General features: G+C 70.2%; 53 protein-coding genes and 1 rRNA gene. 24 read left to right on the forward strand and 30 right to left on the reverse strand.

The features are described from left to right. From AC1DYN_RS13840 to AC1DYN_RS13870, 7 genes are all read right to left on the reverse strand, one after another. The coding region (locus tag AC1DYN_RS13840) for a hypothetical protein (RefSeq protein ID WP_477960389.1) at nt 1-592 on the reverse strand (592 nt) is incomplete at its 3' end. Nucleotides 593-783: 191 nt separating this feature from the next. After that, a complete protein-coding gene (locus tag AC1DYN_RS13845; RefSeq protein ID WP_477960391.1) occupies nt 784-1,524 on the reverse strand; it encodes a lysophospholipid acyltransferase family protein in 741 nt (246 codons plus the stop codon). Nucleotides 1,525-1,528: 4 nt separating this feature from the next. Beyond that, nucleotides 1,529-2,836 carry a dihydroorotase gene (locus tag AC1DYN_RS13850; protein ID WP_477960393.1) on the reverse strand — a complete coding sequence of 436 codons (1,308 nt, stop codon included), beginning with the start codon at nt 2,834-2,836 and terminating at the stop codon, nt 1,529-1,531. After that, nucleotides 2,833-3,795, reverse strand: a complete 963-nt coding sequence (locus tag AC1DYN_RS13855) for an aspartate carbamoyltransferase catalytic subunit (protein WP_477960395.1) — start codon at nt 3,793-3,795, stop codon at nt 2,833-2,835. Before AC1DYN_RS13855 ends, AC1DYN_RS13850 begins: the two co-directional genes overlap by 4 nt. Next, entirely contained in the window at nt 3,795-4,295 is a 501-nt protein-coding gene (gene pyrR, locus AC1DYN_RS13860; RefSeq protein WP_477960397.1) for a bifunctional pyr operon transcriptional regulator/uracil phosphoribosyltransferase PyrR, read from the reverse strand. Before pyrR ends, AC1DYN_RS13855 begins: the two co-directional genes overlap by 1 nt. A 10-nt stretch (nt 4,296-4,305) precedes the next feature. After that, complete coding sequence (gene ruvX, locus AC1DYN_RS13865) at nt 4,306-4,713, reverse strand: Holliday junction resolvase RuvX (RefSeq protein ID WP_477960399.1); 408 nt, start codon at nt 4,711-4,713, stop codon at nt 4,306-4,308. An 11-nt stretch (nt 4,714-4,724) separates the two neighbouring features. Continuing rightward, entirely contained in the window at nt 4,725-5,312 is a 588-nt protein-coding gene (locus AC1DYN_RS13870) for a YqgE/AlgH family protein (RefSeq protein ID WP_477960401.1), read from the reverse strand. Between the two features lie 35 nt (nt 5,313-5,347). Here AC1DYN_RS13870 and AC1DYN_RS13875 point away from each other — a divergent pair, with 35 nt between their 5' ends. Beyond that, on the forward strand, nt 5,348-6,820 hold the full coding sequence (locus AC1DYN_RS13875; RefSeq protein ID WP_477960403.1) for a cryptochrome/photolyase family protein: 1,473 nt from the start codon (nt 5,348-5,350) through the stop codon (nt 6,818-6,820). A gap of 9 nt (nt 6,821-6,829) precedes the next feature. Here AC1DYN_RS13875 and AC1DYN_RS13880 read toward each other — a convergent pair whose 3' ends face one another. Continuing rightward, the gene (locus AC1DYN_RS13880; RefSeq protein ID WP_477960405.1) at nt 6,830-7,180 is read right to left on the reverse strand and encodes a cupin domain-containing protein; all 351 of its coding nucleotides are present in this window, start codon (nt 7,178-7,180) and stop codon (nt 6,830-6,832) included. Nucleotides 7,181-7,228: 48 nt separating this feature from the next. Between AC1DYN_RS13880 and AC1DYN_RS13885 the strand changes: the two genes are divergently transcribed. After that, on the forward strand, nt 7,229-8,179 hold the full coding sequence (locus AC1DYN_RS13885; protein ID WP_477960406.1) for an AraC family transcriptional regulator: 951 nt from the start codon (nt 7,229-7,231) through the stop codon (nt 8,177-8,179). Here the strand turns inward: AC1DYN_RS13885 and AC1DYN_RS13890 are convergent. From AC1DYN_RS13890 to AC1DYN_RS13905, 4 genes are all read right to left on the reverse strand, one after another. Further along, the gene (locus tag AC1DYN_RS13890) at nt 8,077-8,484 is read right to left on the reverse strand and encodes a nuclear transport factor 2 family protein (protein ID WP_477960407.1); all 408 of its coding nucleotides are present in this window, start codon (nt 8,482-8,484) and stop codon (nt 8,077-8,079) included. The two genes, AC1DYN_RS13885 and AC1DYN_RS13890, sit on opposite strands and share 103 nt — an antisense overlap. 72 nt (nt 8,485-8,556) lie before the next feature. Then, complete coding sequence (locus tag AC1DYN_RS13895; RefSeq protein ID WP_477960409.1) at nt 8,557-9,003, reverse strand: MerR family transcriptional regulator; 447 nt, start codon at nt 9,001-9,003, stop codon at nt 8,557-8,559. A gap of 3 nt (nt 9,004-9,006) precedes the next feature. Then, complete coding sequence (locus AC1DYN_RS13900; RefSeq protein WP_477960411.1) at nt 9,007-10,173, reverse strand: GGDEF domain-containing protein; 1,167 nt, start codon at nt 10,171-10,173, stop codon at nt 9,007-9,009. Between the two features lie 66 nt (nt 10,174-10,239). Next, nucleotides 10,240-11,235, reverse strand: coding sequence for a phosphotransferase enzyme family protein (locus AC1DYN_RS13905; protein ID WP_477960413.1), 996 nt, complete (start codon nt 11,233-11,235; stop codon nt 10,240-10,242). A gap of 76 nt (nt 11,236-11,311) precedes the next feature. On the opposite strand from AC1DYN_RS13905, the gene AC1DYN_RS13910 reads away from it, so the two are divergent. Then, nucleotides 11,312-13,234, forward strand: coding sequence for a M61 family metallopeptidase (locus AC1DYN_RS13910; RefSeq protein WP_477960415.1), 1,923 nt, complete (start codon nt 11,312-11,314; stop codon nt 13,232-13,234). A gap of 4 nt (nt 13,235-13,238) precedes the next feature. Here the strand turns inward: AC1DYN_RS13910 and AC1DYN_RS13915 are convergent, their stop codons facing one another. Then, complete coding sequence (locus AC1DYN_RS13915; protein ID WP_477960417.1) at nt 13,239-13,823, reverse strand: TetR/AcrR family transcriptional regulator; 585 nt, start codon at nt 13,821-13,823, stop codon at nt 13,239-13,241. A 103-nt stretch (nt 13,824-13,926) separates the two neighbouring features. Between AC1DYN_RS13915 and AC1DYN_RS13920 the strand changes: the two genes are divergently transcribed. Then, a complete protein-coding gene (locus AC1DYN_RS13920; protein WP_477960420.1) occupies nt 13,927-15,060 on the forward strand; it encodes a thiolase family protein in 1,134 nt (377 codons plus the stop codon). Between the two features lie 34 nt (nt 15,061-15,094). Here the strand turns inward: AC1DYN_RS13920 and AC1DYN_RS13925 are convergent, their stop codons facing one another. Genes AC1DYN_RS13925 through AC1DYN_RS13935 form a run of 3 tightly spaced genes read right to left on the reverse strand, consistent with a single transcriptional unit; the run spans nt 15,095 to nt 17,725 of the window. Then, the gene (locus AC1DYN_RS13925; RefSeq protein WP_477960422.1) at nt 15,095-16,312 is read right to left on the reverse strand and encodes an MFS transporter; all 1,218 of its coding nucleotides are present in this window, start codon (nt 16,310-16,312) and stop codon (nt 15,095-15,097) included. A 4-nt stretch (nt 16,313-16,316) separates the two neighbouring features. Beyond that, nucleotides 16,317-16,931, reverse strand: a complete 615-nt coding sequence (locus AC1DYN_RS13930; RefSeq protein ID WP_477960424.1) for a TetR/AcrR family transcriptional regulator — start codon at nt 16,929-16,931, stop codon at nt 16,317-16,319. Between the two features lie 32 nt (nt 16,932-16,963). Continuing rightward, complete coding sequence (locus tag AC1DYN_RS13935) at nt 16,964-17,725, reverse strand: hypothetical protein (RefSeq protein WP_477960426.1); 762 nt, start codon at nt 17,723-17,725, stop codon at nt 16,964-16,966. A gap of 107 nt (nt 17,726-17,832) precedes the next feature. Between AC1DYN_RS13935 and AC1DYN_RS13940 the strand changes: the two genes are divergently transcribed. Then, on the forward strand, nt 17,833-19,326 hold the full coding sequence (locus AC1DYN_RS13940; protein WP_477960428.1) for an AMP nucleosidase: 1,494 nt from the start codon (nt 17,833-17,835) through the stop codon (nt 19,324-19,326). A gap of 51 nt (nt 19,327-19,377) precedes the next feature. On the opposite strand, the gene AC1DYN_RS13945 is transcribed toward AC1DYN_RS13940, so the two are convergent. Continuing rightward, on the reverse strand, nt 19,378-20,328 hold the full coding sequence (locus AC1DYN_RS13945; RefSeq protein WP_477960430.1) for a LysR family transcriptional regulator: 951 nt from the start codon (nt 20,326-20,328) through the stop codon (nt 19,378-19,380). Between the two features lie 100 nt (nt 20,329-20,428). Here AC1DYN_RS13945 and AC1DYN_RS13950 point away from each other — a divergent pair, with 100 nt between their 5' ends. Further along, entirely contained in the window at nt 20,429-21,085 is a 657-nt protein-coding gene (locus AC1DYN_RS13950) for an NADPH-dependent F420 reductase (protein WP_477960432.1), read from the forward strand. On the opposite strand, the gene AC1DYN_RS13955 is transcribed toward AC1DYN_RS13950, so the two are convergent. Further along, on the reverse strand, nt 21,086-22,507 hold the full coding sequence (locus AC1DYN_RS13955) for an aldehyde dehydrogenase family protein (protein ID WP_477960434.1): 1,422 nt from the start codon (nt 22,505-22,507) through the stop codon (nt 21,086-21,088). It lies immediately after the preceding gene. 100 nt (nt 22,508-22,607) lie between these two features. Between AC1DYN_RS13955 and AC1DYN_RS13960 the strand changes: the two genes are divergently transcribed. After that, entirely contained in the window at nt 22,608-23,603 is a 996-nt protein-coding gene (locus AC1DYN_RS13960; protein WP_477960436.1) for a LysR family transcriptional regulator, read from the forward strand. On the opposite strand, the gene AC1DYN_RS13965 is transcribed toward AC1DYN_RS13960, so the two are convergent. Both AC1DYN_RS13965 and AC1DYN_RS13970 read right to left on the reverse strand, forming a co-directional pair. Further along, nucleotides 23,501-27,295 carry a M48 family metalloprotease gene (locus AC1DYN_RS13965; protein WP_477960438.1) on the reverse strand — a complete coding sequence of 1,265 codons (3,795 nt, stop codon included), beginning with the start codon at nt 27,293-27,295 and terminating at the stop codon, nt 23,501-23,503. The genes AC1DYN_RS13960 and AC1DYN_RS13965 overlap by 103 nt on opposite strands. Nucleotides 27,296-27,397: 102 nt before the next feature. Next, entirely contained in the window at nt 27,398-27,730 is a 333-nt protein-coding gene (locus AC1DYN_RS13970) for a cysteine rich repeat-containing protein (RefSeq protein WP_477960440.1), read from the reverse strand. A 131-nt stretch (nt 27,731-27,861) separates the two neighbouring features. On the opposite strand from AC1DYN_RS13970, the gene AC1DYN_RS13975 reads away from it, so the two are divergent. From AC1DYN_RS13975 to AC1DYN_RS13985, 3 genes are all read left to right on the forward strand, one after another. Then, nucleotides 27,862-28,551, forward strand: coding sequence for a response regulator transcription factor (locus tag AC1DYN_RS13975; RefSeq protein WP_477960442.1), 690 nt, complete (start codon nt 27,862-27,864; stop codon nt 28,549-28,551). Then, nucleotides 28,551-29,816, forward strand: a complete 1,266-nt coding sequence (locus AC1DYN_RS13980) for a sensor histidine kinase (protein WP_477960444.1) — start codon at nt 28,551-28,553, stop codon at nt 29,814-29,816. The genes AC1DYN_RS13975 and AC1DYN_RS13980 overlap by 1 nt, the downstream gene beginning before the upstream one ends. Before the next feature lie 96 nt (nt 29,817-29,912). Beyond that, entirely contained in the window at nt 29,913-30,893 is a 981-nt protein-coding gene (locus tag AC1DYN_RS13985) for a hypothetical protein (RefSeq protein WP_477960446.1), read from the forward strand. On the opposite strand, the gene nudK is transcribed toward AC1DYN_RS13985, so the two are convergent. Beyond that, a complete protein-coding gene (gene nudK / locus AC1DYN_RS13990; protein WP_477960448.1) occupies nt 30,894-31,520 on the reverse strand; it encodes a GDP-mannose pyrophosphatase NudK in 627 nt (208 codons plus the stop codon). A 48-nt stretch (nt 31,521-31,568) separates the two neighbouring features. Between nudK and AC1DYN_RS13995 the strand changes: the two genes are divergently transcribed. Next, nucleotides 31,569-32,324 carry a DeoR/GlpR family DNA-binding transcription regulator gene (locus AC1DYN_RS13995; protein WP_477960450.1) on the forward strand — a complete coding sequence of 252 codons (756 nt, stop codon included), beginning with the start codon at nt 31,569-31,571 and terminating at the stop codon, nt 32,322-32,324. Between the two features lie 10 nt (nt 32,325-32,334). Here the strand turns inward: AC1DYN_RS13995 and AC1DYN_RS14000 are convergent, their stop codons facing one another. Then, entirely contained in the window at nt 32,335-32,565 is a 231-nt protein-coding gene (locus AC1DYN_RS14000; protein WP_477960452.1) for a hypothetical protein, read from the reverse strand. 206 nt (nt 32,566-32,771) lie between these two features. Between AC1DYN_RS14000 and fusA the strand changes: the two genes are divergently transcribed. Further along, on the forward strand, nt 32,772-34,823 hold the full coding sequence (fusA, locus tag AC1DYN_RS14005; protein ID WP_477960454.1) for an elongation factor G: 2,052 nt from the start codon (nt 32,772-32,774) through the stop codon (nt 34,821-34,823). Between the two features lie 57 nt (nt 34,824-34,880). Here fusA and purT read toward each other — a convergent pair whose 3' ends face one another. After that, nucleotides 34,881-36,083 carry a formate-dependent phosphoribosylglycinamide formyltransferase gene (gene purT, locus AC1DYN_RS14010; protein ID WP_477960456.1) on the reverse strand — a complete coding sequence of 401 codons (1,203 nt, stop codon included), beginning with the start codon at nt 36,081-36,083 and terminating at the stop codon, nt 34,881-34,883. A gap of 91 nt (nt 36,084-36,174) precedes the next feature. Here purT and AC1DYN_RS14015 point away from each other — a divergent pair, with 91 nt between their 5' ends. From AC1DYN_RS14015 to AC1DYN_RS14025, 3 genes are all read left to right on the forward strand, one after another. Further along, the gene (locus tag AC1DYN_RS14015) at nt 36,175-36,765 is read left to right on the forward strand and encodes a hypothetical protein (protein ID WP_477960458.1); all 591 of its coding nucleotides are present in this window, start codon (nt 36,175-36,177) and stop codon (nt 36,763-36,765) included. A gap of 376 nt (nt 36,766-37,141) precedes the next feature. Continuing rightward, nucleotides 37,142-37,300 carry a hypothetical protein gene (locus AC1DYN_RS14020; RefSeq protein ID WP_477960460.1) on the forward strand — a complete coding sequence of 53 codons (159 nt, stop codon included), beginning with the start codon at nt 37,142-37,144 and terminating at the stop codon, nt 37,298-37,300. Continuing rightward, nucleotides 37,301-37,609, forward strand: a complete 309-nt coding sequence (locus AC1DYN_RS14025) for a hypothetical protein (RefSeq protein WP_477960462.1) — start codon at nt 37,301-37,303, stop codon at nt 37,607-37,609. It abuts the gene before it with no gap. A 45-nt stretch (nt 37,610-37,654) separates the two neighbouring features. Here AC1DYN_RS14025 and AC1DYN_RS14030 read toward each other — a convergent pair whose 3' ends face one another. Continuing rightward, nucleotides 37,655-38,557: a TerC family protein gene (locus tag AC1DYN_RS14030; RefSeq protein ID WP_477960464.1), complete on the reverse strand. Its 903-nt coding sequence runs from the start codon at nt 38,555-38,557 to the stop codon at nt 37,655-37,657. Between the two features lie 202 nt (nt 38,558-38,759). Further along, nucleotides 38,760-39,614 (reverse strand): aldo/keto reductase, encoded by an 855-nt coding sequence (locus AC1DYN_RS14035; protein ID WP_477960466.1) that lies wholly within the window; start codon nt 39,612-39,614, stop codon nt 38,760-38,762. Between the two features lie 65 nt (nt 39,615-39,679). On the opposite strand from AC1DYN_RS14035, the gene AC1DYN_RS14040 reads away from it, so the two are divergent. The 4 genes from AC1DYN_RS14040 to AC1DYN_RS14055 all read left to right on the forward strand — a co-directional run bounded on the left by AC1DYN_RS14040 (nt 39,680) and on the right by AC1DYN_RS14055 (nt 43,564). After that, nucleotides 39,680-40,447, forward strand: coding sequence for an ABC transporter ATP-binding protein (locus AC1DYN_RS14040; RefSeq protein WP_477960468.1), 768 nt, complete (start codon nt 39,680-39,682; stop codon nt 40,445-40,447). An 8-nt stretch (nt 40,448-40,455) separates the two neighbouring features. After that, nucleotides 40,456-41,229 carry an ABC transporter permease gene (locus AC1DYN_RS14045; RefSeq protein ID WP_477960491.1) on the forward strand — a complete coding sequence of 258 codons (774 nt, stop codon included), beginning with the start codon at nt 40,456-40,458 and terminating at the stop codon, nt 41,227-41,229. 31 nt (nt 41,230-41,260) lie between these two features. Then, nucleotides 41,261-42,274 (forward strand): ABC transporter substrate-binding protein, encoded by a 1,014-nt coding sequence (locus AC1DYN_RS14050; protein WP_477960470.1) that lies wholly within the window; start codon nt 41,261-41,263, stop codon nt 42,272-42,274. Nucleotides 42,275-42,703: 429 nt separating this feature from the next. Then, entirely contained in the window at nt 42,704-43,564 is an 861-nt protein-coding gene (locus AC1DYN_RS14055; RefSeq protein ID WP_477960472.1) for an HDOD domain-containing protein, read from the forward strand. Nucleotides 43,565-43,570: 6 nt separating this feature from the next. Here the strand turns inward: AC1DYN_RS14055 and AC1DYN_RS14060 are convergent, their stop codons facing one another. Further along, on the reverse strand, nt 43,571-44,053 hold the full coding sequence (locus tag AC1DYN_RS14060) for an Lrp/AsnC family transcriptional regulator (RefSeq protein WP_477960474.1): 483 nt from the start codon (nt 44,051-44,053) through the stop codon (nt 43,571-43,573). Between the two features lie 123 nt (nt 44,054-44,176). Here AC1DYN_RS14060 and hppD point away from each other — a divergent pair, with 123 nt between their 5' ends. From hppD to phhA, 3 genes are read left to right on the forward strand one after another with little or no spacing between them, the layout of a single operon-like run. Further along, nucleotides 44,177-45,298 carry a 4-hydroxyphenylpyruvate dioxygenase gene (hppD, locus tag AC1DYN_RS14065; RefSeq protein ID WP_477960476.1) on the forward strand — a complete coding sequence of 374 codons (1,122 nt, stop codon included), beginning with the start codon at nt 44,177-44,179 and terminating at the stop codon, nt 45,296-45,298. Nucleotides 45,299-45,307: 9 nt separating this feature from the next. Then, nucleotides 45,308-46,078 carry a transporter substrate-binding domain-containing protein gene (locus AC1DYN_RS14070; protein ID WP_477960479.1) on the forward strand — a complete coding sequence of 257 codons (771 nt, stop codon included), beginning with the start codon at nt 45,308-45,310 and terminating at the stop codon, nt 46,076-46,078. Continuing rightward, on the forward strand, nt 46,075-46,956 hold the full coding sequence (gene phhA, locus AC1DYN_RS14075; protein WP_477960480.1) for a phenylalanine 4-monooxygenase: 882 nt from the start codon (nt 46,075-46,077) through the stop codon (nt 46,954-46,956). Before AC1DYN_RS14070 ends, phhA begins: the two co-directional genes overlap by 4 nt. On the opposite strand, the gene AC1DYN_RS14080 is transcribed toward phhA, so the two are convergent. The 3 genes from AC1DYN_RS14080 to AC1DYN_RS14090 are packed head-to-tail and all read right to left on the reverse strand — an operon-like array spanning nt 46,957 to nt 49,987. Next, entirely contained in the window at nt 46,957-47,844 is an 888-nt protein-coding gene (locus AC1DYN_RS14080) for an esterase/lipase family protein (RefSeq protein WP_477960481.1), read from the reverse strand. Between the two features lie 26 nt (nt 47,845-47,870). Next, nucleotides 47,871-49,484, reverse strand: coding sequence for a GMC family oxidoreductase N-terminal domain-containing protein (locus AC1DYN_RS14085; RefSeq protein ID WP_477960483.1), 1,614 nt, complete (start codon nt 49,482-49,484; stop codon nt 47,871-47,873). Then, entirely contained in the window at nt 49,481-49,987 is a 507-nt protein-coding gene (locus tag AC1DYN_RS14090; RefSeq protein ID WP_477960485.1) for a hypothetical protein, read from the reverse strand. Before AC1DYN_RS14090 ends, AC1DYN_RS14085 begins: the two co-directional genes overlap by 4 nt. 108 nt (nt 49,988-50,095) lie before the next feature. Between AC1DYN_RS14090 and AC1DYN_RS14095 the strand changes: the two genes are divergently transcribed. Both AC1DYN_RS14095 and AC1DYN_RS14100 read left to right on the forward strand, forming a co-directional pair. Then, nucleotides 50,096-50,821, forward strand: a complete 726-nt coding sequence (locus AC1DYN_RS14095) for a DUF8198 family protein (protein WP_477960487.1) — start codon at nt 50,096-50,098, stop codon at nt 50,819-50,821. A gap of 60 nt (nt 50,822-50,881) precedes the next feature. Beyond that, nucleotides 50,882-52,564 (forward strand): long-chain-fatty-acid--CoA ligase, encoded by a 1,683-nt coding sequence (locus tag AC1DYN_RS14100; RefSeq protein ID WP_477960489.1) that lies wholly within the window; start codon nt 50,882-50,884, stop codon nt 52,562-52,564. 67 nt (nt 52,565-52,631) lie between these two features. Here the strand turns inward: AC1DYN_RS14100 and rrf are convergent. Beyond that, a 5S ribosomal RNA gene (rrf, locus tag AC1DYN_RS14105) occupies nt 52,632-52,744 on the reverse strand. Nucleotides 52,745-52,777 lie beyond the last annotated feature (33 nt).

Raw genomic sequence — 52,777 nt, forward strand, 5'->3', positions numbered from 1 at the left:
CCAGGCCCGGGCGCAGCGTCGCCGCCGCGGCCTCGCGATGCACGCCCGGCACCCGCCCGGTGCTGTCGTAGGTCAGCGTCAGCGGCAGGYGCCCCACGCGCAGCCCGGTGTCCACGAACTCCTTCTTGACCCCGCGCAGCGGCACGATCGGGTTGCCCCGCAGCAGCTCGCACAGCGGRCAGTCGTGCGGCAGCCTCACGTCGCGTATCGGCCAGCAYGCCGTGTTCGTCGGGTCGGCCCCGGTGCCGGGGCGGCAGGTGCAGGTGCTGCCGGTGAGCAGCGCRTCGCCCGGRCAGGTGGGGCGGGTGAACCCCGTCGACGATCTGATGCGGCCGCCGCCGCCGCCACTGCCGAAGCARATCGAACCATAGCCGCTTCCCTCGCCGAACAGCGTGGGGTCGTGCATCACCSATTGCCAGTACGCGCCACACTGCGCGTTRAACGAGCCCTGCTCGCCGCAGAACGCCGTCGGGAAGCCCATCTCGTCGTTGATGCAACCGCCGCCTGTGGGCTCCGTGCCGGCTGGGGCCACCTGGCCGCTCGCGTGCACCGCGCCGGCCACCAGCATCAGCATCGACAACACGATGCCCATCACACCCCGATGCAGGGGTGTCCTCTCCAATGACATGAAGTTCTCCTCGTCGACCGCAATGCGCCTGTGCGCTCGCGCCCTGAGTACTTCTTCAGGAGACTGCTTGAAACGCGAGCCGGCGGATTAGACGTGAAGGAAATGACAGCGACAAGGGCTTTTGTCGCGCCCGAAGAATTGTTGACAAAGTGGGGCTACGTCCCCGGCGCGCCCAGGCTCCGGACGATCCCCTCCCGCACCACCTCCGACAGCACCCGCCGCTCCGCATGCTCGGAGTAATGCGCCGGCAGCACCGTCACGTGCGCCGTCAGCCCCTCGGCCATCACCACCCACCACAGCGACTGCATCAGGCTCGTGTCGCCGATGTACGCCGCCGCCGGGCTCACCGCGTGCGTCGCATCGGCATAGCGCAAGGCCACCGGCTGCACCGGCGTGCCGGTGGTGATCGCCGCCTGCAGCAGGTTGGCGTGGAAGGGCAGCACGCCGTGGCCATCGCTCGTCGTCCCTTCGGGAAACACCGCGATCACGTCGCCACCTTGCAGCGCCGCGGCGATCTGGTGCACCACGCGCATCGCATCGCGCTTGCGCTCGCGTTCGATGAACAGCGTGCCGCCGCAGGCCGTCAACCAGCCCAGCACCGGCCACTTGCGGATGTCGGCCTTCGACACGAAGCGCGACGTGTGCGCCGCGTTGATCGCCATGATGTCGATCCACGACACGTGGTTGGCGACGATCATCACCGGCGCGCGGTGCAACTCGCCCCGCACGGTGACGCGGATGCCCAGCAGGCGCAGCATCGCTGCGCACCAGGGCCCGACACGCGCCATGCGCTGCGCAGGGCCCAGGAACGGGAAGATGAACGTGCAGATCAGCGCCCCGCGCACCACGTGCGCGAGGCAGGCCACGATGCGCCAGGCGGCGCGCAGCTTGCGCACGGCCTCAGCGGCCTGCGCCAGCGGCTTCGTAGGCGACCTGCCCGGCCACCACGGTGAACCCGACCCGCCCCGGCAGCTCATAGCCCGAGAACGGCGAATGCCGCCCCTGGCTGCGGAACTTCGACGGCTCCACCGTCCAGCGTGCCGCCGGGTCGAACACGCACAGGTCGGCCACGCCGCCCTGCACCAGCTTGCCCGCGCTCGAGCCCAGCGAGCCCAGGCTCTCGCCCAGCACGCGCACCGGGTCGCAGGTCAGCCGCGCCAGCGTCTTCGCCAGCGGCACGCCCTGCTCGTCGCCCCACTTCAGCGCCAGGCTCAGCAGCAGCTCCAGCCCGGTCGAGCCCGGCTCTGCCTCGGCGAACGGCAGGTTCTTGTTGTCCTCGTCGACCGGCGTGTGGTCGCTCACCAGCGCATCGATCGCGCCATCGGCCAGCGCCGCGCGGATCGCATCGCGGTCGCGCTGCTGGCGCAGCGGCGGCGTCAGCCGCATCGCCGCGTTGAAGTAGCCGATGTCGACGTCGGTCAGGTGCAGGTGGTTCGCACTAACGTCGCAGGTGACCGGCAGGCCCTCGCCTTTCGCACGCCGCACCAGCTCGATGCCGGCGGCGCTGCTCAGCCGGCACAGGTGCACGCGCGCACCCGTCACGCGCATGAGCTCGAAGATCACGTGCAGCGCGATCGTCTCGGCGATCACCGGCACGCCCGACAGCCCGAGCCGCGTCGCGAGCGCACCGCTGGCCGCCACGCCCTTGCCCAGGTAGGCATCCTGCGGCCGCAGCCACACGGTGTAGCCGAAGGTCGCGGCGTACTGCATCGAGCGCTGCAGCACCAGCGTGTCGGTCAGCGGCGCATCGGCCTGCGAGAAACCCACGCAGCCGGCCTCGGTCAGCTCGGCCATCTCGGTGATCGCCTCGCCGGCCAGCCCGCGCGTCAGCGCGCCCAGCGGGTACAGGTGCGCGTGGTTGAGGTTGCGCGCGCGGAACTTCAGCATCTCCACCAAGCCCGGCTCGTCGAGCGGCGGATCGGTGTCGGGCGGGCACACCAGGCTCGTCACGCCGCCGGCCACCGCCGCGGCCATCTCGGATTCGAGCATGCCTTCGTGCTCGTGCCCCGGCTCGCGCAGCCGCGCCGCCAGGTCCACCAGCCCGGGGGCCACCACCAGCCCGCTCGCGTCGATGGTGCGGCTGGCATGGAAATCGGCGCTCACGCTGCCCAGCGAGACGATGCGCCCGGCCGCGATGGCGACGTCGCCGGTCTGGTCCAGGCCCGAGGCCGGGTCGAGCAGGCGGCCGTTCTTGATCAGGAGTTTCATGCGTTGTTTCCGGCGATGGTGGACATCACGGCCATGCGCACCGCGATGCCGAAGGTGACCTGCGGCAGGATCACGCTCTGCTTGCCGTCGGCCACCGACGAATCGATCTCGACGCCGCGGTTGATCGGCCCCGGGTGCATCACGATCGCATCCGGCTTGGCGAGCGCGAGCTTCTCGTCGGTGAGCCCGTAGTTCTTGAAGAACTCGCCGGCGCTCGGCAGCATCGCGCCGCTCATGCGCTCGTTCTGCAGCCGCAGCATGATGATCACGTCGGCACCGCGGATGCCCTCGGCCATGTCGTGGCACACGCGCACGCCCATCTCCTGCAGGTCGCCCGGCACCAGCGTCTTCGGGCCCACGGCGCGGATCTCGGGCACGCCCAGCGTGGTCAGCGCATGGATGTCGGAGCGCGCGACACGCGAATGCAGGATGTCGCCGACGATCGCCACCGTCAGGTTGCTGAAGTCCTTCTTGTAGTGGCGGATCGTGTACATGTCGAGCAGCCCCTGCGTCGGGTGCGCATGGCGGCCGTCGCCGGCGTTCACCACGTGCACGTGCGGCGCGCAGTGCTGCGCGATCAGGTAGGGCGCGCCGCTCTCGCTGTGCCGCACCACGAACATGTCGGCATGCATCGCCGACAGGTTGGCGATGGTGTCGAGAAGGCTCTCGCCCTTGGCCGCGCTCGACTTGGCGATGTCCAGGTTGATCACGTCGGCCGACAGCCGCTTGGCGGCGATCTCGAAGGTGGTGCGCGTGCGCGTGCTGTTCTCGAAGAACAGGTTGAACACGCTCTTGCCGCGCAGCAGCGGCACCTTCTTCACGTCGCGGTCGTTGACGCTCAGGAAGGTGCCGGCGGTGTCGAGGATGTGGTGGATCACCGCGCGCGGCAGGCCCTCGATCGAGAGCAGGTGGATCAGTTCGCCGTGCGCGTTGAGCTGCGGGTTTCGCTTGGAGAGCATCAGCTGCCTTCCTGGATGTCGAAGGTGAATCGGCCGTCGTCGTCGCGCGCCAGGCGCAGGCGTTGCTCGCGCGGCAGCGTGATGCGCGCCGCCGAGTAGGCCGGTTGGATGGGGAGTTCGCGCCCGCCGCGGTCGACCAGCACCGCCAGGGTCACGCTGGCCGGGCGGCCGAAGTCGAACAGCTCGTTGATCACCGCGCGCGTCGTGCGCCCGGTGTACAGCACGTCGTCGATCAGCAGGATGGGCCGGCCGTCGACGTCGAAGGGCAGCCGCGTCGGGTCGGCGTTCGACATGCCGCGCGACGCGAAATCGTCGCGGTGCAGCGCGCTGGAGATCACGCCGATCTCGCCCGGCAGCTTGAGCTGCTGGTGCAGCCGCTCGGCCAGCCAGGCGCCGCCCGACCAGATGCCCACCAGCACGCTGTCGGGCTGCAGCAGGTTGCGCACGACGGACTGCAGGTCCTTGTAGAGCGATTCGGCGTCGAGGTGCAGGGTACTCATCGGGTCGTCCTCAGGGCAGCGCCCGCAGGTATTGCTCAAGAATGATCGCGGCCGAGGCCGCATCGACGTCCGCCGCGCCCATCGCGTGGGCCTCGGTGGTGGTGTAGCGCTCGTCGACCTGGTGCACCGGCAGCCGGAAGCGGCCGTGCAGCTGGCGCGCGAAGCGCTGCGCGCGGGCGGTGTTCTCGTGCGGCGTGCCGTCGGGGTGCACCGGCACGCCCACCACCAGCGCGGCCGGCTGCCATTCGGCGATCAGCTTGCCCAGCGCATCGAATCGGGCGTCGCCGGTCGCGGCCACGGTACGCAGCGGCGTCGCGCTGCGGGTGATGGTGTTGCCGCTGGCCACGCCGACGCGCAGCGTGCCGAAGTCGAAAGCCAGGAAGGAAAGCGGAACGGTCGGTGCAGCGAGGTCAGCCATCGCGGGCTCCCTCATGCGTGCCCCGCCTCTTGCGAGAGCATGCGCGCATCGATGCCCAACAGCGACAAGGCCTTGTCGTAGCGCTGCTCGACGGGGGTGTCGAAGATGATGCCGGGCTCGGCGCCGACGTTGATCCAGCCGTTGCGGCCGATCTCTTCCTCGAGCTGGCCGGCGCTCCAGCCGCTGTAACCCAGCGTGACCAGGATCTTCTTCGGGCCGGCACCGCTGGACAGCGCCTCCAGCACGTCCTTGCTGGTGGTCATCTCCAGCCCGCCGGGGATCTGCAGCGACGAGTTGTAGTGCCCGCCCTCGCCCGATTCGCCGCCCAGCCGCTCGTGCAGCACGAAGCCCCGCTCGGTCTGCACCGGGCCGCCGAAGTAGACCGGCACGTCGACCAGGTCTTCCCGGTCGAGCGTCAGCTCGACCTTCTCGAACAGGTTCTTCAGCTTGATGTCGATCGGCTTGTTGATCACCAGGCCCAGCGCGCCCTTGTCGGTGTGCTCGCACAGGTAGATCACGGCCCCGGCGAAGGTGTCGTCCGCCATGCCCGGCATGGCGATCAGGAACTGGTTGGTCAGGTTGATGGTCGCGGCGGGCATCCGGGCATTTTATTCCTCCGGCACACTGGCCGGTGATGCACAAGGTTTCAGAACCCTCGCTGGACGCCGCGCTGGTCTGGTTTCGCCGCGACCTGCGGGCGTGCGACCACGCGGCGCTGTTCCATGCGCTGAAGGCGGCGCGCAAGGTTTTCTGCGGTTTCATCCTCGACCGCGCGATCCTCGACGCGCTGCCGCGGGCCGACCGGCGGGTGGAGTTCATCCGCGACAGCCTGGCCGCGCTGGACGCCCGGCTGCGCGCGCTGGCGCCCGGTGCCGGCCTGCTGGTGCGGCAGGGCCTGGCTAGCGACGAGCTGCCGCGGCTGGCCCGGCAACTGCACGTGCAGGCGGTGTACGCCAACCACGACGACGAGCCGGCGGCGCTGGCGCGCGACACCGCGGTGCGCGGCGAACTGGCCGGCCTGGGGATCGCGCTGCACACGTCCAAGGACCACGTCGTGTTCGAGCGCAGCGAGGTGCTGACCGGCAGCGGCAAGGCCTACAGCGTGTTCACGCCGTACAAGAACGCCTGGCTGCGCAAGCTGGAGCCGTTCTACCTGCGCGCCTGGCCGGTCGAGCGCTACGGCCACCGGCTGGCGCCCTTGCCGGACGGCGTGGCGGCCGGCGTGCCGTCGCTGGCCGACATCGGCTTCGAGCCGACCAACCTGCACGAGCTGCAGCTGGGCAGCGGCGAGGCCGGCGCGCAGGCGCTGCTGGACGACTTCCTGCCGCGCATCGAGCGCTATGCCGAGGCGCGCGACTTCCCGGCGGTGAAGGGGCCGAGCTACCTGTCGATGCACCTGCGCTTCGGCACCGTCTCGGTCCGCACGCTGGCGCGCGAGGCCGCCCAGCGCGCGCAGCTGGGCTCGCACGGCGCCGCCACCTGGCTGTCGGAGCTGGTGTGGCGCGATTTCTACCACCAGGTGCTGCACCACCACCCGCGCGTGGTGGGTGCGAGCTTCAAGCCGGAGTACGACGCGATCAAGTGGGAGCACGGCAAGCACGCGCAGGCGCTGTTCCAGGCCTGGTGCGAGGGCCGCACCGGCTACCCGCTGGTCGACGCGGCGATGGCGCAGATCAACCAGAGCGGCTACATGCACAACCGGTTGCGCATGGTGGTGGCCAGCTTCCTGACCAAGGACCTGGGCATCGACTGGCGCTGGGGCGAGGCGTACTTCGCCGAAAAGCTGAACGATTTCGACCTGGCGGCCAACAACGGCGGCTGGCAGTGGGCGGCATCGACCGGCTGCGATGCGCAGCCGTACTTCCGCATCTTCAACCCGGTGAGCCAGAGCGAGAAGTTCGATGCCGCCGGCAAGTTCATCCGCCGCTACCTGCCGGTGCTGGCCGCGCTGCCGGACAAGGCCATCCATGCGCCGTGGCTGGCGCGGCCGATCGAGCTGGCCGAGGCGGGCGTGCGGCTGGGCGACAACTACCCGCCGCCGGTCGTCGCCCACGACGAGGCACGCGAGAAGACGCTGGCGCGCTACGCGGTGGTCAAGCGCGCCTGAGCCCGCGCCTCACAACAGGCGCCGCGGGGCCGCCGTCGCCGCGTCGCCGCTGTTCGGCGTGCCGGTCGGCTCGATCAGCAGCATGTGCACCTCCTCCTCGGCCCGGGGCCGGTGCTGCACGCCGCGCGGCACGACGAACATCTGCCCCGGCCCGAGCGTGACGGTGCCGTCCGGCAGGTCGATGTGCAGGCGCCCCTTCAGCACCAGGAAGAAATCGTCGGTGTCGGGGTGCGAATGCCAGCGGTAATCGCCTTGCACCTTGACCACCATCACGTCGTGGCCGTTGTATTCGGCCACGGTGCGCGGGGCCCAGTGGTCGTGGAAGCGGGTCAGCTTTTCGCTCAGGTCGATGGAGTTCATGGGCGCAGTCTGGCCCCGTCGTCGCGCCAGGTCTTGTACGCTTGTCACATGAACGAGGGCAACGACGGGAACGACGCGACGGGCTCCGACTGGGCGCGCTTCCAGCCGGGCGCGACGCCGGACGTGACGCTGATGCGCGCCCACTTCACCCGGCACGTGTTCGAGCGCCACAGCCACGCCGAGTACGCGATCGGGCTGACGCACAGCGGCGTGCAGACCTTCCACTGCCGCGGCGCCGCGCACGCCAGCCTGCCCGGCGACGTGCTGCTGTTCAACCCCGACGAGGCGCACGACGGCGAGCGCGGCACCGACGAAGGCTTCGGCTACGCGATCCTCTACGTCGACCCGGCCGCGCTGCCACGGCACCTGCAGCACGAGGCCGGCACGCGCGCCAGCGCCTTCTTCCGCCAGCCGGTGGTGCACGACCCGCAGGCCGCCGCCGCGCTGCAGCGCGCGATGGCGGCGATCGGCCAGCCGCAGGAGGCGCTGCGCGGCGAGGAGCTGACCACCGCGGTGCTGGTGCAGCTGCTGCAGCGCCACGGCGAGACGGTGGCCGATGGCGCACCGGCACGCTCGCCCGGCGTGCAGCGCCTGCTGCGCGTGCGCGACCACATCCGCGCCCACGCGAGCCAGGACCTGTCGGTGGCCGAGCTGGCGCGCGAGGCCGGCCTGTCGCGCGTGCACCTGAGCCGTGCCTTCGCGCAGCACTTCGGCGTGCCGCCGCACGTCTACCTCAATGCGGTGCGGCTGGAGCACGCGAAGCGCCTGCTGCTGGCCGGCCTCGCGCCCGCCCTCGCCGCGCTGGACGCCGGTTTCGCCGACCAGAGCCACTTCAGCCGGCGCTTCAAGGGCGCGACCGGCCTGACGCCCGGCGGCTGGCTGCGCCAGATGCGCGGTCAGGCCGGCGGCGGTGCGAGCACCGCATCGACCAGCGCGGTGTCCAGGTACTCGACCACCTCCTTCAGCTGGCCGCCGGCGAGCCGGAACACGAAGCAGTAGGTGTTGTCGTAGCGTTGGCCGGCCTGGGTGCCGACACGCCCTCGGCACTGCACCACCACGTGCTCGCCCTCGGCGATGAAGCGCTCGGCGGTGTTGGTGTAGGTGCCTTCGAACTGCGCGAACAGCGGCGCGAGCAGCTTCTCGCGCACGGCCGCCTTGCCGCGCCAGGTGCCGGACCAGGCCGAGCTGCCGGTGAGCGTCCAGCAGAAATCGTCGGCCATCGCGTCGACCAGCGGCCGGCCGTTGCCGACGGCCAGCTGGTCGAAGATGTGCTGCAGCAGCAGCTTGTTGTCGGAAGTGGACATGGTGACGGGGGTGGAGTGGGTCATGTCCCCCAGTGGGCGATCTAGAGCGCGCTCTAGATCAAGCGATATCCGTCAGCGCTTCAGGGTCTTGGGCTTGCGCGGCAGCGGCCGGCCCTGCGGGTCCATCGGCGGGCGCTCGCCCTGCGCCACCCAGTCGGCATAGAACGCGAGCTTGCGGTCGAGCTGCTTCAGCGCCGCCTTCCACTCGGCGATGCGCGCCTCGACCTGGGCGCGGTGCGCCGCCAGCTGTTGCTGGCGCTGCGGCAGCGTGCGCCGGCCCTGCATCACGAGCGCGGTGTAGGCCTTCATCTGCGCGATCGACATGCCGGTGGTGCGCAGCCGGTCCATCAGCTCCAGCCAGCCGACGTGGCGCTCGCTGTACAGGCGCCGGCCGGCTGCGTTGCGCACCACGCCCGGCAGCAGCCCCTGCGCCTCGTACCAGCGGATCGCATGCACGCTGCGGCCGCTGCGCTCGGCCAGTTCGCCGATACGCATCTGCGGCGTTGCGTCGATCGGCATCGCTCAGGTCGCCAGCGGCACCAGGTGCGGCTGCACGCCGTCGCGCCCGGCCGCCTTCGCGCGGTACAGCGCCTGGTCGGCCTGCAGGGCGGCCGGCTCCCAGCCCTCGAAGCGGTCGAAGCGGGCCGACAGCCCGATGCTGACGGTGCAGGCCACCGCGGCCGTGCCGTTCACGGCCGGCACCTGCAGCCCGCCGACGCTGCGATGCAGCCGCCCGGCCAGCGCCAGCGCGACCGATTCGTCGGCGCCGACACAGCCGACCAGGAATTCCTCGCCACCGATGCGCGCGACGAAATCGCCGGCGCGCAGCTGCGCCAGCAGCTCGCGCGCCACGCCGTGCAGCACCGCGTCGCCGGTGGCATGGCCCAGCGTGTCGTTGATGCGCTTGAAATGGTCGATGTCGACCAGCAGCAGCGTCAGCGGCGCCGCCTGGCGCTGGTCGAAGTGCTGCTTCAACGCCTTCGCGAGGCCGTTGCGGTTGTAGACCCCGGTCAGCGCATCGCGCGTCGCCAGGTCGGCCAGCTGGCCGTTCAGGCGCAACAGCATCATCCAGACCAGCGTCAGCGCGGTCACGACAGCCGTCACCGTCGCGTAGAAGTAGTAGGCCTGGGCCATCGGGCCGTGGAAGGCGACGGCCATGCCGTGCGTCGCGATGTCTTGCGCGCGCAGCAGCGTCAGCACCGACAGCACGCCGACGATCGCCACCAGCAGGCGCAGCGGCGCATGCAGCGGCCGGCTCTGGCGTCGCAGTTCGGTGGCCAGCGTCCAGGTGACCTGCGCGTACAACCCGCCGATCATCAGGTTCAGCGCCACGTGGCGCGCCGGTGCGCCGCCGAAGGCGACGGCCAGCACCTCGGTGGCGGTCATCAGCAGCCACAGCAGCGCGGTGGGGCGGGTGCGCAGCGGCATGCAGCCGACGAACTCGCGCGTGCCGCCGATGAACAGCAGCACCGCGAGCAGCATGCCGCTGTCGGACACCAGCCCGAGCGCGTCGACCCCCTGCAGGCCGGCCACCAGGCGCAGCACGTAGGCCACGCCGAACATCGTGCTGGCGAGCGCCCAGCGGCCCAGGCCGGCCGCGCCGGGCATGCGGCGCCAGACGAGGAACATCAGCCCGCCGCTGGCGATCAGCTGGATGGCGAGCATCAGGATGACGGTGAAGGGGTCCATGGGGCCGGCAGGTACGACCCCGGGATTGTCGCCACTCGGCCGCGCCCCGGCATGACGGCGCTGCGCTCAGCCGCGGGCAGCGTGACGAAGCACCGATTCCAATTCGGCGATGAAGCGCGGCCCCCAGGACCGGTGGTTGACATCCGGCCAGTCGTCGGCGATCCACTGCAGCGTGTTCAGCATGCGCGCCGCGATCAGCCTGTCGATCTGTGTCGGTGCGTCGGACGGCAGCGGCCGGCGCTGCGCGTAGCCGTCGAGCAGTGCCTCGCGCAACGCAGGCCCGGCGTGGCGGTGATCGGCATGCCCGGCCAGCGGGTGTCGGATGAACTGCAGCGTGCTGGCCAGGTCCTGCATGCGCCAGCCCCAGCCACTGTCGCTGAAGTCGATCGCACCGGCCTGGCCGCGGTGGAACAGCAGGTTCCACGGGTGCAGGTCGCCATGGATGAAGCCCCAGTGCGGCGCCGTCGCGTCACCGGCCCGGAAGTACTGCCGCAACGCCCGGGCGGCCTGCTGCACGGCCTGCGGCAGCCCGGTCGGTCCGGCGATGGCGAGATGGCGGCGGCCGTCGGCCCAGCCGTCGAAATCGGGGTTGTGGGCCGCACGGGTGCTGGCCAGCCCCCCGGTGGCGGCCAGGTGGTCGGCGATGTCGTGCATCTGCGCCACCAGGCCGCCCAGGCGCCGCAGGTGCACCGCGCGCAGGCCGTGGTCCAGCATGCGGCCGGGCAGCCAGTGCAGCAGCGCGGCATGGCGCGGTGCCTGCGCCGGGTCCGGTTGCCAGCGGCGGCGCAAGCGCCCTTGCGCATCGGGCAACGGCCCGGGCACGTGCAGGCCGGCGCCATGCAAGGCCTGCAGCCAGGCGAGCTCGCTGTCGATCTGCGCCGCATCGTCATGCCCGGCGCGGTAGATCCGCACGCACAGGTCGCCGCCGCGGCCCGGCATCGCCACGCGCCAGACGCTGCAGTCCAGCCATGCGACGCGGCGTGCGCCGAGCGGCCTCAGGCCCTGCTGCCGCAGCCATGCCATCACGTCCTCCGCCAGCTCCGCCTTCGATTCGCGCCGCATCGTGCAACCCAGTTTGTCACGCCTTCGGCGGGCCGGCGTTTTCGCTTATCGTCTGCGACCCGACCACAGGACCCCGATGAAACCGATGACTCGCACCGTGCTGGCCGCCCTCCTGGCCACCCTGGCCCCGTTCGCCACCGCGCAGACCCTGCCGGCCCCCGGCAACAGCAACATCAGCGACGCGCCCTGGCCCGGCGTGATCAGCCTGTCGGTGGATGCCACCGACCTCGACCGCAAGATCTTCCGCGTGCGCGAAAGCGTGCCGGTGTCCGCCGGCCCGCTGGTGCTGTTCTACCCGCGCTGGTTGCCGGGCACGCATTCGCCCAGTGCCGCGGTGACGCAGCTGGCCGGGCTGCAGATCAGCGGCGCAGGCCAGCCGATCGCCTGGCAGCGCGACCCGCTCGACACCGCGGCCTTCCATGTCGACGTGCCGACCGGCGTCGCGACGCTGGAGATCGAGTTCCAGTTCCTGTCGCCGGCCGAGAACGGCGGCGAACGCCAGGTCGTCACGCCCGACATGCTGGGCCTGCAGTGGAACGCCGTCGTGCTGTACCCCGCCGGCCGCGCGGCAAGCCGCATCGCGGTGCGGCCGAGCCTGACGCTGCCGTCCGGCTGGCAGGCGGGCACGGCGCTCGAGGTCTCCGCGCGGCGCGGCGCGACGCTGGACTTCAAGGAAACCGACCTCGACACGCTGGTCGACTCGCCGGTGTTCGCCGGCCGCCACCTGCAGCGCGTGGACCTCGATCCCGATGCGCGCAAGGCCGGCCGCGCGCCGGTGTTCCTGAACGTCGTGGCCGACCGCGCCTCGCAGAACGTCATCGCGCCCGAGCAGCTGGCGGCGCACCGCGCACTGGTCGCGCAGGCCGACAAGGTGTTCGCGTCGCGCCACTTCACGCACTACGAGTTCCTGCTCGCGGTGAGCGACCAGTTCGGCCGCATCGGGCTGGAGCACCACCAGTCGAGCGAGAACGGCGTCAAGGGCGGTTACTTCATCGACTGGAGCAAGGGCTCGGTGGGGCGCAGCCTGCTGCCGCACGAGTACACGCATTCGTGGAACGGCAAGTTCCGCCGCCCGGCCGACCTGTGGACGCCGCACTTCAACACGCCGATGCGCAACAGCCTGCTGTGGGTCTACGAAGGCCAGACGCAGTACTGGGGCGAGGTGCTGGCCGCGCGCTCGGGCCTGGTCAGCCCCGCCGATGCGCGCGACGACCTGGCCGAGACGGCGGCCACCCTGGACGCGCGCGCCGGCCGCAGCTGGCGCAACCTGCAGGACACCACCAGCGAGCCGCTGCTGTGGGCCGGCCGCGGCCGCAACGACTGGCGCTCGTGGCAGCGCAGCGCCGACTACTACGACGAGTCGCGCCTGATCTGGCTCGAGGCCGACATGCTGATCCGCGAGCGCTCGAACGGCAAGCGCTCGCTGGACGACTTCGCGCGCGCCTTCTTCGGCGCCGAGCCGAAGCGCGTGCAGCCGCTGACCTACACCTTCGACGACGTGGTGCGCGAGCTGAACCGGGTGCAGCCCCACGACTGGGCCGGCTTCCTGCGCCAGCGCCTGGACACGCACGACGCGCCGGCGCCGACGGCCGGCATCGCCGCCTCCGGCTGGAAGCTCGCGTGGAGCGACAAGCCGAGCGAGCACTACAAGGCGAAGATGACGGCCTGGAAGCTGACCGACTTCGGCTACTCGCTCGGCTTCGACATCGGCGAGAACGGCAAGATCAGCAACGTGAACTGGGGCAGCCCGGCCTTCGAAGCCGGCGTCGCACCGGCGGCGACGCTGCTCGCGGTGAACGGCCGCGCCTACACCGAAGACCTGCTGAAGGAGGCGGTGACGGCGGCCAAGACCGGCGGGCCGATCGAGCTGCTGCTGAAAAGCGGCGACCTGTACCACACGGTGACGGTGAACTGGCGCGGCGGGCTGCGCTACCCGACACTGCAGCGCATCGAGGGCACGCCGGACCGGCTGGCGACGCTGTTCGCGCCGTTGCCGTGAGGGTTCAGGCCGGCTGCTCGTCGAGCAGCCCGGCCTGAACCGTCTCCAGGATCTCGGCCGACAGCAGCGCGTCGTCGACCGCGCGCGCCAGCACCTGGGCGCCGACCATCGCCGAGAACGCCAGGATCGCGCGCTCGCGCCGCCGCGCCTCGCTGCGGCCCTTCACCAGGCGCGTCAGCAATGCGAACAGCCCGTTCACGCCGTCGCTGAATGCGGCCCGCAGAGCGGGCCCCTGGCGCGGTGCCTCGGCGCCCAGCGCCGTGATTGCGCAGCCGCTGCCGGGGCGGTCGCGGTGCGACATCGACAGGTACTCGCGCACCATCGCCGCCAAGCCCGCCGCCGGGTCGTCCGCCGCGGCGGCGAGTTCTTCCCAGCGCTGCAGCGACGTCCCGAAGGCGCGCTCGCAGGCCTGCGCCATCAGGTCCTCCTTCGAACCGAACTGGCCGTAGAACCCGCCGTGCGTCAGCCCGGCGCCCTTCATCAGGTCGGCCACGCCGATGCCGTCGAACCCGCGCTCGCGGAACAGCTGGGCCGCGACCTCGAGCACGCGCTCGCGGTTCCGGGTGGCTTGCTCGCGGCTGACTCGCATCGTGAATCCCTTCTCGTCCAACAGGCTTGACATCATAAATGACGTGCGTCATATAATTTAATTCATGACGATCGTCATTTAATCAACACCCAAGGAGCCGTCGATGAAAGCCGTGATCACCGCCTATGCGCGTTCGCCGTTCCACTTCGCGAACAAGGGGGCGCTGGCCGGCATGCGGCCGGACACGCTGGCCGCGCAGGTGGTGCGCGGGCTGCTTGCGCGCACCGACCTGGACCCTGCCCTGCTGGAGGACGTGATCCTCGGCTGCGCCTACCCCGAGGCGGCCCAGGGCAACAACCTGGCGCGCATCGTCGGCCTGCTGGCCGGCCTGCCGCATGCGGTGCCGGGCATGACGGTGAACCGCTTCTGCGGCTCGTCGATGCAGGCGGTGCACATCGCCGCGGCGCAGATCGAGGCCGGCATGGGCGACGCCTTCCTGTGCGTCGGCGTCGAATCGATGACGATGGTGCCGCAGGGCGGCTTCAACTTCTCGCCCCACCCCCAACTGGCGCAGGACACCGACGCCTACATCTCGATGGGCGAGACGGCCGAGAACGTCGCGGCGCGCTGGGACGTCAGCCGCGCCGACCAGGAACTGCTGGCGCTGCAATCGCACCGCAAGGCCGCGGCCGCGCGCGAGCAGGGCCGGCTGGCGGCCGAGATCGTGCCGGTCACCACCGACGCCGGCGTCACCGTCGATGCCGACGGCTGCATCCGTCCGGGCACCTCGCTGGAGGCGCTGGCGTCGCTGCGCCCGGCCTTCCGCCCCGATGGCGTCGTGACGGCGGGCACCTCATCGCCGCTGACCGACGGCGCTGCGGCGGTGCTGGTGACGAGCGACCGCTTCGCCCAGCAACACCGGCTGCAACCGCTGGCGCGCATCCGGTCGTTCGCGAGCGTCGGCGTCGACCCGGCGGTGATGGGCATCGGCCCGATCCCGGCCACGCGCAAGGCGCTGGCGCGTGCCGGGCTGACGGTGACCGACCTGGACGTGGTCGAGATCAACGAGGCCTTCTCGTCGCAGGCGCTGGCCTGCATCCGCGATCTCGGGCTCGACCCGGCGCGCATCAACCTCGACGGCGGGGGTCTCGCGATCGGCCATCCGCTGGGCGCCACCGGCGCGCGCATCACCGGCAAGGCGGCCGCGCTGCTGCAGCGGGAACAGGGGCGCTTCGCGCTCGCGACCCAATGCATCGGCGGCGGCCAGGGCATCGCCACCATCCTCGAACGAACCTGAAAGACAAGGCCTCCCTGGAGACCCGCAGCGCCTTCTACCTGAACCCGGCCGAGATCGCGCAGGCGCGCCGCTCGGTCGCGTACAGCAACAAGGCTGCGGTCGGGAACAGCAGCCCGACTGCACACACCGCTGGCCAGCCGCCATGCGTCCACGCGGCGCTGGCCACCGCCGAGCCGAGTGCGCCGCCGGCGAAGAAGATCGCCATGTAGAGCCCGTTCAGCCGGCTGCGGGCGTGCGCGCCCAGTGCGTAGATCGCGCGCTGGCCGAGCACCAGGTTGGCCTGCACGCCCAGGTCGAGCACGATGCCGGCCGCGAGCAGCAGGGCCAGCGACCACGCCCCGCCGGCCCAGGCCATCGCGAACGCCGCGGCCACGAGCGCCAGCGCAGCACCCGTCGCCACGTAGGTGCGGCCCTGGTCGGCGAGCCGGCCCGCCACCGGCGCCGCCAGGCTGCCAGCCACGCCGGCCAGCGCGAACCACGCGATGCCATGCGGCGTCAGCCCGAAGCGCGGGCTGGCCAGCACCAGCGGCACGGCTGTCCAGAACAGGCTGAACGATGCGAACAGCGCCGCCTGGTAGGCCGCGCGGCGGCGCAGCAGCGGCGTGTCGCGCAGCAAGGTCCACAGCGACGCGATCAGCGCCGGGTAGCGCGTCGCGGCCGCCGGCCGGCGCTGCGGCAGCAGCCGCCACAGCACCGCCGCGAGCAGCAGCATCAGCACGGCCGACGCGCCGAACACGGTGCGCCAGCCGAAGCTGCCCGCCACCAGGCTGGACACCGGCCGCGCCAGCATGATGCCGGTCAGCAGCCCGCTCATCACGTTGCCGACGATGCGGCCGCGGTTGGCATCGGTCGCCAGGTGGGCCGCGATCGGCACCAGCATCTGCACCGCCACCGAGCCGAGCCCGATCAGCAGCGATGCGAACAGGAACCACGAGGCGCTCGGCGCCGTCGCGGCCACTGTCAGCGCGATCGCGGCCGACAGCGTCGCGACGACCACGAGCCGGCGGTTCTCCAGCAGGTCGCCCAGCGGCACCAGCAGCACCAGGCCGGCGCAGTAGCCGATCTGCGTCAGCGTGACGATCAGGCTGGCCGCCGCCGGCGGGATGGACAGCGCCGGCCCGATCAGGCCGATCAGCGGTTGCGCGTAGTACAAGTTGGCGGCGATCAGGCCGCAGGCGGTGGCCATCAGCAGCACCAGCCAGGCGGGCAGGACGGGAGGGACGGCAGGGGTGGACAAAGAGGGCTCGTTCATCGGTTCACTTCAGTGCGGCCATCGCGACATCGACGACGGCCTCGGTGTCGGCGCGCGTCGGCGAGGTCTTGCCGACCACGCGCAGCCCTTGCAGCAGGCACAGCAGGAAGCGCGCGGTGGCCTTCACGTCCAGCGTCGCCGGCAGCGAGCCGTCGGCCTGGCCGCGCTGCAGCAGTTCGGCGAGCAGCGCCTCGCGGCGGCGCAGCGCGGCGACGACCCGCGTGGAGATCTCCGGATCGAGCGCGGCCAGCTCGGTCGCCGTGCCGACGACCAGGCAGCCTTCGCGGCCGCGTCGCCCGTGCGAYGCGCCGGCATAGAAATCGAGCGCCGCGCGCACCGCATCGCGCCCGTTTCCCGCTGCAGCCAGTGCCTCGTCGAGCGCGGCACTGCGGTCGCGGCCGTAGTGTTCCAGCGCCGCGAGGAACACCGCGCGCTTGTCGGCAAACGCCTTGTAGAGGCTGCCGGCAGTCAGCCCCATCGCACTGCCCAGCTCGCTGATCGAGGTGCCGTGGTAGCCGCGCTCGCTGAACACGCGCACCGCGTGGCCGAGCGCCTCGTCGAGGTCGAACAGGCGCGGGCGGCCGCGCGCAGGCAGTTTCAATCCGGCACCAGGGTCCATGGCGCCGAATTGTAGAACAAACGTTTCCTAAATCAGGACGAAGGCTTTCGCGCCTGCTCGCCGGCGATGCGCAGGCGGCGCAGCACGGCATCGTTCAGCTCGCGGGTGTGGCGGTTCCAGCGCTCGGTGGCACGCTCGATCTCGGCCTGCAGGCGGGCCGCGAGCTCGGTCTCGCGCTGCGCCAGCGCCCAGATCGCGAACTCGGCGCGAGCCTCGAAGCTGCCGAAGCGGGCGACGGTGGCCTCGAAGGCCTCGCGCGCCTCGCCGTGGCGGCCGGCCGCGGCCAGCGAGCGGGCGAGCAGCAGCGAGATCTCCTCGTCGCGGAAGGCCGGGTCCTGCTGGCGGATGACCTGCAGGTGGCTGAGGGCCTCCAGCGGGCGCTCGCGCGCGAAGTGGGCGCGGGCGGCGCCGCGGCGGATCTCCAGGTCGGTCGCGAACGGTCCCTTCAGGCAGGCCTCCCAGGTCTGCGCCGATTCGTCGAACTCGCCGGCGTCGAACAGCGCGGCCGCCAGCCGCATCTGGTTCTGCGCGGTCGGCGTGTACTCGAACGCGGCACGCGCTTCGCGCAGCTCGCGCGTCGGGTCCAGCGACTTCACCGCGGCGACGATGGCCTTGCGCGCGCCGCGCTCGAGGCGCGAATCGGGCAGGTAGATCGCCAGGAAGTAGACGATGCTGCCGAGCAGCGGGAACGAGAACAGCACGAACAGCCAGTAGGTCTGYTGCCGGCTGCGCACCGCGTGCACGGCGAAGAACAGGGCAATGACGATGTGCAGCCCGAGGCCTGCGATGGGCATGAGCGTCCTCCTCGAATGTCTTGAATGCCCCGAATTGTAGGAAGCCGGGATGTCCGCCGGCTGCGGCGGCGCGCGAGAATAGTCACGAACGGCTCCAGGAACCCCCAATGTCCCTTGCTCCCAGCTCGCTGCCCGCCCCCGTCGCCACCGCGCGCTTCACCGACCCGGTGGCCGCCCTCGCCCATGTGCAGGCCATCTACGACCAGAGCCTGGCCCACCTGCGCAATGCGCTGCACGGTTTCGTCGGCGGCGCCGAGCTCGGCCAGCACGTGCGCGCCTGCTACCCCTTCGTGCGCGTGCACACCGACACCGTCGCGCGCGCCGACTCGCGCCTGAGCTACGGCTTCGTCGCCGGCCCCGGCACCTACGAGACCACGCTGACGCGGCCGGACCTGTTCCAGGGCTACTACCTCGATCAGTTCCGCCTGCTGCTGAAGAACCACAACGTCGCGCTCGAGGTGGGCCTGAGCGCGCAGCCGATCCCGGTGCACTTCTCGCTGGCCGAGCACGATCACCTGGAAGGCAGCCTGAGCCCGGAGCGGCGGCTGCTGATGCGCGACCTGTTCGACCTGCCCGACCTGGCCGCGATGGACGACGCGATCGCCAACGGCACCTACGAGACGCCGCCGGGCCAGTCGCACCCGCTGTCGCTGTTCACCGCGCCGCGCGTCGACTACTCGCTGCACCGGCTGCGCCACTACACCGGCACCGCGCCCGAGCACTTCCAGAACTTCGTGCTGTTCACCAACTACCAGTTCTACATCGACGAGTTCGTGCGCCTGGGGCACGAGGCGATGGCCGACCCGGACAACGAGTACCTCGCGTTCGTCGAGCCGGGCAACGTGATCACGCGGCGCACCGGCACGGCGCACCGCCCCGGCGACGAGCTGGGCTCGATCCCGCCGCGCCTGCCGCAGATGCCGGCCTACCACCTGGTGCGCGCCGACGGCGCCGGCATCACGATGGTCAACATCGGCGTCGGCCCGGCCAACGCGAAGACCATCACCGACCACATCGCGGTGCTGCGCCCGCATGCGTGGATCATGCTGGGCCACTGCGCCGGGCTGCGCAACACGCAGGCGCTGGGCGACTATGTGCTGGCGCACGGCTACGTGCGCGAGGACCACGTGCTGGACGAAGACCTGCCGCTGTGGGTGCCGATCCCGCCGCTGGCCGAGATCCAGGTGGCGCTGCAGACGGCCGTGGCCGACATCACGCAGCTGACCGGCTACGAGCTCAAGCGCATCCTGCGCACCGGCACGGTGGCGTCGACCGACAACCGCAACTGGGAGCTGCTGCCGCAGCGCACGCCGGAGCGGCGCTTCAGCCAGAGCCGCGCGGTGGCGCTCGACATGGAGAGCGCGACGATCGCGGCCAACGGCTTCCGCTTCCGCGTGCCGTACGGCACCTTGCTGTGCGTGAGCGACAAGCCGCTGCACGGCGAGATCAAGCTGCCGGGGATGGCCAACCACTTCTACCGCGAGCGGGTCGACCAGCATCTGCGCATCGGCATGCGGGCGGTGGAGTTGCTGCGCGCGCAGACCGTGGACCAGCTGCACAGCCGCAAGCTGCGCAGCTTCGCGGAAGTGGCATTCCAGTAGCCCGGATGCCAATCCGGGGTTCGTCCGACACATCCCGGATGGGCATCCGGGCTACGCGGCGTAGGGCCTGACGTCGGCGCGGGTCACCTGCAAGGCCTCGTTCGCCGTCATCTGCTCCACCAGGTGGTCGACCGTCGCGCGCACGCGCGGCGCGATCAGCGCCCGGTGCGGGTAGTGCAGCGCGAGTTCGCGCAGCCCCGGCGCGTGCTCGTCGACCAGCAGCGCCTTCAACTCTCCCGAGCGCAAATGCGGCCAGGCCTGCGGCAGCCCGACCTGCACGACCCCCAGGTCCATGCGCGCCGCTTCCACCGCCGCGAACGGCGACACCGCCAGCACCGCGTGCTGCGGCCACTGGTCGACGGTGCCGCCACCCGGCCGGTGGAAGGCCCATGGCGCCACCTGCCCGCTCAGGAAGCGCAGCGTCACCACGTCGTGCGATGCCAGCTCCGCCTCGCTGCGCGGCACGCCGCGGCGCGCCAGGTAGGCCGGCGTCGCCACCAGCACCATCTCCAGCCGCCCGACCGGCCGCGACACCAGGCTCGAATCGGTGCTGTGGCCGCCGCGCAGCGCCAGGTCGTAGCCCTGCGCGATCAGGTCGACGCGCCGGTCGTCGAAATCCAGCTCCACCGTGACGCCCGGATAGCGCCGGCGCAGCCCCGGCATCAGCGGCAGCAGGAAGTGCTGGCCATAGTTGCTGGGGCACGAGATGCGCACCCGCCCGCTCGGCTCGGCCCGCTGCGCCGCCACCGCATCCACCGCGGCGTCGAGCGCATCGATCGCGGTGCGCGCCCGTTCGAGAAAGGCCTCGCCCTCGGTCGTCAGCCGCTGCGTGCGCGTCGTGCGGTTGAGCAGGCGCACGCCGAGCGCCGCCTCCAGCGAGGCCACGTTCTTGCTGACCGCCGCACCCGAGATGCCGAGCGCGCGCGCCGCCGCGGCAAAGCTGCCGCGGTCGGCCGTCTGCACGAAGGACAGGATGGCCGGGACCCGCTGCGCCGCATCCATTCACAACTCCAGGTTATGAGTTCGACAACCGGCTGTGATCTTACGTTGCGGACGTCCGGTTCCCAGAATCCATCCCATCGCAACCGGACTGGAGTCTGAAATGAGTTCTTCCACCATCGCCATCCTGGGCAACGGCGTCGTCGGCACCACCCTCGCGAAGGGGTTCACCGAGCGCGGCGACCGCGTGGTCTTCGGCAGCCGCGACACCGGCGGCGAGAAAACCCGTGCCGCGCTGGCCGCCGCACCCGGCAGCACGGCAGCCAGCCACGTCGACGCGGCGCGCCGGGCCGACCTGGCCGTGATCGCGCTGCCCTGGGGCGCATTGAAAGCCGCATTGACGCCGGCGCTGGCCGATGCGCTGGCCGACAAGACCGTCATCGACGCCAGCAACCCGGTCGACTTCAGCTCGGGCCAGCCGGCGCTGGCCGTGGGATTCACCGACTCGGCCGGCGAGACCGTGCAGCGGCTGCTGCCGCAATCGCGCGTCGTCAAGGCCTTCAACATCATCGCGGCCTCGCACATGGTCCATCCGAAGCTGCCGGACGGTGAACCCGACATGTTCATCGCCGGCGACGACGCCGAGGCAAAGGCCCAGGTCGCCGCGATCCTGCGCAGCTTCGGCTGGCGCAGCGCGATCGACCTGGGCGGCATCGAGCAGGCCCGGCTGCTGGAGTCGCTCGCGATGCTGTGGATCCGCTACGGCTTCAGCCACAACCACTGGAGCCACGGCTTCAGCCTGCTGAACCGCAAGGCCTGATCAGGGCCCGGCGAGGATGCTCTTCGGCTCGAGGTAGGCCTCGAGCCCGAAGGCGCCGAACTCGCGCCCCAGGCCCGACTGCTTGAAGCCGCCGAAAGGCGCCAGCGGCTCGTGGTGCAGCCCGTTGATCAGCACCCGCCCGGCCTGCAGGCGCGCCGCCACCGCGCGCGCCCGCACCGGGTCGGCCGAGACCACGCTGGCCTGCAGGCCGTACACCGTGTCGTTGGCGATCGCGATGGCATCCTCCTCGTCGCGGTAGCCGATCAGCACCAGCACCGGGCCGAAGATCTCGTCGCGCGCGATGGCCATGTCGTTGCGCACGCCGGCGAACAGTGTCGGGCGGATGAACCAGCCGGCCTCCAGCCCTTCGGGCCGGCCCAGGCCGCCGGTCACCAGCCGCGCGCCTTCCTCGATGCCGAGGCCAATGTAGCGCTGCACGCGCTCGAACTGCTTGCGGCTGACCATCGGCCCGATCTCGGTGGCCGGATCGGCCGGGTCGCCGACCTTCACCTGCGCGATGGCCTCGCCCAGGCGCTGCGCGTAGTCGTCCAGCCGCGCCTGCGGCACCAGGATGCGCGTGCCGGCAATGCAGGCCTGCCCGCTGTTGATGAAGCCGGCCGCGACGRCGATCTTCGCCGCCGCGCCGATCTCGGCATCGCCGAGGATCAGCGTCGGCGACTTGCCGCCCAGCTCCAGCGTCACGCGCTTCATCGTGTCGGCACCGGCGCGCAGGATGGCCTTGCCGACTGCGGTGGAGCCGGTGAACGAGATCTTCGCGACGTCGGGGTGCGTGCTGATCTCGGCGCCGACCACGTCGCCGCGGCCATTGACGATGTTGAACACGCCCGGCGGCAGGCCGGCGGCGTGCAGCGCCTCGGCGACGACCTGGGTCTGGATCGCGCTCATCTCGCTGGGCTTGATCACCGCGGTGCAGCCGGCGGCAATCGCGGTCGCGAGCTTGTTGCAGATGAAACCGGCATTGGCATTCCAGGGCGTGATCAGCCCGACCACGCCGACCGGCTCCATCACCACCTCGGCGCTGCCGATGCGGCGCGTGAACGCGTGGGCCTCCAGCGTCCGGGCGGCCAGCAGGAAGGACTCGGCGGCGTACTGCGCACCCCACCGGGCCCGCGACCCCGGCCCGCCGTACTCCAGGATGGTCGCGTCGCGGATGTCGTCGGCGCGGGCCAGCACCGCCTGGTGCAGGCGCTGGAGCATCGCAATGCGTTCGCCCTTGCCCGTGCGCGCCATGGCCGGCAGCGCACGCCGGGCCGCGGCGATCGCGCGCCTCGCGTCCTCGGCATCGCCGAGCGTGACCTGGCCGATGCGGGCCTCGGTGGCCGGGTTGAAGAGGTCGAAACGCTCCTGGCCGTGCGAGGCCACGAAGGCGCCATCGATGTAGAGCTGGGTGATGTCGTGCATGGGAATGTCCTTTCTGGAAACGTTCCCGTCGAATCTAGGTGCCCGGCATTGATTTGATAAGCTGCACGAAACCTCACGACTCGTTTCGAGAATCAGGACAATGCACCGATCCGGCCTGGTCGAACTGGAAGCCGTGCTGGCTGTCGCGCGGCACGGCAGCTTCCGCGCCGCGGCCGGCGAGCTGGGCATGTCGACCTCGGCCCTCAGCAGCGCGGTGGCCGGGCTGGAGGCGCGGCTGGGCGTGCGGCTGTTCAACCGCACGACGCGCAGCGTGGCCTTGTCCGAGGCCGGCGAGCAGTTCGTCCGGCGCGTCGCCCCGGCGCTGTCGGACATCCGCGGCGCGATGGAGGCCGTCAACAGCCTGCGCGACACGCCGGCCGGCACGCTGCGGCTGAACACCTCGGCCGGCGCCGCGCGCATCGTGTTCGCGCCGATCGTGCTGGAGTTCATGCGGCGCTACCCGCAGATGGAGGTCGACCTGGTGACCGAAGGGCGGCTGATCGACATCGTCGCCGAGGGCTACGACGCCGGCATCCGGCTGGCCGACACGGTGCCGCGCGACATGATCGCGGTTCCGATGGGCGGCCCCATGCGCACGGCGGTGGTGGCCACGCCGGACTACCTGGCCGCGCACGGCACGCCGGCCCTGCCGACGGACCTGATGCGGCACCGCTGCATCCGCTGGCGCCTGGCGAGCGGCGTGCGCTACCGCTGGGAGTTCGAGCGCCACGGCGAGTCGCTGACGCTCGACGTGCCGGGGCCGGTGACGCTGGACGAGCCGTCGCTGATGCTGGAGGCAGTGCGCGCCGGCGTCGGCATCGGCTACCTGGCCGAGATGCACGTCGGCGCCGACCTCGCTGCCGGCCGGCTGGTGCGGATGCTCGACGACTGGACGCCGCCCTTCGGCGGCATCTGCCTGTACTACCCGACGCGGCGGCACGTGCCGGCGGGGCTGCGGGCCTTCATCGAACTGGTCCGCGAAGTGACGCGGGATCAGGAGAAGTACGGCCGCTCGTCGGCGAACAGCAAGCGCCGCGCCGCATCGCGCCAGGCCGCCGGCGCCTCGCGGCCCAGCAGCACGACGCCCGCCGCATAGGCCTGCACGCGGGCCTGGAACGACATCTCGGCCAGCACGCGCTCGGCCACCGCGACGTCGCGCGTCTTCTGCAACTGCTCGATGAACACCCGCAGCAACGCCGCATCGGTCGGGGCATGGCGTGCGACGCCGGCGACGAACGGCGCGATGTCCTGCCCGGCCCGCGCCGCCACCGCCGCGCCAATCCACACGCTGCCGGCATCGGCGCCATGCGGGAGTGCCAGCGCGCGCGCGACGACGGCGGCGTCGGCGCCATCGGAGCCGGCGGCCAGCCACAGCAGCCGCGTCTCGCGTTCGCGCGACGCGGCGGCGCTGCGCAGCGCGACGTCGATGCGCCCGCGCGACAGCTCGGCGTACTCGGTCGGCATCGGCTCGTCGGTCAGCGGCGTGCCGGATTCGAGCGCCAGGCGCACGCGCAGGGATGGCGATGCACGCTGCAGTTCGCCCATCGGCCCGGCCCCGTCCTGCTTCAGGAAGCGCCGCAGCCGCGCCTCGTCGATGGCGATGTACTCGGCCAGCGCCGGCAGCCGGGCGCGCGCCTCGGCGAGCGCGGCCAGCCCGGCCTCCAGCCGGCCCAGGTCGAGCTCGGCATAGGCGGCGGCATAGCCCATCCAGGCATGCGCCGGCCAGCGCTGGTGGCCCTCGATGAAGGCCTGCCACTTCTGCGGGCTGTCGGTGTCGCAGCGCACCGCGGCATAGCGCAGGCCGGGATTCTCGGGCGCGGCCCGGCTGGCGGCGACATGGCGCGCGCACACCTGCTCGTGTGCCGCCCCCTGCGTGCCGTCCTGCTCGGCGCGCAGCAGCATCACGTCGTCGGGCGCGGCCTTCAGGCGTGCCTGCAGCAGCGCCAGCCGCGCCGGGTCGCCATCGACCATCGTCAGCCACTGCAGCGTGGTGCCGCTGCCGGTGGCGTCCCAGCGCAGGTGGGTCGCGATCAGCTGGGCGCGCTGCGCGTCGTTCGCCAGCGCGTCGAGCTGCCGGTCCGGCCGCAGGTCGGCCAGGCCCTGCAGCACGGTGCGCGTGCCGCCGCCGCCCTTGGTGCTGATGCTGCGCGGCGGCTGCTCGAACACGTGCTGCACGTCGGTCGTCGACCAGCGCGGCGTGCCCAGCATGCGCTCCGGGACCGGCTGCGTGCGGCCGTACACCGCGGTCCACTCGACCAGCGGCGCGGCCGACGCGACGTTGTAGACGAAGCTGCCGAAGGCGCCCTTCGCATCGGCATCGAAGGCCTCGATCAGCACGCCCTGCGGCGTGCGCGTCTCGATGCGGTGCATCGCACCGGCCGGCACCGTGAAGCGCGTGCTGCCCATCGGCGGGACGCTGAGCTGGCGCTTGTCGAACGCCACCTGCACCGGCGTGCCCAGCCCGTTGTAGACCACGATGCTCGCATCGCCGACCGTGCCACCCAGGCCCAGCACCGCGGCGATGATGCCGCCGGCCACGCCCAGGCGGGCCAGCGCCGGCACGACGCCGTCGGCGGTCTGGAAGCGCGCCAGCCAGCCGAGGCGGGTCTGCCGTTCGCGTTCGCGCCCGGGCAGCAGCGTGTCGTAGGCCGGTGGCACCTGCGACGGTTCGGGCGCGGTGTCGGCCAGCTCGGGCACGGCCTCGCCGCGCACGCGCCGCGCCAGCAGCGCCTCGGTGCGCAGCAGCTGGTCGAGTGCCTGCGAGCGCAGCCGGCTGCAGGCGCCGGCGAGCTGGTCGACCCAGCTGTCGACCACGCCCAGCCAGTCGCCGAGCTTGTCGCTGGTGGCCGGCGGCAGCTTGAACTCGCCGAGCAACTCGCTCCAGCTCGCGACGCCGAGCTTCTCGCGGACGGCCGCATCGAGCACCACCGAATCGCGCTGCTCCGAGAGCCGGTGCAGCGCCGCATGCAGCTCGTTGGCGACGATCACCAGCCGCGTGACACCGGCCTTGCCGACGCGGCGCGTCGCGCTTTCCACCTGCCACGCGTTGGCCAGCCGGCCCTGCGCATCGCGCAGGTTGGCTTCGCCGTGGTCGGCGTAGTGCAGCAGCGCGAGCAGGCCGTCGAGGCAGGCCTCCCAGCCGCCGCCGACCTGCCGTGCCGCGGCACGGTGCGCGCTGCGGCAGGCCTTGTCGTGGTCGAGCAGCCGCTGCTCCACCTGGCGCAGCTCGCGCTCGACGCCGGCGACCAGTTGCGGCAGGTCCTTCTTCTTCAGCGTGCGGTCGCGGTGGCGGATCAGGCCGCCGGGCGCACTCAGCGCACCGGTCTTCAGCGCGCGCAACTGGCCCAGTTCGCGCTCGAGGTTGCGCAGCCGCTCGACGTCGTCCAGCAGCGACTCCGGGTACAGCCCGGCCAGGCCGGACGTGGTGGCGCGGGGGTCGACCAGCTCGGCCGCGCTGGCGGCGCTGCGCGTGACGGAGCGGCCGAGGTAGACGCCGCGGTAGCGGCCCTGCAGGCTTTCGCGCGCGAACTGCTCGTCCAGCGCCTGCAGCGAGTCCTCGATCGGCAGCGGCGACAGCCGGGTGTCGCCGATCAGTTGCGCGGTGACGCGCTCGCGCACCGCGGCAGCGTCGTCGAACAGCTCCCAGGCGCTGCGGTCGTCGATGGGTGCGGCAATGTAGTGCCGCTTCGCATTCGCCTCGCGCTCGTGGTTCAGCGGATGCGTGAGCCACATGCGCGGCGGCTGCGCCAGCTCGGCCTTGAACAGGCGGTGCTGCTGCGGCTGCTCGGCCGGCAGCGGCGGCACGCGGTGGTATTGCGGGTCGTTCAGCACCTGGCCCATGCGCTGCATCACGCGCGACTGGATCGCGAACGCATCGCGCGTGATGCGCTCCCTGGCGTGCTCGCCGCCGACGAAGCCGAGCGTGCGGTCCCAGGCGTCGTCGGCCGCCTGCAGCTTGTGCAGCGCGTGGATCAGCGCATCGCTGCCGGTCAGCGACACGGCCACCAGGTCGGCCTGCATCTCCATCTCGCGCGACAGCGCGCGCTGCACCAGCAGCACCAGCGAGAACGCGCTGTCGACCAGCGAACGGATGGCCCACACGATGACGCCGAGCAACCAGCCGACCCAGGCGACGCGCACGTCGAAGCGCGACAGCGTGTCGAGGAAGCCGTCGAGCTTGTCGCGCCGCGCCACCAGGTGGCCGGCGATCTGCTGCGCCACGTAGACCCAGCGGCCCACCGCCATCGATTTCTGCGCGAAATGGCCGAATTCGTGCGCCAGCACCGCGCGCATCTCGCCCAACGTGACGGCGTTGACGAGGCCGAGGCCGATCTCCAGGTTCTTGCGCGACGGCAGCACCAGGTTCAGCACCGACAGGTCGTAGAACACCGCGGCATTGACGCGCGCCGACAGGAACACCTTGTGCGGGCGCGGCGCGCCGGCCCGGTCGGCCAGCTTGTGGAGGAACTCGAACAGCCGCGGCTGCTGCGCCGCGGTGACCTCGACGGTGTTGTCCTGCGAACCCTGCTTGACGAAGAAGATCGCCTTCAGCATGAAGACCGCGAGGAAGGCCGCGCAGCCGCCGACGACCCAGCCCCAGAAGGCGGCCTCGGCGCCGACCGTGAGCCGCCAAGCGGTGAACAGGAACCAGCCGGCCAGGCCCAGGTAGAGCAGCATGAAGCCGGCCAGCGCGGCGACGGCGAGCCAGGCATGGCGCTTGTACGCGGCGGTGGGCCTGGCCAGCTTGGCGACCAGCGTCGACGGCTGCGCCTTGGTCGGTGAACTCATTCCCTGATCCCCTCACATCCTTGTGCGCGGATGGTAGGGGAAGGGGTCGCGCCCGGCGAGGGCAATATTCACTCAAGAGCGGCAGTTCGAACCCGGCATGGCTCAGCGCCTGGGCAGCGTCGCCCGGCAGGCCTCGCTGAACTCGCCGGCATGCGCCTTCACGCAATCGCGCATCGCGCTGCCCTTGGCATCGCCGCAGATCCTCTTGAGTTCCGGGCCGCAGGTGGAGGCGGTGTCCAGCGCGGTCTTGCAGGCCGGCGCCAGCTCGGCCTCGTGCGACTTCAGGCACTCGACGATGCGCCCGCCGCCGGGTTGCACCGACTTGCAGAACTTCGCATGGTCGGCCTTGCAGGCCTGGGCCATCGGGTTGGCGTCGCGGGCCGCGGCCGTGCCGGCCAGCACGAGCAGCGACAGCAGGATCGTCAAGGTCTTCATCGTGTTCTCCGAAGCAGGGATGGCGGATTGAAGCGCCGAAACCCCACGCCGTCACGCCGCGCCGGTGACGATTTGCGACAGCCTTGAAATGTTCGAACCGCCGTGCCGGTGGCCCCGTAGACTGCCGCTCCATGAAGCCGCTGGTGTTGATGGTCGACGACGATGCCGAGCTGTCGGGCATGGTGTGCGAACTGCTCGAACGCGAAGGCTGGACCGTGCACGCCGTGCTGACCGCCGGCGACGGCGAACGCGCGATCGCGCAGGGCCGGCCCGACGCGGTGCTGCTGGACGTGATGCTGCCCGATGCGAACGGCTTCGACGTCTGCCGCCGCTGGCGTGCCGCGCACCCGGGCCTGGGCATCGTGATGCTGACGGCGCGCGGCGACCCGATGGACCGCGTGCTCGGGCTGGAGATCGGCGCCGACGACTACCTGCCCAAGCCCTTCGAGCCGCGCGAGCTGGTGGCCCGCGTGCGCGCGCTGCTGCGCCGCCAGGCACCGGGCCGCGCCGAGGCCCCGCAGCTGCGCTTCGACGGGCTGACGATCGACCTGCTGAAACGCGAGGTGCGGGTCGGCAGCGCGGCAATCGCGCTGACCAGCGTCGAATACAAGCTGCTGACGGCGCTGGCGCGCACGCCGGGCCAGCCCTTGACGCGCGAGCAGCTGAGCGATGCCGTGCAAAGCGGCGGCTACAAGCCGCTCGACCGCACCGTCGACGTGCAGGTCGCGCGGCTGCGCCGCAAGCTGGCCGAGGCCGCGCCGGGCAGCGAATGGATCGACACCATCCGCGGCGAAGGCTACGTCTTCGTGCCGCGCGGCTGATGCCGCGCTTCGACAGCCTGTTCACGCGCCTGCTGTTGGCCCAGCTGGGCCTGGTGTTGGCGCTCGGGCTGGTGTTCGGGCTGCTGTTCTACATCGAGCGCAACGTGACCGTCGCGGTGTTGTACGCCGAGCGCTGGGCACCGCACCTGGCCGCCGCCGCAGGGCTGGCGCCGCCGACGCCCGATGCCATGCCGGTGCTGCAGCGCGACGAGGCGCCGCCGAACGCGCGCCGCACCGCGCAGCACGCGCCGCGCTTCGTCGCGCTGCGCCAGGCACTGCAGTCGCGCGGCGTGCCCGTCGACGAGGTGCGGCTGGGTGTCGGCGAGCGCGAGCCGATGGTGTGGCTGCACGTGGCGCCGCCCGGGCACGCGGCGAAGTGGCTGGGCGTGCGCGGCCAGGTGGTCGTGCCGGCCTGGTCGGCGCGCACGCTGCTCGCCCTCGCGATCACCAGCGTGCTGGTCGCCGCCGTGAGCTGGCGCTTCACCCGGCGCCTCACGCAGCCGCTGGAGCGGCTGCGCGAGCGCATGCAGTTGCACACACCGGGTCGGCCGGTCCCGACGGCCGTGGCCCCGCCGGCGTCGTCGCCCGAGGTCGCCGCCATCGACGAGGCGTACACTGACCTGCTCGCGCGGCTGGAACGCCACGAGCGCGAACGCGCCGTGCTGCTGGCCGGCGTCTCGCACGACCTGCGCAGTCCGCTGGGCCGCATCCGCATGGCCGCCGAGCTGCTGCCCGACACCGCCGACACCCAGGCGCGGCGCGCCAGCATCGTGCGCAACGTGCAGGATGCCGACCGCCTGATCGAGAGCTTCCTCGACTTCGTGCGCTCCGGCGAACTGGCCTGCGACGAGACGGTGGACCTGGCCGCCGTCGCGCGCCAGGTGGTCGCCGGTTTCGAGCACCCCGCGTTGAGCCTCGATGCGCCGGCCACGCTGCCGCGCCCGCGCGCCAACCGGCTGCTGGTCGAGCGGCTGCTGGCCAACCTGGTCGACAACGCGTTCAAGCACGGCCGCGCGCCGGTGCAGGTGCGGCTGGGCACCTCGCCGGCGGGCACCTGGATCACGGTCGAGGATGCCGGCGACGGCATGGCGCCCGATAACGCCGCCCGCCTGCAGGACGCCTTCGCACGCGGCGACACCAGCCGCGCCCGGCCTGGCGCCGGCCTGGGCCTCGCGATCGTGCGCCAGGTGGTCGCGCGCCTGGGCGGCGAGCTGTCGTTCGAACGCGAGGCCGGCGTGCACCGCGTGCGCGTGACGCTGCGCTGAGACGTTTCAACACTGTCGCATTTCGTCGTGCAACGTGGTCGCCGCGCACGGCCGCGGCGCGTTCAATGGGCACCATCCACTTCCCGAGGAGTTCCCATGCGCCACGCACCGATCCCCCGCACCCTGCTGTCCGTCCTGGCGCTGTCCGCGCTGGCCGCCTGCGGGGGCGGCGGCACGTCCGGCGACGACGAGGTGCTGAGCACCGATACCGCCACCGGCTACAGCGCCAACGCGACGCTGGCCGCCAACGACGCCACGACGGCATTCGACACGGCCGTGCTGGCCGCGCAGTCGGTGGTGGCGGCGCAGGCTGCCGCGGCCAGCGGGCACGAAACGGCGAAGGGCGTCTCCGCCAGCGCGGTGGCCGACGTGACGGTCAGCTGCCCCGGCGGCGGCAGCGCGCTGCTGGGCATCACCGGCGGCACCGCGTCGAGCGTGCTGAACGGCCAGCTCGACACCGGCGAGGTCTACACGCTCGCCTACACCGACTGCCGCGGCGCACTGGGTGCGGCCGCCGTCAACGGCTCGCTGTCGATGACGGTGCTGCAGGCCGATGCGACGACGCTGTCGATCGCGTCCACGGCCAACGCGCTGTCGGTCGCGCTGCCGCGCGGCAGCGTCACGCTGGACGGCAGCACCGCGCGCAGCGTGTCGTCGACCAGCGACGGCAACGGCACGACGGTGCTCGCCAGCCATTTCACGTCGCCCAGCCTGTCGCTGACGACGCACTTCAACGCACGCACCAGCGTGTTCACGCTCAGCGCCGCCGACATCACGCGCCAGGCCACGCTGCTGAACGGCGTGCTGCAGGGCAGTTCGATCGAGGGCACGCACACGCTGTCGGCCACGCTGCCGAACGGCGCCTTCAGCTACACCGTTGCCACGCAGGGCAGCGCGAGCTACTCGGCCACGGGACTGCCGGTGGCCGGCGGCTGGACGATCACGCTGCCGCACGCGCGGGTCGGCATCGCGGTCGCCGACGGCTTCGCGACGATCAGCGTCGACCAGGGCAAGGACGGCACCATCGACCGCAGCGTCACGGTGCCCGTGTCGCGCCTGGCGTCCGACGCGGGCTGATCAATCGACGAGGCGGTGCAGCCTGGCGTACTGCAGCAGCATGATGGTCTTGCCGTCGCGGATCGCGCCCGACTCGACCATCGCCAGCGCCTCGTCGAGCGTGGGCTCCAGCACCTCGATGTCCTCGCCCTCGTGCGGCTCGCCGCCGCCGCCCGAGACCTTGTCGCGCGCTTCGTACGCACCGACGAAGAAATGCAGCCGCTCGGTCACCGAGCCCGGGCTCATGTAGGCCTCGAACACCTGGCGCACGTCGGCGATGCGGTAGCCGGTTTCCTCTTCGGTCTCGCGGCGGATGCAGGTGGCGGGGTCGTCGCGGTCGAGCAGCCCGGCGCAGGCCTCGACCAGCATGCCGTCGGGCGTGCCGTTGACGTAGGCCGGGAAGCGGAACTGGCGCGTCAGCACCACCGTGCGCCGCTCGCGGTTGTAGAGCAGGATCGTCGCGCCGTTGCCGCGATCGTAGGTCTCGCGGCTCTGGCGCTGCCAGCGGCCGTCGCGGCGCAGGTAGTCGAAGCTCGTCTTCTTCAGCACATACCAGTCGTCGCTGAGCAGCTTGACGTCGACGATGCGCACGCGGTCGTTCACGGCCTTCTCCTGATCCTGTCCGGGTCGTTCCGGGACCGCGATCATTCGTGCAACTTCGTGCAATGTCAAGATTTTTCGTGCACACTGCACCGCATGCTGACCGAACAACGCAAGCAACTGATCCTCGGGCGCCTGAAACAGGAGGGGCAGGTCGTCGCGGCCACGCTGAGCGAGGAACTCGGGCTGTCGGAGGACACCATCCGGCGCGACCTGCGCGCGCTCGCGGCCGAGGGCCTGCTGCAGCGCGTGCACGGCGGTGCGCTGCCCGCATCGGCGGCGGTGGCCGACTTCGCGGTGCGACGCACGGTCGAGCCCGAGGGCAAGGCCGGCATCGCGCGCGCCGGCGCGGCGATGGTGCAGCCGGGGCAGATCGTGTTCATCGACGGCGGCACCACCTGCCAGCAGCTCGCGCGGCAGCTGCCGCGCACGCTGCGCGCCACCGTCGTCACGCACAGCCCGACGATCGCGATCGAGCTGGTGGACCATCCCGGCATCGAGGTCGTGCTGATCGGCGGGCGGCTGTTCAAGCACTCGGTGGTGGCGGTGGGCGCGGCGGCCCTGGAGGCCATCGGCCGCATCCGCGCCGACCTGTACTTCATGGGCGTCACCGGCGTCTCGCTCGATGCCGGGCTGTCCACCGGCGACCTCGAAGAGGCCCACATCAAGCGCGCGCTGATGGCCCAGGCGGCCGAGACCTGGGTGCCGGCCTCGGCCGAGAAGCTGAACAGCGCCTCGGCCTACTCGATCGCGCCGTGCAAGGCCGCCACCGGGCTGATCGTCGACCCGCAGGCGCCGAAGAAGGCGCTGGCCGGCTTCGAGAGGGCCGGCCTGGCGATCGTGCGAGCCTGAGGAGGGCCGGCTATTTCTGGCGCTGGTAGGTGGCGTCCATCACCGGGCCGCGGTCGGTGTCGACCAGGCCCTTGCTGACGTCGCGGTGCGCCTGTTCGATGCGGGGGCGCGGTCGGGTGTCCTTCGACGTCGATTCGTCGCGCTCGTGCGGCAACTGCGGTTCGGCGTCGCGGTCTCGGCGTGCGGTGGTGTCGCCCTTGCGCCGCGCATCGGGCGGGCCGGAGGCTGAGGCTGGCTTCATGGTGGTTCCTTGTGGCCGTATGGCGCCGTCCACTGTGCCCGCCCCGGCAGGCCGGCGCTGTCGGCCCAGCCCGCCGCAGGCTGTAGGACATCGCCATGCAGGCCCCGGACGGTCGCGGGTGCGCCCGCTTGCCGTGGCCGGGTCGATCCACTAACCTCGTTCGGCCCCCTCACCCATCAGCGCCCCCGGCGTGGAAGGAGAGTGCCATGTCAAGCCCATCGAATCCCGGCATCGCGTCGATCCGCACGCTGGCGCTGGTCGGCCAGGCGGCCTCCGGCAAGACCAGCCTGACCGAGGCGCTGCTGTGCAAGGCCGGCGCCATCGGCGCGCCGGGCAGCCTGGAGCGCGGCTCCACGGTCAGCGACTTCGACCCGCTCGAACGCCGCATGCAGCATTCGCTGAACTCGGCACTGATGCACTTCCGCCATGGCGAATCGCAGATCCACCTGATCGACACGCCCGGGGTCGCCGACTGCGTGGGCCAGTCGATGACGGCGCTGGAGGCGGTGGACACCGCGGCCATCGTGATCAACGCGCAGGTCGGTATCGAGATGATGACGACGCGCATGATGGAGTGGGCGGCGCGCCGCGAGCTGTGCCGCATGATCATCGTCAACAAGATCGACGGCCAGGGGTTGGACCTGGCCGGCCTGGTCGAGAAGATCCAGACCGCCTTCGGCAAGGAGTGCCTGCCGCTGAACCTGCCCGCGGCGCAGGGCACCCAGGTGGTCGACTGCTTCTTCAATCCGTCCGGCGAGGCGGATTTTTCTTCTGTGGCGCTCGCGCACCGCGCGCTGGTCGAGCAGGTGGTCGAGGTCGACCCCGAGTTCGTCGACCGCTACCTGAACGACGGCGACGTCGACCCGCGCGAGCTGCATGCGCCGCTGGAGCAGGCGCTGCGCGAGGGCCACCTGATCCCGATCTGCTTCGTCTCGGCGCGCAACGGTGCCGGCGTGGCCGAGCTGCTGGACGTGATCGACAAGCTGCTGCCCAACCCGACCGAGGGCAACCCACCGCAGTTCTTCAAGGGCGAGGGGCCGGACGCGAAGGAACTGCATGCGCAGCCCGATGCCTCGCTGCACGTGATCGCCCACGTGTTCAAGGTGACGGTGGATCCGTACGTCGGCAAGATGGGCATCTTCCGCATCCACCAGGGCACGGTCACGCGCGACAGCCAGCTCTACATCGGCGACGGTCGCAAGCCGTTCAAGGTGGGCCATCTGTTCATGCTGCAGGGCAAGGACCACGTGGAGGTGCCGCGCGGCCTGCCGGGCGACCTGTGCGCGGTGGCCAAGGTCGACGAGATGCACTTCGATGCGGTGCTGCACGACGCGGCCGAGGACGACCACCTGCACCTGAAGCCGCTCGACTTCCCGGTGCCTGTGCACGGCCTGGCGATCGAGCCGAAGCGCCGCGGTGACGAGCAGCGCATGTGGGAGATCCTGCAGAAGCTGGTCGACGAGGATCCGTGCCTGAAGGTGGAGCACGTGGCCAGCACCAACGAGACGGTGGTCTACGGCCTGGGCGAGCTGCACCTGCGCACGCTGCTCGACCGCATGAGCGAGACCTACAAGTGCGACGTGCTGACGCGCCCGCCGCGCATCGCCTACCGCGAGACGGTGACCACGCCGGCCGAGGGCCACCACCGGCACAAGAAGCAGAGCGGCGGCGCCGGCCAGTTCGGCGAGGTCTACCTGCGCATCGAGCCGCTGGCGCGCGGCGCCGGCTTCGAGTTCGTCGACCAGGTGAAGGGCGGCACGATCCCCGGCCAGTTCATCCCGGCCGTCGAGAAAGGCGTGCGCCAGGTGCTGGACAGCGGCGTGATCGCCGGCTACCCGGTGAAGGACGTGCGCGTCATCGTCTACGACGGCAAGCACCACTCGGTCGACTCGAAGGAGATTGCCTTCGTGACGGCCGGCCGCAAGGCCTTCATCGACGCGGTGACCAAGGCCGGCCCGATCGTGCTGGAGCCGGTGGTGAAGGTGGAGATCACCGCGCCGGAATTCGCGATGGGCGACATCACCGGCGACCTGTCGGCCAAGCGCGGGCAGGTGAACGGCACGCACGCCCAGCAGGCGGGCAGCATGACGGTGCACGGCCTGGTGCCGCTGTCGGAACTGAACGGCTACCAGGCCCGGCTCAACGGGATGACCGGCGGGCAGGGGCGCTATACGCTGGAGCTGAGCCACTACGAGGCGGTGCCGCCGTCGGCGCAGGTCCAGTTGACAAGTCAATACAAGGCTCGAGACGACGAGTAGCCCGGATGCCAATCCGGGTTGTTCATCCGGCACCGCCGCCCCGGATTGCCATCCGGGCTACACGGCTCGCGGCTTCACCTTGCTCGCTGCCAGCTTGGCTTGGGTGCGCGCAACCTCCACGTCGGCGTCGTGGACGAGCGCGACGCCCATGCGGCGCTTCTTGAAGCTCTCCGGCTTGCCGAACAGGCGCAGCTCGCTGTTGGGCACGCGCATCGCGTCGGCCACGCCGTCGAACACGATGCCCCGGGCCTCGACGCCGCCGTAGATCACCGCGCTCGCGCCCGGGCTCTTCAGCGTGGTGTCCACCGGCAGGCCGAGGATGGCGCGCGCATGCAGCTCGAACTCGTTCTGCCACTGCGTGATCATCGTCACCATGCCGGTGTCGTGCGGGCGCGGGCTGACCTCGCTGAACCACACCATGTCGCCCTTGACGAACAGCTCGACACCGAACAGCCCCTGCCCGCCCAGGTTGTCGGTGACCGCCTTCGCGATGTCGCGCGAGCGCTGCAGCGCGGCCGGCGTCATGCGGTGCGGCTGCCAGCTCTCGACATAGTCGCCGCTGACCTGCACATGGCCGATCGGCTCGCAGAAGTGCGTCTCGACCTGGCCGTCCGCCCCCAGCGCGCGCACCGTCAGCTGCGTGATCTCGTAGTCGAAGTCGATGAAGCCCTCGACGATGACGCGGCCGTGGCTGACGCGGCCGCCGGCCATCGCGTAGTCCCACGCGGCCTGCACGTCGGACGGACCGTCGATCTTGCTCTGGCCCTTGCCCGAGCTGCTCATCACCGGCTTGACGATGCACGGGTAGCCGATCTTGCCGTCGATCGCGGCCTGCAGCTGCGCCAGCGAATCACAGAAGACGTAGGGGCTGGTCGGCAGCGCCAGGGTCTCGCCGGCGAGGCGGCGGATGCCTTCGCGGTCCATCGTGAGGCGCGCGGCGCGCGCGGTGGGGATCACGCGCACGGTGCCGGCGGCCTCGAGCTGCTCGAGCATCGGCGTCGCGATGGCTTCGATCTCGGGCACCACCAGCAGCGGGCGCTCGGCCTCGATCAGCGCCTTCAGCTGCGCCGGGTCGCTCATGGTGATGGTGCGGGCATGGTGCGCGACCTGCTGGCCCGGCGCGTTCTCGTAGCGGTCGACCGCGATGGTCTCGACGCCCAGGCGCTGCAGCGCGATCAGCACCTCCTTGCCCAGTTCGCCGCTGCCGAGCAGCATCACCTTGGTGGCTTGGGGGGAAAGAGGGGTTCCGAGGGTCGTCATGGTGTGGATCGGGTTGAACGCGGAAAGACCGTGATTTTGCCGACGCCCCCGGCTGCTTCTGCAGATGCACGAAGATTTATCATGCGGGACCATGCAATCCGGCTCCCGCGACGTGGCCCAGCTCCGCCTTGACAACGCGCTGGCGCTTTTCGATGAATTCGTCCACAACACCATCAAGCACCCCGATGCCGCCACGCTGAGGGGCCTGGAGCGCCGCTTCGCCGAACGGCTGCAGATCCAGCCGAGCTACTGGAGCCAGATCAAGAGCCGTTCGCGCCAGATCGGCGAACGGCTCGCGCGGCAGTTCGAGGTGCTGTGCCACAAGCCGAACGGCTGGATGGACCAGCCGCACGACGCCGCCGTCCACGGCGCGCCGGCCGCAGCCGCGGCACCCGCCCCGCAGCCCGACGACTCCCTGCGCAACGTGCCGCAGGACGACGACGAACGCTTCATCGTCGGCCTGGTGCTGACTTACTACCGGCGCCACCCGCAGCGCGCCCGCACGCGGCTGCTCGACCTGCTCGGCGAGGTACTGATGCCGCCCGCCGAGCCGGCGCTGCCCGCGCCGCCGGCCCCGGCGGCGAAGCGCCCGCCCGCGGCCCCGCCCCGCCCCGCCGCGCCGCCCGAGGACCTCTGGGCCCGCACCCAGGCCGGCGTCGCACCGCTCAAGAAGAAGCGCTGACAGCCCCCTGCGGGTGTGGATTCGTCCCCACACCTTTGAACAAGGGGGTTGAATTTGATAATTGATTGTTTATCATCTGCGCAAGTCGTGATGCACAGTCTTGATCACGGCGACGCCCCGCCCTTCAACCCGGAGTCCCCACGTTGATCGCCTTCGCACTGAAGCTTGCCCCTGCCCGCCGCGCCGCTGTCGTTCGTGTCGCGTTGCCGGTGCCGGCGTTTCAGTGTTCAGGTGGCCGTCGGGCCCCGCCCGGTCTGCTTGTCGGCTGAGCCCCGCGACGCACGCGCGCTCATCCCAACGGCCCGGATTGCCTCGCGCACCGGGCCGTTGTGCTTTTTTTGGCCCTGCTTTCCCTTGACGTACCAGGAGACGCCCCATGACCAAGATCACTGTCACCGCCCGCAAGCCCCGCAATCCGCTGGTGGCGCCCGCCCATTTCCGCCGTGCCGGCAGCCACCAGCAAGGTGGCCGTTCGCGCCAGGACGCCGGGCGTGCACTGCGCCGCGAACTCGACCAGCTCCGCCACAGCCCATGAATGCAACGCAGCGCCCATGCGCTGCCGATGAAGGACATCATCATGACCAGCCTGAAGCCCCAGACGTGGCGCGCCGTGACGCCGCGCCATCCCGGCGCCACGATCGCCCGCCGCACCGCCGCGGCGGCCCTGAAATCCGCGAGCGCCGTGCTCGCCGAACTGGCCCAGCGCCTGGCCGTGCCGCCTGCGATCCCGCAGTCGCCGCTGCCGCCGGTGCTCGAGTTCTACGCGCAGGCCGGCGCACCGGAAGGTGCGCTGTACCTGGACGGTGAACTCGTCGGGTGGGTATCGGGCGTGACCCGCCTGTGAACCCGACCGTGCAACGTGAAACGGGGGCCTCGCGGCCCCCGTTTTTCATGGGTGCGTGGTATGCGCCGGCAGCGCGACCACCTTCGGATGGCGCTTCTCCCACAGCTTGTGCACCATCACCGCCACCGGCACCCAGCCCAGCCACATCGCGAGGTCGATGCCTTCGTGCCACCACTGCCAGGTGTCGACCGGCTGGTCTTCCCAGCCCATCGCCTCTTCGATCAGGTCGAACACCCCGAGCCACAGCACGACGATGCCGACCAGCAGGCTGGTCTCGCGCTGGCGCTCGGTCCAGTGGCGCCACAGCGCCGGCAGCGTGACGCCGCCCACGCACAGCGCGTACAGCACCAGGTGGCCCAGGTGCTGGTGCTCGAACCAGCTGCGGATCAGCGGCTCGCTGCTGATCATCTTGGCGGCCGTCCAGCCCAGCACGCCGGCGCCGAGGATGATGATGATCGGGAAGCGGTCGACGAGCTTCAGGATCATCTGGCTGCCCCAAACGACGATCGGGATGCTGATCAGCAGGCCCAGCACCACCAGCAGCATGCTGCCATGAGCCGCGCCACCGATGGCCAGCACGTTGTCGACGCCCATCACCGCATCGGCGATCACGATGGTCTGGATGGCGCCGCGCACGCTCGACGCCGGCTTGATGTGGTGGCCGTCGCCGTCGCTGTCCTTGGTCAGGTTCCAGGCGATCCAGACCAGGGCCAGCCCGCCGGCCAGCAGGAAGCCGGGGATCTTCAGCAGCCACACGACGACCAGCGTCAGCAGCGCACGGATCACGATCGCGCCGGCCGTGCCCCACAGGATCACGCGGCGCTGCATCTCGGGCGGCACGTTGCGGGCCGCGAGGCCGATCACGATCGCGTTGTCGCCGGCCAGCACGAGATCGAGCAGCACGATGGCCATCAAGGCCGAGAAAAATTCGGGAGAGAAGAGTTCCATGGTCCTTCACCTTGCATGAGTGCACGCCGTGCGGATGCACGGCGGGTGAAGGTCTTGCCCACAGCGCGGGTGCGCTGCTCAAGTGCCGGGGTGCCGCTGCGGCGGCGCCCGTGTTGACGGCGGCTTGATCGGGGGGCTACTCCCCTTGCGGGTTCGAGTGTCGCCGCACTGGCCCCCCGGCGTCAAATGGACGGCGTCGGCCTCAGCTCATCGCGAGCGGCGACTTGCGGCGCGGCGCCGGGAACAGCCGGTCGATGTCCGACAGCGCCGCATCGTCCAGGTCGAGGTCGGCAGCGGCGAGGTTCTCGCGCAGGTGGGCTTCGCGCACCGCCTTCGGGATCGCGATCACGCCGGGCTGCTTCAGCACCCAGGCCAGCGCCAGCTGCGTGGCCGTCACGCCGCGCTGCGCCGCGAGCTTCTGCAGCCCGGCATGCCCGGCGAGGCCTCCCTGCGCAAGCGGGCAGTAGGCCATCAGCGGCACGCGGCGCTCGCGCTGCAGCGGCAGCAGGTCGTACTCGATGCCGCGCTCGCTGAGCGCGTAATACACCTGGTTGGTGGCGCAGGCAGCGCCGCCTTCCAGGCCCCACAACCCGGCCATGTCGTCCCCATCGAAATTGCTGACGCCCCAATCGCGGATGCGTGCCTGCGACTGCAGGCGTTCGAAGGCCGCCACCGTGTCGCGCAGCGGATGGTTGCCCGGCCAGTGCAGCAGGTAGAGATCGAGCTGGTCCAGCCCCAGGCGCCGCAGGCTGCGCTCGCAGGCGGCGGGCGTGCCGCTGCGGCTCGCGTTGTGCGGGTAGACCTTGCTGACGATGAACAACTGCTCGCGCTTCACGTCGCCGGCGCGCAGCGCCTCGGCGAGGGCCTGGCCGAGCGCCTCCTCGGCGCCGCCTTCGCCGTACATCTCGGCGGTATCGAACAGGCGGTAGCCGAGCTCGATCGCCCTGCGGATCGCCGCCACCTCGGCGCGCCGGGCCGAACTCGATTCGCCCATGCGCCAGGTGCCCAGGCCGAGCGACGGGACGGTGCTTCCGGAAGGCAGGACGAGCTGGTGCACGGGCTTCTCCGCAATGGGCGCCACGTCGGCGCGAACGGCATTCTGCGGCACACTCCTCGCCCATCATGTCCGACACCCTGATTTCGCTGCGCCAGGTCGACAAGCGCTTCGCCAACGGCGTGCAGGCACTGCGGTCGGTGTCGATGGACGTGCGGGCGGGCGAGTTCGTGTCGCTGCTCGGGCCGTCGGGCTGCGGCAAGAGCACGGTGTTGCGGCTGGTGGCCGGGCTGGACGAACCGAGCTTTGGCACCGTGGACGCGCCGGCCCTGCGCGACAACCCTGCAGCCGACACGGCCTTCGTGTTCCAGGACCCGACGCTGATGCCCTGGGCCAGCGTGTTCGACAACGCCTGGCTGCCGTTGCGGCTGGCGGGCGTGTCGCGGCGCGATGCGCAGGCCCGCGTGATGCCGCTGCTGCAGCGCATGGGTCTCGACGGGTTTGCGGATGCCTGGCCGGGCGAGCTGTCGGGTGGCATGAAGATGCGCGCGTCGATCGCGCGGGCGCTGGTGACCGGGCCGCGCCTGCTGCTGATGGACGAGCCGTTCGCGGCGCTCGACGAGATCACGCGCCAGCGGCTCAACGCCGACCTGCTGGACGCCTGGCAGTCCCGGCCGATGGCGGTGCTGTTCGTGACCCACAGCGTGCTCGAGGCGGTGTTCCTGAGCCAGCGCGTGCTGGTGATGGGGGCGCGGCCCGGGCACGTCGTCGCGCAATTCCACATCGAGCGGCCGGCGCGGCACGACGCCGGGTTCCGCGATTCCGACGCCTACGTCGCGCAATGCCGGGCCGTGTCGCGCGCGCTCGAAGCGGCGCACGCCGGAGCCGCCGCGTGAGCGCCGGCATGAGTCCGCGCTGGCGCCGCCGCGTCGCCCCGGCCGTCGTGCTGCTGGGCCTGCTGGCCGGCTGGGAGGCGCTGGTGCGCCTGGCCCACATCCCGCACTACACGCTGCCGGCGCCCAGCCTGGTGCTGCAGACGCTGGTCGACAACTTCGCGTCGCTGTCGGGCAGCTGGTGGTTCACCGTGAAGATCACCTTCGGCGCGCTGGCGCTGGCCTGCACCGGCGGGGTGTTGATCGCCGCGGTGTTCGCGCTGTGGCGGCCGGTCGAGGAGGCGTTCTTTCCGGTGGCGGTGGTGCTGCAGGTGACGCCGATCGTCGCGGTCGCGCCGCTGATCCTGATCTACGTCGAAAGCACCACCGCCGCACTGCTGCTGTGCGCCTGGATCGTCGCGTTCTTCCCGATCCTGTCGAACACGGTGATCGGGCTGCGCGCGGCCGACGTGAACCTGCGCGAGCTGTTCCGGCTGTACCGCGCAACGCCGTGGCAGCGGCTGCGGTTGCTGCTGGTGCCGTCGGCATTGCCGTATTTCATCGCCGGGCTGAAGATCTCGGGGGGGCTCAGCCTGATCGGCGCCGTCACGGCCGAGATGGTGGCCGGTGCGGCGGGGCGCGAGACCGGCCTCGCATCGCGCATCCTCGAGGCCAGCTTCCGCACCGAGACGCCGAAGATGTTTGCCGCGCTGGGCCTGCTGGTGTTCACCGGCGTGCTGATCTTCGCCGGCTTCAACGCGCTCTCGCGGCTCTTGCTGGGCCGCTGGCATGCCACCGAGAATTGACGACGACACCCCTCATCGACGGAGCATCCCCATGAACAACACGATTCGGCTCGCCGTGCTGGCGATCGGCCTGGCCGGTGCAGGCGCCTGGGCCCAGGACAAGGTCAGCTTCGCGACCAACTGGAAGGCGCAGGCGGCGCACGGCGGCTTTTACCAGGCTGTCGCCGACGGCACCTACAAGAAGTACGGGCTGGACGTGACGATCCAGCAGGGCGGACCGCAGGTGAACAACCGGCCGCTGCTGCCGGCCGGGCGCATCGACTTCCTGATGACCGGCAACCTGCTGCACAGCTTCGACAACGTCAAGAACGGCGTGCCCACGGTCGTGGTAGCGGCGATGTTCCAGAAGGATCCGCAGGCGCTGATCGCCCACCCGGGCCAAGGCTACGAGTCGTTCGCGAAGCTGAAGGATGCACCTGTGGCGCTGATCGCCAAGGACGGGCAGTTCAGCTGGTGGCAGTGGCTGAAGGTGACCCACGGCTTCAAGGACGAGGTGCTGAAGCCCTACAACTACAACCTCGGGCCCTTCCTCGCAAACCCGAAGGCGATCCAGCAGGGGTATTCGGTGGCCGAGCCGATCTACGTCGAGAACCAGGGCAAGTTCAAGCCGGTGGTGCACCTGCTGGCCGACCACGGCTTCAGCACCTATTCCACGGTGATCGAGGCGCGCACGGACACGGTGAAGGACAAGCCGCAGCTGGTGCAGCGCTTCGTCGATGCGTCCATCCTCGGCTGGGTCAACTACCTGTACGGCGATCGCAAGGCGGCGAACGCGATGATGATGAAGGAGAACCCGGAGATGACCGAGGCGGAGATCGAGTCGTCGGTGGCCTTGATGAAGCAGCAGGGCATCGTCGATTCGGGCGAGGCGCTGCGCAACGGCATCGGGGCGATGAGCGGCGAGCGCATCAAGGACTTCTACGGGCAGATGGTGAAGGCGGGGCTGTACAAGACGGGGGAGGTCGATCTGGCGAAGGTGGCGACGATGCAGTTCGTGAACAAGAAGGTGGGGAGCGAGTTGAAGGCCAGCTTGGTGCGGCGCTGAACGGGAAGTCTGTCTGTGCTCGGCGCCTCTGGCATCAAGGAACTCGAACGCAGAGGCCGTTACCTAGATCGGCGGCCGCTGTGGAACCATGCAGAGGTTGATCAATGAGCCCTTTCCCGTCTTATGCGACCAAGAGTTCGYAGTTCACGTTCACCCAAACCGGTGAAAAGACCGCCACTTTGACCCGGGCACCAGGCGAGCAGCAACGCATGGCCCAACAGAGGCTGAATCAACTGATGCCGGGCCTTCTCCAACACGGTTGTGGCGTCGTCGTTCCCGGCTGTGAGAGGTTTCTCGCAATTTCCTTCTTCCGGCCCGAGTAATTGAAGCTGACATGAAGGGATCCAGCCCATCATGACTGGGAGGGCACGCTCAAGCCCAGGCGGCGGATGCCGAAGTACAGTCAGCAAGTGATCCACACTGCATGCCGTGACTCATCCGCCGCCCTCCTCCCTTTCAGGCAAGTTGCCCCTGACTCAGCCCCTGGCCGACTTGGCGGCGTGGACTGCGTATTTCCGGCAGAGTGACATCCCCGTCCTCGCCAACACCTCCGACGCGCTCGAAGCCATGCGCGCCAACGAAGACGACGTCGACGCCAACCTGATCGGCGAGATGGTCGCCGACGATCCGCTGATGACGCTGAAGGTGCTGGCCTATGCGGCCACGCACCGGCCGGCACGGCTTGTCACCGACGTCGAGACGGTGACCGCCGCGGTCGTGCTGATGGGCATCTCGCCGTTCTTCGGCGCCTTCGGTCTGCAACCCACTGTCGAGGATCGCCTCGCCGATCGCCCCGAAGCGCTGAAGGGCTTGCAGGACGTCGTGCGCCGCGCCCACCGGGCCTCGCACTTCGCGCTGGCCTTCGCGATTCACCGGCAGGACCACGACGCCGCGCTGATCCACGAAGCCGCGCTGCTGCACGACTTTGCCGAGATGCTGCTGTGGGTGCACGCGCCGGACCTGGCGCTGGCCATCCAGCGGGCCCAGGCCACCGACCCGACGCTGCGTTCCAGCGCCGTCCAGCTGAGCACGCTGAACGTCGACCTGTTCGACCTTCAGCAGGCCCTGATGAAGTCGTGGACCCTGCCCGAGCTGCTGATCCGCATCACCGACGACCGGCATGCCGAGCACCCAGCCGTCAAGAACGTCATCCTCGCGATCCGCCTGGCCCGCCACACCGCGCATGGCTGGGACAACGCCGCGATTCCGGACGACGTGGCCGACATCGCCCAGCTGCTGAACATGTCGACCTCCGCCACGCACGCGATGCTGCTCGACCTGGACCGCTGACCATCCCTACACCGGCACGGCGGTCGTGTTCTTCACCCGGTCGAGCACGAAGCTGGTCTTGCAGTCTTCGACGCTCGGGTGCTTCAGCAGCGTCTCCATCACGAAGCGCGAGTAGTGCGCCATGTCCTGCACCACCACGCGCAGCAGGTAGTCCATTTCGCCGGTCAGTGCCACGCACTCGATCACCTCGGGCCAGGTCTGCACCGCGGCGCGGAACAGGTCCATCGGGTTGCGCTTGTGGATCTCGGAATGCTTCTCGAGGCGCACGTTCAGGTAGGCCGTGAGGCCCAGGCCCACCCGCTCGGCCGGCACCAGGGCCACGTAGCCAGCGATGACGCCCGATTCCTCCAGGCGCTTGACGCGGCGCAGCGCCGCCGACGGCGACAGGCTGACCTGGGCGGCCAGCACGTCATAGGTGATGCGCCCGTCGGTCTGCAGCGCCCGAAGAATGCGCCGATCGATCGCATCCAGCTGGATTTCCGTTTCCATGCGATGCATTTTGCAGCTTTCCTGCGCAACCCGCCATCCTCGCGGTGAAACTTGCATGATTCCTGCGGGACGACGAATCTACAGTGCACGCAGTTGCCGACATTCAACGCAAAGGAGCGCCGCATGCAGTTCACCCCCTGGGACAACCCGATGGGCACCGACGGATTCGAGTTCGTCGAGTACGCGGCGCCGGACCCGGTCGCGCTCGGCCGGCTGTTCGAGACGATGGGCTTCACCGCCATCGCCCGACATCGCCACAAGAACGTGACGCTGTACCGCCAGGGCGAGGTCAACTTCATCATCAACGCCGAGCCGAATTCGTTCGCGCAGCGCTTTGCACGCCACCACGGCCCGAGCGTCTGCGCGATGGCCTTCCGCGTGAAGGACGCCGCAAAGGCCTATGCGCGTGCGCTCGAGCTCGGCGCCTGGGGCTTCGACAACCAGACCGGCCCGATGGAGCTGAACATCCCCGCCATCAAGGGCATCGGCGATTCGCTGATCTACTTCGTCGACCGCTGGCATGGCAAGGACGGCGCCGCGGCCGGCGCCATCGGCAACATCAGCATCTACGACGTCGACTTCGTGCCGATCCCCGGCGCCAACGCGTCGCCGGTGGGCAATGGCCTGACCTACATCGACCACCTGACGCACAACGTGCACCGCGGCCGCATGAAGGAATGGGCTGACTTCTACGAGCGCCTGTTCAACTTCCGCGAGGTGCGCTACTTCGACATCGAGGGCAAGCTGACCGGGCTGAAGAGCAAGGCCATGACCAGCCCCTGCGGCAAGATCCGCATCCCGATCAACGAGAGCTCGGACGACAAGAGCCAGATCGCCGAGTACCTGGACCTGTACCACGGCGAAGGCATCCAGCACATCGCGCTCGGCACCGACGACATCTACGGCACCGTCGACGGCATGAAGCAGCAGGGCGTCGTGTTCCAGGACACGATCGCGACCTACTACGACCTGGTCGACAAGCGCCTGCCCAACCATGGCGAGCGGCTGGACGAACTGAAGCGGCTGCGCATCCTGATCGACGGGGCGACGCACCAGGGCGCACCGAACGAGCTGCTGCTGCAGATCTTCACGCAGACGGTGATCGGGCCGATCTTCTTCGAGATCATCCAGCGCAAGGGCGATCAGGGCTTCGGCGAAGGCAACTTCCGTGCGCTGTTCGAGAGCATCGAGCTCGACCAGGTGCGCCGCGGCGTGCTGAAGGACGAGACGGCGCCGGCGCGCTAGAGTGCAGGCATGAAGCTGCACCCTCCCCTCGTCGCCCTTGCCCTGGCAGCGCTCGCTTCGGCCGCGCCTGCCCAGGAATCCTCCCTCGACGCCGTGATGAAGGCCGGCACGCTGCGCGCCTGCACGCCGGGCGACTACAAGCCGTTCAGCTTCCAGCGCGCCGACGGCGCCTTCGAAGGCCTGGACGTCGACCTCGCCCAGTCGCTGGCGACCGCGATGGGCGCCAAGCTCGAGCTGGTGAAGACGAGCTGGGCCAACCTGCTGCCCGACTTCGCGGCCGGCAAGTGCGATGTCGCGATCGGCGGCATCTCGGTGACCACAGAGCGCCAGAAGCGGGTATTCTTCAGCAGCGCCTACATGGTCAATGGCAAGACGCCGCTGGCGCGCTGCGAGGACGTGGGCAAGTACCAGAGCGTGGCCGACATCGACAAGGCCGGCGTGCGCGTGATCGCCAACCCCGGCGGCAGCAACGAACGCTTCGCGAAGGCCAGCTTCAAGATCGCGACGCTGACCATCCACACCGACAACCTGACGATCTTCGACGAGTTGCTGGCCAAGCGTGCCGACGTGTTCGTGACCGAGGCGGCCGAGGCGCTGGTGCAGCAGAAGCTGCGGCCCGGCCTGTGCGCCGTCAACCCGGAGCGGCCGCTGCAGTACGGCGAGATGGCCTGGATGCTGCCGCGCAACGACGGCGTGATGAAGAACTTCGTCGACCAGTGGCTGCACCTGGCCAAGGCGACCGGCGAATACCAGCGAACGGCGGACAAATGGCTGCGATGAGCGACGGCCCCGTGAAAGGCGTGAACAGCGGTGTCGCGCCTGCCACCTACGGGCAGGGCGACCGGCCGCCGCGCGGCGACTATGCGTCGGCGCGCGCCGACTACACCTGCGAGCAGGACTGGGCGCGCTACACGCCGCAGGACCATGCGCTCTACCAGCGGCTGTACGAGCGCCAGGCCGCGCAGTTGCCCGGGCTGGCCTGCGAAGAGTTCATCGCGGCTGTCGCGAACCTCGGCACGCCGACGCAGATCCCGCGTTTCGATGCCTTGTCCGAGCGCCTGCAGCGCGCGACCGGCTGGGAGGTGGTGGCCGTGCCGGGGCTGATCCCGGAAGAAGCCTTCTTCGCGCTGCTGGCGCAGCGACGCTTCCCGGTGACGGGCTGGATCCGCAAGCCGGAGGAGTTCGACTACGTGGTCGAACCCGACGTGTTCCACGACCTGTTCGGCCATGTGCCGCTGCTGTTCAACCCGATGTTCGCCGACTACATGCAGGCCTATGGCGCCGGCGGACTGAAGGCGACGCGGCTGCAGGCCTGCGAGTACCTCGCTCGGCTGTATTGGTACACCGTGGAGTTCGGGCTCATCGCGACGCCGGCGGGCTTGCGCGCCTATGGCGCCGGCATCCTGTCGTCGGCCGGCGAGCTGCGCCACAGCGTGACCAGCGCGCAGCCGCAGCGGCTGGGCTTCGACCTGCAACGCATCATGCGCACGCGCTACAAGATCGACAGCTTCCAGGCCACCTACTTCGTGATCGATTCGTTCGAACAGCTGTTCCGCGCCACGGCGCCGGATTTCACGCCGCTGTACGAGGCGGTGGCACAGCAGCCCGAGCTGGCGGCCGAGGCCACGCTGCCCAGCGACCGCGTGCTGTCGACGTGATCACAGCGAGGCCAGCACGGCCTCGAACACCACCGGCTGGTTGACCAGGTCGACGTGCGCGATGCCCGGCACATGCCGGTTGTCGGCCCCCGGCAGCGTGGCGGTGCTGGCCGGGAAGACGATGTTGTCGCAATGGCTGTAGAAGCAGATGAAGCGGCTGGACAGCGTGGCCGATTCGCGCGTGCCGAGTTGCTGCTGCCATGGGCTGCCCAAGCGCATCTCGTGCCCGTTGGTGGTGGTGGAGAAGCGGCCCAGCCAGGTGCCGCGGTGCGGGCTGCCGATCGTCACGATCCGGTGGGCACGGGCCTCGCCACCGTGGGCCGCGGCCCAGGCGCGGATCGCGAGGCCGCCCATGCTGTGTCCGACCAGCACCGGGGCCTGGCCAGTGCTGGCTTCCAGCCGCGCGACGGCCTGCTCGATGATGTCGGCGTAGTGGCTGATCGAGCCGAACACCGGCTCGAGGTTGACGGCGATGAAGGGCGTGCCGCGCTGCTTCAGGCGCAGCATCCACGGGTTCCACAGGCCGCGATTGCAGACGAAGYCGTGCACCAGCACGACGCCCCGTTGTCCGGTGTGCTCGGGCACGTGGTCCGGCACGAGGCTGGAACGGAAGGGCTGGCGCCAGCAGAACACCTGGGGTGCCGTGAGCACCTCGCCGATCCATGCATGCAAGAGCTGCACGACGCTGGCACGCGGGCTCGGGTCGTCGCCGTGGACGAAGTAGAGGAACACGAACTCCAGCGCGAGGAAGACGGCGTAGCCGAAGACGATCAGCGCAGCGCCCGCCCAGGCCCAGCCCGGACGGTCGGCATGGATGAACCAGGCCGCCCACAGCACCGCGGCGAGCAGCAGTCCGAGGGTCGTGAAGCGTTCCAGTCGCGCGAGCATGCGGGCGATGCTAGCAGCGCGCTCGATCAGGCGAGTTGCACGTCGCGTCCGGAGAGCCGCTGGGCGAGCCGGGTCGCGAGCATCGTCGCCAGGCCATAGACCGACAGCTGCGGGTTGGCGCCGATGCTGGTCGGGAACAGCGAGCCGTCGTGCACCGACAGGTTCGCCAGTTGCCAGTGGACGCCGTCGGGGCGCACGACACCCTGCGCCTCGCTGCCGGCCATCGGGCAGCCGCCCATCACGTGGGCACTGACCACGCGCGTCAGCAAGGGCTTCATCGGCAGCTCGTTGATGGCTTTCGAGGCACTGGCCCAGGTGGTGTACGGCGCAGCCATCTCGTGCACCGGGACGACGCTGCGGGCACCGGCGGCGAACTGGATCTCGGCCATGCTGAGGAAGGCGCGGCGCGCACCGTCCATCACGAAATCGTTCAGCGGGTAGTCGAGGACGGGCGTGCCGTCGTCGCGCAACGTGACGCTGCCGCCCGGAGATTGCGGATGGAAGCCGTCGCGCATCAGTGCCAGCAGGCTGTGTGTGCGCGGAAACTGCTGCAGCAACGCGGCCTGCGCCTGGCCGTAGCCCGACAGCGTCGAGGCGAAGATCACCGGGTGCAGCGGCGGGGCCTCGAGCTTGTAGCCGATGGGGCCATCCAGCGGCTGGGTCTGCAGGAAGTGGTCGGTGTACAGCGTCTGCGGTGCGCCATCCCAGCCCTGGACGGGCTCGGGGAAAGTCGCTGCGGAGATCACCACCGGATGCAGGAAGCTGCGCTTGCCGAGCAGCGCATGCGGATCGGGTGCCTTCGAGCGCATCAGCAGTGCCGGCGAATTGATCGCGCCGCCGGCGACGACGTAGTGCCCGGCGACGATGCGCGTCGGCGCGGCGCCGGTTGGCGTGCTGTTGCCCGAGACGGGCACGCAGAGCAGGGTGTCGACGCGGTCATCGCGAAGCTCCAGCCGCTCGGCCCGTGTCGCGACGAGCAGCGTGGCGCCGGCATCGAGCGCGGCCGGCAACGTGGTGACCAGCATCGATTGCTTGGCGTTGGTCGGGCAGCCCATGCCGCAGGAGCCGAGGTTCCAGCAGCCCTTGACGTTGCGATGGATGGCGGCGGCCGGGATGCCGAGCTTGGCCGCGCCGGTGCGCAGCAGCTCGTTGTTCTGGTTCGGTGGGGTCAACCAGGGACCGATGCTGAGGCGGCGCTCGGCTTGGGCGAACCAGGGCGCCATCGCCGCCTCGCTCATGTCGGGCAGACCGAAGTGTTGCTGCCAGTGGGCGAGCGTGTCGCCGGGCGTGCGGAACGAGCTTGTCCAGTTCACCGTCGTCGACCCGCCCACGCAACGGCCCTGCAGGATGTTGATCGCCTTGTCGGCGGTCTTGCGGGCGGCGCTTTCCTGGTACAGGGTCGGGTAGGCCTCGCTCTCGCGCTGGCGGAAATCGCTGCTGCTCTTCAGCGGCCCTTCTTCGACGATCACGACCTGCAGGCCGGCCTTCGTCAGCAGTTCTGCCGTGATGCCGGCACCGGCGCCGCTGCCGATGATGGCAACGTCGCAGGTGATCGTGGCGGGGCTCGCGCGATGCGGTCCGCCGAAGACGCGCCAACCGCGCTGCAGCCCTTCGGCGATCGGATCGGGGATGCTGCTCATCGGATGTCGCGCGGGCCGGGGTAGCCCAGCATCGGCCACGTGGAGGCGTCTGCAAACCACGCGCCGTTGGTGATGTCGCGCAGCGCGTGGTAGACCTGCTGGCGGGCCGCGATGCGCGACGTTCGCATGTCTTGCAGTGCAACCTGGACCTCGGACGCGCTCGCCGTCGCCCACGGGGCGGACAGGCCGGCCAATGCTCGCCGGCCTGCGGCGGTCGTCAGGATGCTGATCAGCTGCGACAGTTCGCGCTGGGTGGCGGGTGCGAAACCCTCGATCGTGGCCGCCACCCGCTCGAGGTGGGCATCGAGAGCGGTTCGTCCTGCCTCACCACCGGGCAGGATGCCGTCGAGGACCGCGCGTGCAACTGCCGCGAAAAGATCGCGGCCCTCGACGCCCAGGCGGCCGTCGTGCAAGCCGGGTTGGATGCGCGAGAGCCCGAATCCGGCCAGGCCGAGAGCGACGGAGGCGACGGCGCCGAGTTGGAGGAGAGTGCGTCTTTGCATGGGCTGCTTGAATGCGCGCCGAGTGTTGCATCATTCGCAGGCCGCTCCGTAGAGGTGCGGGACTAGGGCAGCCCCTCGTTAACCCGGAACGACCCGACACCGCGCACCATGGCAAGCCAGGGCCAGAACATTCTTCAGCACCTTTCTGCCGTGCAGGTGGAACGCGAGTTGCGGGCCGCCGACAAGGCGCTGCTCGCACGGATCACGGCCATGAAGACCTATCAACAGAAGCGCTTCGCGCGCACCTATGCCGATCTGCTCTCGTCGCGTCGGTACCGGGATGTCGCGCAGTTCTTCCTGGACGAGTTGTACGGGCCGCGCGACTTCGCCGAGCGCGACGCGCAGTTCGCGCGTGTCGTGCCTGCGCTCACGCGGCTGTTCCCGAGCGACGTGCTTGTCACGGTGGAGTCGCTGGCTGCCTTGCACGCACTGTCAGAGTCGCTGGACAGCGCGATGGGCCAGCAACTGCGCCACGCGGACGTCGACGCCACGACGTACCTGGCGGCATGGCAGGCCTGCGGCCGGCGGCCCGACCGAGAGCGGCAGATCGCGTTGACCGTGGCGATCGGTCGATCGCTCGACGTGCTGACGCGACGGCTGCTGTTGCGGCAAAGCCTGCGGATGATGCGTGTGCCTGCCCGCGCCGCCGGCCTGGCATCGCTGCAATCCTTCCTCGAAGCCGGCTTCGACACCTTTCACGCGATGGGTGGCGCGGCGGAGTTCCTGCAGACGGTGCAGTCGCGCGAGTCGGTGCTGATGGGAGCGCTGTTCGACGAGGCTGCTGTCACGCGCGGGACAGCGGCGCACGAGTCCGCGTTAGGACAACTACCGTAGCTGCGGCTGCTCGCTGGCCCGCACCATGCAGCCTCCATCCTGCACACGGACGCTTCATCGATGCACAGACCTTGGCTGAACCACTATCCCCCTGGCGTCCCCGCGGAAGTGGACAGCACGCAGTACCGCTCGCTGGTCGAGCTGCTGGAGGAATCATTCAGGCGCTTCGCGTCGCGCGACGCGGCGGTGTGCATGGAGCGGCGCTTGAAGTTTCGCGACATCGACGAGATGTCGGCGGCGCTGGCGGCCTGGCTGCAATCGAAAGGGCTGGCCCAAGGCGCGCGCGTGGCGCTGATGATGCCCAACGTGCTGCAATATCCGGTCGCCATCGCGGCCGTGCTGCGCGCGGGGCTCACGGTGGTGAATGTCAATCCGCTCTACACGGCGCGCGAACTCGAGTATCAATTGAACGACTCAGGTGCCGAAGCGATCATCGTGCTGGAGAATTTCGCGCACACGCTGGAGCAGGTGATGGCGCGCACGGCGATCCGGCACGTCGTGCTGGCGTCGATGGGGGACCTGCTCGGTTTTGCCAAGGGGCAGCTGGTCAACTTCGTCGTGCGGCACGTGCGCAAGATGGTGCCGGAGTTCACGTTGTCGGCACCAGCGGGAGGCTCGGTGACGCGCTTCAACATGGCACTCGCCGACGGCTCCAGGATGACGATGCGGCGGGCCGACGTCGGCCCACAGGACATCGCCTTCCTGCAGTACACCGGCGGGACGACGGGTGTGTCGAAGGGCGCGGTGCTGCTGCACAGCAATGTGGTTGCCAACATCCTGCAGTCCGAGGCGTGGTTCCGGCCGATGCTGGACAAGGTGGGCGAGCGCCAGGTCATCACGGTTTGCGCACTCCCGCTGTACCACATCTACGCGCTGACGGCCTGCTACATGCTGGGTGCGCGGCTGGGCATGCTGAATGTGCTGATTCCGAACCCCCGCGACATCCCCGGCTTCATCAAGGTGCTGCAGCGGCAGCGCGTGAACATGTTCCCGGCGGTCAACACCTTGTTCAACGCGCTGGCCAATGACGCGGATTTTCGGCGGCTCGATTTCTCGGAGCTCGTGATCTCGAACGGGGGCGGCATGGCGGTGCAGCGTGCAACGGCGGAGCAGTGGCTGAAGATCACGGGCTGCCCGGTCGTCGAGGGCTACGGCCTGTCCGAGACCTCGCCGGTGGCAACGATCAATCGCTTCGACGAGACGGAGTTCACCGGCTCGATCGGCCTGCCGGTTTCCTCGACGGAGATCGCGATCCGCGACGACAGCGGCGCGGACGTGGCTGCCGGCCTGCCAGGCGAGATCTGCATCCGTGGGCCGCAGGTGATGGCAGGCTATTGGAATCGACCGGACGAGACCCGCCTGGTCATGACAGAAGATGRATTCTTTCGGTCGGGCGACATCGGTGTGATGGATGAGCGCGGCTACATCACCATCGTCGATCGCAAGAAGGACATGATCCTCGTGTCGGGCTTCAACGTGTACCCGAACGAGATCGAGCAGGTGGTGAGCCTGCATCCGGGCGTGCTCGAGTGCGCTGCTGTGGGCGTTGCCGATCCGAAGTCGGGCGAGGCTGTGAAGCTGTTCGTCGTGAAGCGGGATTCGGCGCTGGCGGAGGACGACCTGGCTGCATATTGCAGGGAAAACTTCACAGCCTACAAGCGGCCTCGGTACATCGAGTTTCGGGATGAGTTGCCGAAGACCAACGTCGGCAAGATTCTCCGTCGTGAGCTGAGAAGCAGCTGACAGGATCGGCAGCCCCAAAAGCAAAACCCCCGTCACCTTGGGAGGCGACGGGGGTTGGCTATTAATAGCCTGACGATGTCCTACTTTCACACGGGAACCCGCACTATCATCGGCGCTGAGGCGTTTCACTGTCCTGTTCGGGATGGGAAGGAGTGGGACCACCTCGCTATGGTCATCAGGCTTAACTTGTTGCTGCCGAGCATCCTTTGGGGG

It is taken from the genome of Rhizobacter sp. P2_D12 (genome assembly GCF_056404395.1).

Excerpts from the sequence above, each read along its gene's own strand:
- AC1DYN_RS13850 (WP_477960393.1), bottom strand. The coding sequence starts at position 2,836 with ATGAAACTCCTGATCAAGAACGGCCGCCTGCTCGACCCGGCCTCGGGC.
- AC1DYN_RS13855 (WP_477960395.1), bottom strand. The coding sequence starts at position 3,795 with ATGCTCTCCAAGCGAAACCCGCAGCTCAACGCGCACGGCGAACTGATC.
- pyrR (WP_477960397.1), bottom strand. The coding sequence starts at position 4,295 with ATGAGTACCCTGCACCTCGACGCCGAATCGCTCTACAAGGACCTGCAG.
- ruvX (WP_477960399.1), bottom strand. The coding sequence starts at position 4,713 with ATGGCTGACCTCGCTGCACCGACCGTTCCGCTTTCCTTCCTGGCTTTC.
- AC1DYN_RS13870 (WP_477960401.1), bottom strand. The coding sequence starts at position 5,312 with ATGCCCGCCGCGACCATCAACCTGACCAACCAGTTCCTGATCGCCATG.
- AC1DYN_RS13875 (WP_477960403.1), top strand. The coding sequence starts at position 5,348 with ATGCACAAGGTTTCAGAACCCTCGCTGGACGCCGCGCTGGTCTGGTTT.
- AC1DYN_RS13880 (WP_477960405.1), bottom strand. The coding sequence starts at position 7,180 with ATGAACTCCATCGACCTGAGCGAAAAGCTGACCCGCTTCCACGACCAC.
- AC1DYN_RS13885 (WP_477960406.1), top strand. The coding sequence starts at position 7,229 with ATGAACGAGGGCAACGACGGGAACGACGCGACGGGCTCCGACTGGGCG.
- AC1DYN_RS13890 (WP_477960407.1), bottom strand. The coding sequence starts at position 8,484 with ATGTCCACTTCCGACAACAAGCTGCTGCTGCAGCACATCTTCGACCAG.
- AC1DYN_RS13895 (WP_477960409.1), bottom strand. The coding sequence starts at position 9,003 with ATGCCGATCGACGCAACGCCGCAGATGCGTATCGGCGAACTGGCCGAG.
- AC1DYN_RS13900 (WP_477960411.1), bottom strand. The coding sequence starts at position 10,173 with ATGGACCCCTTCACCGTCATCCTGATGCTCGCCATCCAGCTGATCGCC.
- AC1DYN_RS13905 (WP_477960413.1), bottom strand. The coding sequence starts at position 11,235 with ATGCGGCGCGAATCGAAGGCGGAGCTGGCGGAGGACGTGATGGCATGG.
- AC1DYN_RS13910 (WP_477960415.1), top strand. The coding sequence starts at position 11,312 with ATGAAACCGATGACTCGCACCGTGCTGGCCGCCCTCCTGGCCACCCTG.
- AC1DYN_RS13915 (WP_477960417.1), bottom strand. The coding sequence starts at position 13,823 with ATGCGAGTCAGCCGCGAGCAAGCCACCCGGAACCGCGAGCGCGTGCTC.
- AC1DYN_RS13920 (WP_477960420.1), top strand. The coding sequence starts at position 13,927 with ATGAAAGCCGTGATCACCGCCTATGCGCGTTCGCCGTTCCACTTCGCG.
- AC1DYN_RS13925 (WP_477960422.1), bottom strand. The coding sequence starts at position 16,312 with ATGAACGAGCCCTCTTTGTCCACCCCTGCCGTCCCTCCCGTCCTGCCC.
- AC1DYN_RS13940 (WP_477960428.1), top strand. The coding sequence starts at position 17,833 with ATGTCCCTTGCTCCCAGCTCGCTGCCCGCCCCCGTCGCCACCGCGCGC.
- AC1DYN_RS13945 (WP_477960430.1), bottom strand. The coding sequence starts at position 20,328 with ATGGATGCGGCGCAGCGGGTCCCGGCCATCCTGTCCTTCGTGCAGACG.
- AC1DYN_RS13950 (WP_477960432.1), top strand. The coding sequence starts at position 20,429 with ATGAGTTCTTCCACCATCGCCATCCTGGGCAACGGCGTCGTCGGCACC.
- AC1DYN_RS13960 (WP_477960436.1), top strand. The coding sequence starts at position 22,608 with ATGCACCGATCCGGCCTGGTCGAACTGGAAGCCGTGCTGGCTGTCGCG.
- AC1DYN_RS13965 (WP_477960438.1), bottom strand. The coding sequence starts at position 27,295 with ATGAGTTCACCGACCAAGGCGCAGCCGTCGACGCTGGTCGCCAAGCTG.
- AC1DYN_RS13970 (WP_477960440.1), bottom strand. The coding sequence starts at position 27,730 with ATGAAGACCTTGACGATCCTGCTGTCGCTGCTCGTGCTGGCCGGCACG.
- AC1DYN_RS13975 (WP_477960442.1), top strand. The coding sequence starts at position 27,862 with ATGAAGCCGCTGGTGTTGATGGTCGACGACGATGCCGAGCTGTCGGGC.
- AC1DYN_RS13980 (WP_477960444.1), top strand. The coding sequence starts at position 28,551 with ATGCCGCGCTTCGACAGCCTGTTCACGCGCCTGCTGTTGGCCCAGCTG.
- AC1DYN_RS13985 (WP_477960446.1), top strand. The coding sequence starts at position 29,913 with ATGCGCCACGCACCGATCCCCCGCACCCTGCTGTCCGTCCTGGCGCTG.
- nudK (WP_477960448.1), bottom strand. The coding sequence starts at position 31,520 with ATGATCGCGGTCCCGGAACGACCCGGACAGGATCAGGAGAAGGCCGTG.
- AC1DYN_RS13995 (WP_477960450.1), top strand. The coding sequence starts at position 31,569 with ATGCTGACCGAACAACGCAAGCAACTGATCCTCGGGCGCCTGAAACAG.
- AC1DYN_RS14000 (WP_477960452.1), bottom strand. The coding sequence starts at position 32,565 with ATGAAGCCAGCCTCAGCCTCCGGCCCGCCCGATGCGCGGCGCAAGGGC.
- fusA (WP_477960454.1), top strand. The coding sequence starts at position 32,772 with ATGTCAAGCCCATCGAATCCCGGCATCGCGTCGATCCGCACGCTGGCG.
- purT (WP_477960456.1), bottom strand. The coding sequence starts at position 36,083 with ATGACGACCCTCGGAACCCCTCTTTCCCCCCAAGCCACCAAGGTGATG.
- AC1DYN_RS14015 (WP_477960458.1), top strand. The coding sequence starts at position 36,175 with ATGCAATCCGGCTCCCGCGACGTGGCCCAGCTCCGCCTTGACAACGCG.
- AC1DYN_RS14020 (WP_477960460.1), top strand. The coding sequence starts at position 37,142 with ATGACCAAGATCACTGTCACCGCCCGCAAGCCCCGCAATCCGCTGGTG.
- AC1DYN_RS14025 (WP_477960462.1), top strand. The coding sequence starts at position 37,301 with ATGCAACGCAGCGCCCATGCGCTGCCGATGAAGGACATCATCATGACC.
- AC1DYN_RS14030 (WP_477960464.1), bottom strand. The coding sequence starts at position 38,557 with ATGGAACTCTTCTCTCCCGAATTTTTCTCGGCCTTGATGGCCATCGTG.
- AC1DYN_RS14040 (WP_477960468.1), top strand. The coding sequence starts at position 39,680 with ATGTCCGACACCCTGATTTCGCTGCGCCAGGTCGACAAGCGCTTCGCC.
- AC1DYN_RS14045 (WP_477960491.1), top strand. The coding sequence starts at position 40,456 with ATGAGTCCGCGCTGGCGCCGCCGCGTCGCCCCGGCCGTCGTGCTGCTG.
- AC1DYN_RS14050 (WP_477960470.1), top strand. The coding sequence starts at position 41,261 with ATGAACAACACGATTCGGCTCGCCGTGCTGGCGATCGGCCTGGCCGGT.
- AC1DYN_RS14060 (WP_477960474.1), bottom strand. The coding sequence starts at position 44,053 with ATGGAAACGGAAATCCAGCTGGATGCGATCGATCGGCGCATTCTTCGG.
- hppD (WP_477960476.1), top strand. The coding sequence starts at position 44,177 with ATGCAGTTCACCCCCTGGGACAACCCGATGGGCACCGACGGATTCGAG.
- AC1DYN_RS14070 (WP_477960479.1), top strand. The coding sequence starts at position 45,308 with ATGAAGCTGCACCCTCCCCTCGTCGCCCTTGCCCTGGCAGCGCTCGCT.
- phhA (WP_477960480.1), top strand. The coding sequence starts at position 46,075 with ATGAGCGACGGCCCCGTGAAAGGCGTGAACAGCGGTGTCGCGCCTGCC.
- AC1DYN_RS14085 (WP_477960483.1), bottom strand. The coding sequence starts at position 49,484 with ATGAGCAGCATCCCCGATCCGATCGCCGAAGGGCTGCAGCGCGGTTGG.
- AC1DYN_RS14090 (WP_477960485.1), bottom strand. The coding sequence starts at position 49,987 with ATGCAAAGACGCACTCTCCTCCAACTCGGCGCCGTCGCCTCCGTCGCT.
- AC1DYN_RS14095 (WP_477960487.1), top strand. The coding sequence starts at position 50,096 with ATGGCAAGCCAGGGCCAGAACATTCTTCAGCACCTTTCTGCCGTGCAG.